Origin of the sequence: Falsihalocynthiibacter sp. S25ZX9, from assembly GCF_041205405.1 — a bacterium.
In the GTDB taxonomy this organism is placed as follows: Bacteria; Pseudomonadota; Alphaproteobacteria; order Rhodobacterales; family Rhodobacteraceae; genus Falsihalocynthiibacter; species Falsihalocynthiibacter arcticus.
This window is the reverse complement of record NZ_JBGFCD010000022.1, coordinates 1-47,976: the sequence shown is the minus strand read 5'-3', so window position 1 is coordinate 47,976 and position 47,976 is coordinate 1. Positions and strand designations below refer to the sequence as shown.

Below are 47,976 nucleotides of genomic sequence, written 5' to 3'. Positions count from 1 at the left end.
TACCGCTTCCTCCTGTCAGATAACATACTGTTTTCTAACAAGAGTCGCAGTTGGAGGTAGCGCGCACCCAGCTACATGAGAAAGTCCTATAATCAATGTTATGTTAATTAGCCCTCTTGCAGCCAAATGACACCCAAATGTTTTTAAGCTCTCTAAAACTCAAGAAGACGGAGGCACATACTTTGGCAGAATTCGTTTCGGGAGGCAGAATCGAGTTTTACAGAACTCAGATGGGATGCATCGCGTAAAACAGGCAACAGGTCACAATTTCCGCGCTTAGGCCGGTTCCGTAAAGTTCGCGACATACTCGAAGATGTCCCGTAAATCTTGTTGCATTTCAAACAAGCTAAGGGCAGCCACTGAGTGGGTGTCAGGAGCACCTCTTTTTAGTGGGTTTTGAGGTGTGACCTTAGTTAGCAAGACGCCTGCCTCATTCAATTACGCTCTCTGGTTTCATAATCAACTAGTGACAGCGTGCTATTCTTCGTGTGCTTGCGCGTGGGGTTATTGAACATCTCAATTCAATCGGAGATGCTTTGCGGCTCGAAAATGTATCTTCGTCAAAAAGATCACTTTTGGAGAAAGCGACAATTACGGCTGCAATTAGTCAATGAAACAGGGGCTTTCGCCGGAATGTAGTGCATCCTATTGGATGGCTTGGAAGTAAGCCTCCGACTTAGGTAAATCACTAAGTGAGGTAGAAAAATCCAACATATACCAAGGGGCGACATTGCGAACCTCGACCGTTTCACCTTCGTCCAACCACGTTGAAAAAGAATAAACATCGGTTTCCCGAAGAGCGTAGTATTCAGAGATTTGTACTATGATGTCGCCACCATCATTTGGATCAAAATCCTCGTACTCGAAATTCTCTAGGCTCTCTGGGATGCTAACGAAACACCCCATCCGATAACTCCTATCTGTAATTGGAAAAGGGCCTGCAAAGCCGCGGATCATACCATCTCCCTGCGAAAATTCGACGGTGAATTCGTAATCCTCGTCGTCCTCGTATTCTAACAGACGATTGTTCAGCTCGATGGCTGAAGTGAAGTCTCTATGGATTGACTCCGAATATCCACGGACAAGTGGAAACCTGCCTTTGAGGTAAACATTGTTGCATACATTCTTAATGGCATCTTTGGTCACAGTGTTGTTGTAATCGACCCCATTCAGCCCAACTTCAGAAAGGATAACATCCCCAACCGTTTCAATATAATACATATCATCAGGGCTCGTTTTTAGAAACTGATGCATCAAGTGATCGGTCAATGCTCCGTTTTCTCGATCTTGTAGTCGGTTGATCTCGTAAACCTGCGCGGCGAGTTCTAATGCAACTTTAAATGCGTTGCTCACCTGGTCTCCCGGAAATTGTTGTTCCGCGGGGAAAATCAAACGCGGGCCGTGAAACCCAAGCCGTCCATTTGGCCAAATCTCTCGTCGTATCTCACGTGTCAATCCTGTGCCCAAAACATAGGAGCCGCCTAAAAAAGCCAGTGCACAAGCAGACTCACAGCGAGCACCAGGTAGAATATGAGTTTTCACATTCCAGTCCCAAATCAACTCAAACATTTTAAGCCCTTCACTTAGGCTTCCCCCTGGGCTGTCGAGGCAGAGCTTAAGCCCGTCAGTATCAAATTCATCTTCTCTCACCCAGTTCTTTCTCTGCTCCCTCAACTCTTCGGTATCGCCTTTTTCAATTTGGCCCGTCAAAATTACGTCGCAAAGCTGCGATGATACTTTGGTAAACTCCCCTGCTTGCACAGGCCCAATCAGACCGACAAGGAGACCAAGCCTCAAAAGAAAACTCTTCAAGTTGTCGTCCTCTCAATTATTGGGATCCATTGAGATCCACCATGTGACACACCACATATCTCAACCTGCCAAAGACACTCCCTGCGATCAAGCCTAATACATTTTGCCCACCTCAACGAAGTGTATTAACCGCGACCCGTCCATACTAATCCGGAGCTTGGAGTTGACCTTAAATAACTATTTTGACTTGGCATATTCCTTGACCCAATGATTGTGGTGACACACTAGGGCAGTTCTACCCTTAATTCCCAGAGAAGCATTGACAGAAAGAACATGCATGTCTTTACTCTTTATTGAGCTGATTTTTAGGCATGGGAAACGACAAGTGACACAGATTTTTACCTTTACTCTTCTTTCCATGACAACATTTTTGATGCTCACAGGGACTACAAACGCGGGCGACGATCCCTACTTTTTGGTAACCGCAGAAGGGCTATCCTGCTTGGCTTCCCATGCCGATGACTACAGTATTTCAGAGGGAGAAACTGTGTTCGTTTCAATGAATGATTGCAACCAAGATAGCAGCGGCCAGATGAGCTTGATGGATATGGTTCAAAATAGCGCGCCGGACATTTCTGTTTCGAACGAAGAAGGTCCGGATGATGTCGTGGCGTTGAATTCAGGAGACTTAGGTTGCGTTGAATCTCTGACCGTGCCAACGAGTAACGAATTGCTTGCATTTTACCCAAATGGATGTCGCCTTGTCGAAAAATAGCGATGGTCCAGCTTCGTTAGTAAAAGACGAACTTCTTGCTGAAAGCCCAAAAAAAGAAAAAAAGAGATTTGAAACTGCAGTCACTATTCTGACGGTAATTGTTGCGTTGTTTGGGGTCGGCCAGTATTTTTATGATACGACCTCTTCACGTGCAAATAGCAAAAAAGAGCGATCGATTTCCTATATCCAACAATACGCCGATAGTTCTCTGCTAGGCGCACGCCAGGATTTGGCCGATTTTTGGGTGGGACAGCCAGACCTGGTGGGTGTTTTCCGCTCTAAAAAGATGAGTTCTCGCAGCTATGCTGCCTTGCTCGAAGTCAGTGTTTTTCGATCGTCCAAGGACACGATAATTCGTAAGCCATTACTAAAGATCGACAATTTCTTTACGCAGGTGGGGTTTTGCAGGTCTAGCGGCCTATGTAATCCCGAGCTATTAGACGCATATTTTTGTGACACGGCTCGGAAATACACTTTTGTGTACAGCCCCTTTTTCTCAAAGATTTCAGAACTCACCGGGGATACTGGCATTGGGCATGAACTCGCCAGATACGCTGAATTTTGTTATAGTTCGCCGACTATTCAATGAATGATTGTGTTGGTCTCCGGATCTAAAGCAACCACTTCGACTCTTATCAGCGTGCGGTCAGTTGTTAATCGAGACAGTCTGTTTGAGGAGCCTTGCATTTTAAACGCTAGCGGGACGCTAAATTGAGGCCGAAGGTCAGAATTTCGAAACGCAAAAAACGTCGATTTGTGCGAGCTGCTCGCGCAGATGGGTCTTGAACGCGTTCGTCAACACCGAAAGGCTGCTAAATCCGGCGGCTCGCCTATGCCCTCTACGCCCCAATCATCTCAGCATCACGCATAGTTTTGGCTGTCTGACGTCAGCTCCCATGGGTCTGAGCCTCCCCCTTTGAAGTGGTTCGTCCCTATTGTTAGGAAGCGGAAGACCATAGATGGCAATTGAGAGATCCAGGCCCGAAGATACTGTCGTGAAGTTGCGCTCAAAAGCCGTCAACACGCCTGCAACAAAGGCATCCATTCCGCCGCGGAAAAGACCTTCATTCGCGGAATTGTCGCTCTGCAAAAACAGCGTTGCAAGTTTTTGCAATTCGAACATTTGCTCGGATTCATTCTCCAATGCATAAATTCGAAGCAACGGGTTGTAGCGGTGAGACGACCCCTTAAAATCTGTTGAAGCAAACCGAATAATTTTGTCGCCTATACTTTTGCGGTGACGCGCAGTTTTCTCAAAGTTCTCCCCCTTAACATCGAGGACCACCGCTGATCCTTTTGTCGTCAAAAGGTTGGGGATAACGTAGCCGGTCCCCTTCCCGCGCCCCGTTGGGGCAATGACCAGACAGTGCGGAAACTTCTCTGAGGAAATGAACTTTGCCTTTCGATTTGGCTTGGACGTTTTAGCAACGAGAAACCCGAGGCCAGGTTTGTTGAAGAACTTTCCCTGCCGCAGTTCTTGGTGGGTCAACCAATGGGGTGTGCCAAAAATCGTAAGACGTTCTGACACGAGATACACCCCAACCGCCAAGCCCGCGAACGCGCAAACCCCCAGAATAACGACGGCTGTTTCAAAAACCTCTGGCAAGGCGCCCGCGAAGCTTTGAGCGTTCAGGAGAGGATAGAACAATCCAACCGGCTGCTGTAATTGCGAGTTGATATAAGCCACGGCCAAAACATAACCAAACAAGGAACCTACAAAGAGGAAAAAGACATACCCTAAAAGAACGCGACCCATATCAGTGTTCCAAGCCGTCGCGCTCGCGCCCTTTGGCGGCGTGGGTTTTGGCGACATCGGTTGAGAGGCCATCCATTATCTTTTGGTCGATATCCCGACCCTGAAGGCGTTCGTCTTTCAACAATTCCAAACGCAGATATTGACTGGCATTGTGATTGCCTGTGAGGCCATCTAGATCGTCGGCCCCTCCGTCAAGGGTGCGGCGCACCTGATCCGGCCCCAGATGATCACGCAAAGCATCAACCATGGCTCTGCGTTCGCCCTCAACATTGATCTTGTCTTTTGCGAGAAACCTCTCGGCGGCGTCTTTCAAAATGGCTTCTGATTTACTGGCGGGTTCGTGAAGGGTGTTCTGCTCGAAATCAGCTACTTCGTCGTGACGATCGTGCGCAACACCTGCCTCGATCAACCCAAGGCGAATGTTTTCATAAGCATCATTCAAACCCAAGTTCACCTGTCGGAAATCCCCCGTGTCGGAGATATCCAATCCTTGCTGTCGGGCAATAGCCTCCATGTCACTCAACGCCCAACGTTGCTCCAAATATTCATTGGTCGCGGTGACTTCCATCCGAGCGATGACCTCAACGGGATCAATCCCTGTCCCTTCTAGGCTCTCAATAATATTGGCGCGAACATCCGGCGTGCTCAGCACATCCCTATCCATCATAAAGTCTGCGCCGTAGGGGCTAACCTTGCCCGCATCCTGATGAAAGGATTGCGCCGCCATCGCCTTTGGATTGAGTTTTGTGGCCTCGGTCATGATATCGGAATAGGCCCGCTGCAACGCTGGTCGCGCGCTCGGGGCGGCTTGGTCAATTCCTGCGCGCGCCTGCGTTAAATACCCGTCAAGTTGTTTCAGTTTTTGGTCAAAAGCTTCCGCTTCAGAAAGGTCGCTGCCGTCCATTGGTAGATTCCCTTGCAAGGGTTGATGGCTAGAAAGATGAGATGCAGCCATTGTGCAGAGTTTCGTGAGAGTCGAGAAACCATCGTTCGCGGCCAGAACGGCAACCGCGCTGTAAAGGGCAGCGGCTTCGTCAACTTCTTTAAGGGCATAGGCCAAAGCAGCACCCGTACGGGGCGTGGACTCCGGCCCGCGATCTTCCTCTTTGGCCTGGTAAACCTCACGGGCGGTCGGAGCGCGATCCGTGAGACCCTTCTCAAACCGAGAACCCGATTCCATACAAACACCGCGCCGCTCGCCATGAATGACCATACTGTCTCGGAAGGTTTCGTAGCTTAAGTCCGTTCCTCGGCGCAGGGTCATTAACCGACCGTCATCGCCACGACGATTCACAATCACGTGCGCGTGCGGGTGATCCCGATCCGTGTGAATTCCCGCCACGTAATCGTAATGAACGTCCCCAGATTGAAACATCTCTTCGCAGACAGCTTTGGTGATTGCGAATACATCGCCTACAGCGGTTCCAATGGGATAGCTCAGCAACAAATGCGACGTATACCCCGTCTTGGCAGTGCCCCACATGTCACCTTCCCAAAGCCGCGTTACCCGATTCATATCGGCATTGGAAAGACCGCCCTGCCCTTCATAGCGGCCCTGCGCATCGAGCACATCGTCCGCCTTGTCGAACACATTTTCAAGCTGCCCCTTCAACCCCGCACGACTGGTCGTACCGCCGCTGCGAATGAGTTTGAACACGGCACTCGGGCGCTGCGCCTGGGCCGTGCGCGTCAAACGCTGCGCACTCGAATGCCCTCGCCTGGGGCGCTCTTGTCCCCCGGATTTTTTCTTATGCTTATCGTCAAAAAGCCGCCCCATGACAGCATCTACAGGGGAGTAACTATGCCCCATGATCGTCGCTCTCAATCAGGGTCAAAACATGCGCGCTGCGGGTCTGCGTATGATTGAAGAGCGTCCGGTGAAACTGCGAGAGCTGGATCAACGCGTCAGACAAGGCATAAATTTTGGCGAGGTCTTGCGTGGAGGGACTGGCCTTTCCGTTGATCTTTTGCGCGCGGTTCATGGCTTTTGCGATCTGATTAATATTAGCACCGACCTTGGATAATTCACTGTGAACATCACGCAACGCCTGTGCACTTTCCTCCTCGGGCTCGTAAAACCCAAGCGTCTTGCGCAGCATCGAGCGCAGAAATGCGGACTTCGTAGGACTTCCAGAACGCTCAATAGCCGCCTCCAGAGCGTGAACTTCTGCCCGAGACGCCCTCAAAGCGATGGGAATGACTGCCGAAGCCGCCTCCTTCTGTTCCTCTAAACGCCGCTTCACGCGCCAAATTGTTGTTCGGTTGACCTCAAAAATCTTAGCGATAAGAGCAACGCTCTCGCCCGCCCTTAGGCGGGTTTCAATCTTGTCTCTGTCTGCGCTCTTCAACCGCCCCAAAACCACCCTCACACATTGTTGCGTTTACGTTGCATATATCCTGTAACTGCATTCAACTTCAGAGCTTGGCCCACTGTCAAAACTAAAGGGTCCAAGTACGTTAAGAAGTAGAATGCTCAATTTTAGCGCGCAGCGTTCAGCCCTGTGGCTGAATTGGCGGCCCACAGGGACGTCAACCTCCGCCTCTCAAGCCCCATCCGGGCGCCGAGGCGGCCCTAGTTTTTTGGATGGTGATCCCCCTTCGCGCCGGTACTTGGGGGACCCTACGCTCAGGTCGCCGCGCTGCGGGCATCGGTGCCGCCCGCAGCGCGGCGAGGAAACAGGCTTGTTGATTTCTTGGGTTGAGCCCGCGAGGGCCAATATAGGTCTTGCACCCAGTCCAATTCTAAGTTTGACATGAACCAAAATTAAACATGCCAAAGGCGATAGTGCCCAAAGCACAGTATCTCTTTGGAAAGACTGTATGCACAACCTCAACGGCATATTGCTGATGATCGCCGCTATGGCTGGATTCGCGCTGGAAGATTTGTTTGTAAAACTACTCTCCAGCACAATCTCCACAGGTCAGATTTTGATCGTGCTTGGCGCCTGTAGTTCCATCGGTTTCGCGCTCATGGCATACATCAAGGGGCACAACATATTCGCAGCACACGTCTGGACGCGTGCAACCATCGCGCGCGCATCGGCCGACGCCATCGCAGCCGTTGCTTTTGTAACATCCCTATCCTTGGTCCCCATTTCCACAGTTGCCGCCGTGTTTCAAGTGACGCCTTTGGTCATCACAATGGGCGCCGCGTTATTTTTGGGGGAACAGGTAGGTTGGCGGCGTTGGACTGCGATTACGGTCGGTTTTATCGGAGTTTTAATCATCATCAGGCCAGGCCTCAGCGGCTTTGACCCTGCCGTGCTTTTAGTACTCATCTCAGTTGTTGGCGTTGCAGCGCGTGATCTGATCACCCGCAGAATTCCTGAGAATGTCGCTTCAACAGTAATCTCATTCCAAGCCTTCGCATCGCTGATTGTTGCGGGCACAATACTGCTGTTTTTGAGCTCGGATACGCTGGTTGCCGTTTCAGAGCTAGAAGCCGCCTATTTTGTCGGCGGTGTTTTTTTTGGCGGTGCCGGCTACTACGGCATTGTAGCGGCCATGCGCGTAGGCGACGCCTCGACCGTCACCCCGTTTCGCTACACACGCCTGTTGTTTTCACTTGTTATCGGCGTGTTGGTTTTCAACGAGCGCCCCGACGCACTGACCTTACTCGGAGCTGCTATCGTCATTGGCACAGGGTTATTCACATTCTTGCGCGAACGTAGGGCGTTGTCACGTTCCGAAATAGGGGTGTAGGGTTGTTAGTGCTCTTCATCAGGCTACTGACTCTGAATACTTCGTTCACGGCAACGAACTGGCTGTTGTCAGTTGGCACTTTTCAGCGATTGATCCTGCAGCGCTGGACGGTTCTCAAAATCGAAGACCGCCGCTTTGGATGATACGTCCAAAATAGAACTCAACAGAGAATGTCCGAAGCCACGACGGGGCCTTAGAAGAATGACGCGTTTTATTTTGGCCCTCCTGTTGCCCTTTCTCGCCCTCTCGTCTGCAGCGCAAGCCTTCTGTGATCCACCTGCTGCTCCCCCTCGCACAAACGCTGACGTGGGCCGGGAATACCAAGAAGAATTCCGACAAGAGTTTGAGCATTATTTCAGCGACGCGCAACGCTACCTGCGCTGTCTCGATCAAGAACGCGCGAAAGTAATGGACGACGTTCAAGACACTGCCGAACGTTACGATAGGTTTCTGAAGGATAGCGATACGTGGGTTGATTAGAGCTCCGGTTGTCGTGCAGATCGACGCGACATCAAGCGGCCTTGCAGACAACCTCTGCCGCGGCTCAGAAAGAGGCGCGGCAGCAGATATTGAGATCATGAGAGCGGATTAAAGTGATCCCTTCAAGGGCCGCATTTTTTGGATTTGGCTTCCAGCAAAGCTGAAGAATTCCTTACAGGGGCTTCCGAGTGACTGTTGCTGCCACCCAAAAACTTCAGTCTAGGCAATTATCTGAGCATACCAAAATCACAGCTAAGATAACTAACGCCCGCCAACGGATAAGCCTTGGTCATGCCAAGGAGTACAGACGGTCAAAAACCCAGTGCTTCTATACCGCTGTCGGAGGTGAGTGGTTTGCGGACAGATGGGGCGTTCAACAAACGCTTGTCTTATGAATATCCCAGCTTTTGTGCGAAACAAGAGCCACAGCTCAGCACTTTAGAATGCTGAGCTGTGATGGTGGTTGGATCGTCAAACGCTTGTTTTTTGAGGACCGTAAAGGAGTAAGATCAACCACCACCTTCGCCAAAGGCCTGAACGGATACAGAGCGGCGAAGGTTTCATCGGCGATTTCAGGATTGACGACTTTCAGCTCATCAATTGTCACCATGCCATCCCCATTGGTATCCAGTTCGGACACGCTGGCAGCCCAAGTAGGGACAGTAAAAGCAAGAATGGCGGCGGTCGTTGTGAGGACAGTTTTAATATTAAGTCTCCGTTATTTAATTAAGGCTCTAGTTCGCCTATCTGACTAAAACCTAATTTATTTTCGAATGATCCCTAAATCAGCAAACCGGCATTTAACAGGCGCAGGGCCGCCGTTTTTGGGCGTCTAGTTGGGCGCGATGTCGCTGGAAAAACAATGGCTTCAAAACGTAGAAAGTTACCACTTGTTCAGAGGGGGTAAACCGCCGTTTGAATTGCTCTTTGGTATCAAAATTGAAACTTTCTGGCGGTTCGGCGGGCAAAGTGTGAATTCTGTCTGTTCGAACAAATGACTGCTTTTCAAACTACCCACAGGGGTACCTCCAATAACACGGCGCGACGGATCCGGCTCCGTTTTGCTTCAATGCCCATCACAATTCATCGGGTGTGGTCAGGGATGCCTCATCAATGTGTAAGATGATCTTGTTCAAAGGCGTGTCGCCCTGAGACATATCGAAATGGCACTCTGCTGCGGCGGAACCGATCAAACTTGGCCCGACTTTCACCTGCATCTTGGCGACATAAAAACTAAGCTTCCCGGTGGTGCCATCCACATCAAGATAGAAGTTACTCAAAAAATGACGCACTCCATGTTCCATCCCAGACGCAACATGGTTGGTCATGAAGTCGCGGATCGTCTCACGTCCCTGCATGGCACCAAACAGGCTTTCGAACGAAGCGTCCTCGGTAAAGAAAGCCATGTATCCGCCGACATCTTCGGCATCTAGGCAGTCATACATCCTGACAACTTGTTCTTGCAGGTGGTTCTTGAGTTCAGTTGTGTTGGTCATTTTACTTCCTCCATTTTTTTCCTGCATACATGATCAAAGGCCGTGCAAAAATTGGCAATCTATGCAAATCTACCGTGCAAAAATAGGAGTCGGAGGAAGCGAGAGTTGATGGATTGGAATGACTACCGCGTCTTTTTGGCAATCGCACGGGCCAGAAATATTGCAGGCGCAGCGCGTACACTTGGAGTGAACCACTCGACGGTTTCGCGTCGCCTAGCACAATCACTATTCTACCGCGCGTCAGGCGGTCGAAATCTCGTCCCAGACCGCATTGCACGTCTCGGCACGCAGCGGTCTGGGCATTGCCGAACTGCCCTGTAGGATCGGGGATACTGATCCGGAACTGACCCGCGTCGCCCCGATGCAATCGTATTACGATAGTGAACTTTGGTTCCTCTTTCGGCGTGATTTGCGCCACACAGCCCGATTGACGGTGTTCCGAACCTTCATAACCGAATTGTTTCACGCTGAAAAACGTCTATTTGATGGCAGCTTTGGTGATGACAAGTTGCGCGAAAGATCACCGCATCCCACAAATTGACGGCAGGCACGAGACTTAGTCTGAATCCCTTAATCGTTTTTCTAATGTCATCCAACGAGTTCATTTCGATGATTATTGCAAAAACTCGGACAACTCTCCTTGGTTGCGACAACGCCGCGCACATTACTGCCGGTTTAAGCTGTCGCGGATGTAACCCGCCGCAAAGCCGTGCCACCCGCTGCGAAAATATGGGCATTTTCGGATTGAATGCGCAGGCCAAGCCGATCACCAGATTTGGCGGGAATATTTCCGTGTTTGCGCACCATCAGCGGACCAAGCCCCTCAACGTTGACATAGATATTAGTGTCCGATCCCAAATGCTCGACCACATCCGCGATTCCGACCAAATGCCCTGCGTTAGGGTCTACAACGTCGATATGTTCGGGACGAATACCCATCTCAACGGCGGCCAGCGTGTCTGGCAAATGTGGTAATGGAATCGTCAAACCATCTGCCGTGGTCACCCCACCGGATTGCCCCTTAACAGGCACCACATTCATTGTGGGCGAACCGATAAATTGGGCCACGAACTTATTGGCTGGCCGTTCATATAGATCAAGCGGCGAGCCCACTTGTTGGATGTCGCCCCCGTCCAAGACCACGATCCGGTCCGCCAACGTCAACGCCTCGACCTGATCATGGGTCACATAAACCATCGTTGCGCCGAGTTTCTGGTGAAGTCGCGCGATTTCCAGCCGCATTTCAACCCGCAGGGCCGCATCAAGATTCGAGAGCGGTTCGTCAAACAAAAAGGCGCGCGGGTCGCGGATAATGGCGCGACCCATCGCAACACGTTGGCGCTGGCCGCCTGAAAGCGCCTTGGGCAAACGCTCGGTTAAGGCCGTTAGACCGAGCGTTTTCGCCGCTTGCTTTACCCGCGAAACGCGCTCGGTTGCGGGGTCTTTACGAATTTCCATCGAGAAGCCCATATTGCGCGCCACACTCATATGCGGATAGAGCGCATAGGATTGAAACACCATCGCGATGTCACGATCGCGCGGCCGAACGTCATTCATGATTTCGCCGTCAATCCGGAATTCGCCTGAAGTAATAGGCTCTAACCCAGCGATCATCCGCAATAATGTCGATTTTCCACAACCCGAAGGCCCCACCAGAACCACGAATTCACCGTCCTGAATATCAAGGTTAATATCGCGCAGCACCTCAACGGAGCCATAGCGTTTCACCACATCTTTGAGTTCGATACGTGCCATATAATTGGCCCCTTATCCTTTGACCGCGCCGGACGTGAGGCCCTGAACGAGGTAGCGTTGAATGAAGATGAAGAAGAGACAGCTCGGGATCAGCGCCAACACGCCAGCAGCCATCATCTGCCCCCAATCCACCGAAAATTTCGAGACAAACGTGAGCAGCCCAACTGGGAAGGTCATGGCCTCGTTTTTGGAAATGAGCATGAGTGCGAACAGCAGTTCCGACCATGCCGCCGTAAAGACAAACCCAAGTGTCGCCCCCAATCCGGGCAGCGTCAGTGGGAAGATAACTTGGCGCAGGGCTTGGAAACGCGTACAGCCGTCCATCATCGCGGCTTCCTCTAGGTCCTTGGGAATACCATCAAAGAAGGACTGCATCAGGAAAGTCGCGAAGGGGATGTTGAACGCGGTATAAACCACTATCAGTGAGGTCAGCGAATTGAGCATCCCCAGCGAGGCCACGATCTTGTATATCGGCGCGATAATCATCAACAGCGGAAACATCTGGGTGATGAGCATAATCGCCACGATCAGCTTTTTCCCCGCGAAATCGAACCGCGAAAACGCATAGCCCGCCCCAGCCGCAAAAAACGTTGTCAGCGCCGCCGTTCCCAGAGACACATAGAGAGAGTTTCCGAAATACTGAAGAAAATCGGTTTGAAAAATCACCGTGCCGAAATTTTCGAACGTATAGCTCGACGGCCAGAGTTTTGTGCCCTCGGTATAGATCAACTTATCCGGCGTAATGGCGATTTTAAACAGCCAGTATAGCGGAAAAAGAGCGAAGCTGAGATAAGCCAAAAGGGCGGCGTATTTTCCAACGGTCAGGACGGGGCGTTTGCGTGTGATTGACATAATAAACCTCAGACCTTGACCAGCTTCTTGCGAAGCCAAAGCAGGACCACCGCATAGACCAACAGGATGCCCAGAAGGGCGACGGCGATGGCCGAAGCATATCCGAAATCAAGTTTGCGAAAGGCGGTGGTGAAAATATAGGAGCTGGCGATTTGCGTCGAATTCGCGGGGCCGCCACCGGTCATCACATAGATAAGGTCGGCGAAATTGGCGATCCAGATGGTGCGCAGCAAAATGGTGATGGCAATCATCGGGGCCAAAAACGGCAGGGTAATTTTGGAGAAGGTTTGCCACGCAGATGCGCCATCAATCTCGGCAGCTTCAAAAAGCTCCCCCGGGATGGATTGTAACGCGGCAAGTAAGGTAATCGCGAAAAACGGCACGCCAAACCAGATGTTGGCAACGATCGGTCCCCAAAGCGCCAAATCCGGATCGCCCATAATATTATAGGGTTCCGACAGGATTCCGAGGCTGGCCATCCAATGCGGCAAAGGCCCGATCACAGGGTTAAACAACCACGCCCACGTTAGCGCCGAGAGGAAAGTCGGCACCGCCCAAGGCAGGAACACGAGCGCCTGAAACAGCTTCTTGCCAAAGAATTGCGTGTTCAACAACATCGCCAGACCAAGGCCGAGCATGAACTGAAAGCTGATCGAATAGAAGGTCCACCAGAAGGTATTTTTCAAGGCGAGCCAGAATTTAGCATCAGACCAAAGCGCCTGATAATTTTCAAAACCAACCCAACCCGAGTCAAAGGGCTTAAGCAGGTTAATCGACTGAAAGGAATAGGAAATCCCGATGATCAACGGGATCATAATCACCGCTCCAATCAGGAAAATAGCGGGCGATAAATAGAGGAAAGGCTCCACCATATATTGCCAATAAAGCGAGCGCCTAGCCCGGGTTCCCCCGGGCGAAGCTGTTGTATGTTTGCGCGAAATCACTGCGCAGCTTTCCATTTTGCATATTCAGCAGTGAGCAATTCGGCCCATTCATCCGCAACTTCTTGTGCGGTCCGCTGACCCAAAAGCGCCTCTTGGCTGGTTTCCAGCAAAATGGTGCTGCCGAAATAGCCCCATTGCTCAAGATAGGTTGGCATAACGGTAGGCTCATATTGTTCGCCATTCAACTCGGCAAACCATCCCGCAAACTGTTCCGATTGGAAATAAGGGTCCTGATCGGCGCCTGTGTGAATTGGAATAACGCCTACACGTTTGGCCCAAGTCGCGTTCGCATCTGGGTTTGACAGGGCAGCCACCAAATTCCACGCATCGTCCTTGTGCTCGGAGGAGTCAAAGATCGACCAACCGGCGAAACCGATTGTTGGGAAGGCTTTGCCAGAAGGCCCAACGGGCATCGGAATAACCGCAAAATCTTCGGCGGGCATCCGTTCGGAAATCGCAATCAGCGCGTCTGGGTCTTGGTCAAGGAAGGCGCAGGTTCCGGAATAGAAGCCCGCGACAATCTCGTTAAAGCCCCAGTTAACACTGTCTTTGGGCGCATATCCCTTCTGATACATATCGATCATGAACTGAATGCCCTCAACGGATTTTGGCTCGTTGATGCGGCTCTGGCCATCCTCGGTAAAGAACTCATTCGTGCCGTTCATTGTGGCCGCGAACATGATCCAACCGTTGGTGCCACCTGGACCGCCACGCAGACAATACCCAGATTTACCCTCAAGTTCCGACACCGCCGCGGAGGCCGCCATGAACTCTTCCATCGTTGCTGGAGGGGTGTCTACACCCGCTTCGGCAAGAAGTTTTTTGTTGTAGAACATCGCCCGCAAATAGAAGCCGTAAGGGATCATATAAAGATCGCCCGCCTGACTGCCCATCGCCAACGTTTTTTCGGTGAGGGTGCTGCCGTTTTCCCAGCCGTCAACATAGCCCGCAAGGCTGGCCAACTGACCCGACCCCGCATAAAGCGCTTGCCACGTATCGGGCATTTCGACCACGTCAGGGATGTCGCCGCCCGCAACCATCGTCGCGAGTTTTTCAAACGCCTGACCCCATGGGAGGCTGGTAATTTCGACAGTCACACCGGGGTTTGCGGCCTCGTAAGCATCGACCATGCCCTGCAAAACTTCGGTGCGCTCTGGGCTGGTGATCACTTCAACCAGCTTAAGCGTGGTGTCGGCATATGCACTTGAAGCCATCAGCATGGCAGCAGCGCTTAATGCGGTAAGTAGATTTTTTGTCATAGTCTCCATCCTTGTTGAACGTTAATACGAGCGTCTTTTTATGCCTGATTAGGCCGCGCTTTGGCTCAGGGCGGCACTAAAGTCCGCCCAAAGATCTTCTGGATCCTCCAACCCAAGGCTGAGTCTGACCAGCTGAGGAGAAACACCAAATTTTTGCATTGAATTTTGTTCACCAGCTTGGGCTAGGCCCACTTTCGCTGGTAGAATAAGGCTCTCAAACCCGCCCCAACTCACGCCAAGGCGGAAATGTTGCAGCGCATCCGAGAATTTCGGAATGTCCACGGAGTCGTCGAATTCAATCGACATCAAGCCGCTGCGTCCCGTCAATCCGGGCACGTGGTTCGCGCCGGGGCTGTTGATTTTGCGCACCTGCGGCAGCGACGCAAGGCGATCAATAAACAGGTTCGCCGTTGATTGATGCTGCATCATACGCGCGTTGAGGGTGCGCATTCCACGCACCAGCAAGAAGGCCTCAAACGGCGCAAGTTTCGCCCCCAGAAGCGGCAGCGTCAGATCACGGATTTTCCCGACAAGCGCATGAGAAGACACCACAACACCGGCCACAGTATCCGAGTGCCCCGAGATGTATTTCGACGCTGAATGGAGCACAATATCAATGCCCAAGGTCAGCGGGTTTTGGAAAACGGGCGTCGCCCACGAGTTGTCGATCATCGTCAGCGTACCGTGCCGCGCGGCATGTCCCGCCACTTTCGCAAGGTCAACGGGCACGAAAATAACCGAACTTGGGCTTTCGAGATAGGCAATCTTGACCCCTTTTAGAAGGTCAGGATCATCCTCAAATGCACTGGCGGTATGATAGGTTGTTTCAATCCCAAAGGGACGCAACATCTGCTCCATAAACTTGAACGTGTCCGGATAAACATGCTCAACACAGGCCACCCGATCACCGGGTTTTAGGAACGCCAGCAAGGTCGATGTAATCGCCGCGATGCCGGAGGCAAACCCAACGGCGGCCTCGCCCTTCTCGGCTTTTGCCATCAATCCTTCAAACGCCGCTACGGTCGGGTTTTGCACACGGGTATAGATCGCCGTATTTGTGCGCCCCGCCATCCGGTCCTCAAACGCCTGATAATTATCAAACGCAAACAGCGACGTTTGCACGATTGGCGGCACAATAGAGCCGTGTACATCGTCAAGAACGGCGGCAAGCAAGGTGGATATATTATCGCTTTCAACCATTATAGGTCTCCATAATCTCGCGGACATTCTGTTCTACTAAGTTCATAATCTCATCCGTAATTCTCGCAGCGGCATTTTCGTCATTGGCAATGACCGCATCTGCGAGCCCCAAATGCAGGGGAATTGAATCTTGGCCCAAATGTGGTTGGCCAAAGGGTGTTTCGTAAATTTCGTTAAAGCCTTGCTGAATTTGCCGAATGAGTTGTCCGAAAAGCGGATTTCCCGAGGCTTCGTGTAAAGCGCGGTGAAATTCGTAATCTGCCGCGCGCCAATCGCCGCCAGCGTCATAAATGCGCATCAGTTCCAAAACGCGTCGATAAATTTCGCGCTTCTGCTCGTCATTCGCATAGCGTGCGGCCAAGCGCGATGTCTCGATCTCAAGTGGTCGGCGCACAGAATGGGTCCGCAAAAGGCTCTCGGCTTCGAGCTTGAGCGTCACGGGCATATGGATGGAATTCGACCAAACTTCGGCGGCCAACCGTGTGCCGGCCTTTTTGTTGCGCGTCACGATCCCCATGTTTTGCCACGCAGTCAAAGCCTCGCGCACTTTGGCACGCCCAACTCCCAGTTTCTGGGCGATCTGAACCTCGGGTGGCAAGCTATCCCCAATCCCCAAACCCGCGCGTTCAATCATTAAGGACAGCGCATCCAGCACGTCACGCTTACTGTTGCCCGCTTCCAATAAATCGAGCGCTTGGGCGACTTGTTGAGCCCGATCTCGTTTTGATTGTTGCGTTTGATCTGGCAAAACCGTGTCCCCCATGAACTCTCTGAAGTAACGCTACGATATAATGTCCGACAAAATCAAGTATAATGTATGACAAAATATAACCATGTATTTTCAGTACATTAACAAACAATAGGCTCCATTTTTGCCAAAAACCGGTCACTCACAAAAAGTGATTCGAAAAAGATATCACTACCTGCCGGAGCAATTCCTGCTTGCATTCTTGGCTCGCTCTGATAATAGGTACTATAGATACCTATTTAATGCGGAGCCCTTCATGCGCCTTACCTCCTTCACCGATTACGGTCTGCGTATGCTTATGCGTATGGCAAGCGCCCCAGAGCGCGCGTTTTCGACCGCAGAATTGGCGGATGAGTTTGAATTGTCGCGCAATCACCTGACTAAAATCATGCAACGACTGGCTGCGGGTGGCATCGTCACAACCCGTCGTGGTAGTGGTGGTGGCGCGACCCTGGCACGGGCGGCCACGGACATTCGCCTCGGGGAGCTTGTAAGGTTGCTCGAAGATGGCCAGCCGCTTGTTGAATGCTTTGGCGCGAGTGGTGGCGACTGCACAATCGACGGGCGCTGTCGGTTAAAAGCCAAACTTCGCTCCGCCGAAAGGGCCTTTTTGGCTGATCTTGATCGCGAGACATTGGCAGATATCGCCCTCGCCCCACTTGTTACCCCAAAGGAATTTTAGCATGACCGCAGCCGCAACACTCAGTCAATCTGAACGGCGGGTCGGCTTCGGCCTCGCGGTCGCTCTTGTCCTCCTTGGCTTGCTCATGGCCGCAGGCGCGCGTCACGGCGTGATGGCGGTTCATGGCACAATGGCCATGGTTTTAGGCCTGTATCTGGTTTTTAGCATCGGCGGCGCCTTCTATGATCCTGAACCCAACGCAGATCGTGCCAACCAATATTATGACCGGCCCACGCGGTTCGGAATCCATATGACGTTAATCTGGGCCATTCTCGGCATGGGGGTCGGTGTTTGGGTCGCCGCCCTTCTTTATTGGCCAGAAGCAACGCCCGCCGTCGGCTGGACCAGCTTTGGCCGCTTGCGCCCCGTACACACAACCAGCGTGATTTTCGGCTTTGGCGGTAACGCCCTGATTGCCACGTCTTTCTACGTGCTTCAGCGCACGGCCCGCACCCGTCTCGCGGATTCCATCAGCCCTTGGTTCATCCTCATCGGCTTCAATCTATTCTGCGTTTGGGCTGTAACGGGCTACCTAATGGGCAGCACCCAATCCAAAGAATACGCCGAAGCCGAGTGGTATGCCGATCTGTGGTTGGTCGTCGTTTGGGTGATCTATTTCACCCTCTATATCCGCACTTTGGCCCGCCGCCATGAGCCGCATATTTACGTGGCGAACTGGTACTATATGGCCTTTATCCTCGTTGTTGCGATGCTGCATATTGTCAACAATCTTGCCCTACCTGTGAGTTTTGGTGCCGCCGATAGCTTCACCATTTGGGCGGGGGTTCAGGACGCCATGATCCAGTGGTGGTATGGGCACAACGCCGTCGCGTTTTTCCTGACCGCTGGGTTTCTGGGGATGCTCTATTACTTCCTGCCCGTGCGCTCCGGGCGTCCGATTTGGTCGTATCGCCTGTCAATCGTCAGCTTCTGGGGCATCGTGTTTTTCTATATCTGGGTTGGCTCGCATCACCTGCATTATACCGCCCTACCCTATTGGGTTCAGACCCTCGGCATGACGTTTTCGATCATGCTTTTGGTGCCATCTTGGGCGTCTGCGGGCAATGCCATCGCCACCCTAAACGGTGCGTGGCACAAGGTGCGCGATGACGCGACGCTACGGTTCATGTTCGTCGCGGCGGTGTTCTACGGGCTCTCAACGTTTGAAGGCTCCTTTATGGCGATCCGTCCGGTGAACTCCCTAAGTCACTATACCGATTGGACCATCGGACACGTGCATTCCGGCACGCTTGGCTGGGTTGCGATGATCATCTTCGGCGCGATCTACACCTTGGTGCCGCAAATTTCGGGCCGTGAGACCATGGCGTCGCCGCGCGCGATTGAGTGGCATTTCTGGCTCGCCGTAAGTGGTACGCTGATCTACGTGATCTCAATGTGGAACGCGGGGATTACGCAGGGTTTGATGTGGCGGGCCTATGACGAAAGCGGCGCGCTGTCCTATAGCTTCGTTGAGTCCGTTCAGGCGATGGCCCCCTACTATCTGCTGCGCACAATCGGTGGTTTGATGTTCCTAACCGGCGCGATCATCTGTGCGCTGAACTGTTGGGCCACGTTCCGCTCGGCGGACCCGCTGCACGAACCGCTCGATTTCCCTCTCAAGCCACAAGCGGCGGAGTAGACCATGTTAAAGCTGCATTATAATCTTGAAAAAGTCTCCATGGGTCTGGTTGTGGGCATCATTTTTGCTGCCTCTATTGGGGGTATCGTGGAAATCGCGCCTCTGTTTGTGATCGACGAAACCATCGAGGTGCCAGACGATATGCGCCCCCATACGCCGCTCGAATTGGCGGGGCGCGAAATCTATATTCGCGAGGGCTGCTACGCCTGTCACAGCCAAATGATCCGCAGCCTCGCCGACGAGTTGGACCGTTACGGCCCCTACTCCCTCGCCGCCGAAAGTGCCTATGATCACCCGATGTTGTGGGGCTCAAAACGCACCGGTCCCGACCTCGCGCGGCAAGGTGAAAAATACTCCGACGACTGGCACCGCCTGCATCTGATCAATCCACGCGACGTGGTTCCCGCGTCGATCATGCCCGCCTATCCGTGGCTTATGGAGCCGCTCGACACCGAGCTTTTGGAGCGCCAACTCGCAACGCTCGCCCGTCTAGGCGTGCCCTATAATCCCGACATGATCGCGTCGGCCCTTACCGATGCAACGGCCCAAAGCCAACCGGATTCCGACAATGTCGACGCCCTGCTTGAACACTATGGCGACGATATTGCGGTCCGCGCCTTTGATGGCGACCCATCGCGATTGACCGAAATGGATGCGGTGGTGGCCTATCTGCAATCCCTCGGCACCCTGACAAATGCGGCCTATGAAATCCAAGCGGGAGACGTCGAATGACCTACGAAACCCTCGTTGTTGTCGCCAAAACCTTCGGCCCGATCTGGATGATGGGGTTCTTCCTGATCGTCGTGATCCGCGCCTATAACCCCAAACGCCGCGCCGAGCATGACCGCGCCGCCCGTTCCATCCTCCCCGACCAATTGGCGGAGGAAAACCGATGAGCGGCCCTCATCACGAGCCCCCCGAAGTCGATCCCGTCACCGGCTATGAAACCACTGGCCACGATTGGAACGGCATTAAGGAACTCAACACCCCGTTTCCGAAAATCGTGATTTGGGCGCTGGTGCTAACATTTCTATATGCCGTCATCACTTGGGTGCTTTTGCCCGCGTGGCCCATCGGCAAGGATTACACGCGCGGTCTTCTTGGCCTCAGTCAGGAGCAACAGGCTCTCGAAGGCTTGCAAGATTTGGACGCAAAACGTAGCGATTGGATGACGCAGTTTGATACCGAAGATGTCGCGCAACTTCGCGACGATGCCCCCCTGATGGCGCTCGCCATGCCCGCGGCCAATCGCCTATTTCTGGACAATTGCGCCGCCTGTCACGGTACCGAAGGGGGCGGCGGACCGGGGTTTCCCGCGCTGAATGATGCCACTTGGCTTTGGAGCAGCGACCCTGAAATCATCGCCGAAACCCTGCGCGTCGGCATCAATGCCCCGCATGAGGACACCCGTGTTGCGGAAATGCCCGCGTTCGATTGGATGGAATCCGACGAACTCACCGCCCTTGCCGATCTGGTTTCGACCCTGCCCGCTGGCGCGATGAACCCCAATTCCCCCGCGACCCTTCTGTTTGAGGAAAACTGTAGCGCGTGCCACGGCGAAACTGGCGAAGGCGGGCTGGAAAACGGCGCGCCATCCCTCACGGACGCCGCCGTTATTTATGGCCAAGACCCGCATACCGTCCTGCAAACATTGCGCAACGGGCGACGGGGCGTCATGCCGTCATGGTCGGATCGCCTCTCCAACGCCGAGATAAATCTGCTCGCGCTTTACGTTGTCGAATTGGCACAGGAGGCACCCCAATGACCGCAACCTCACAGCGTAGATTGGCCATAATAGCGGCCGTGGCTTTTGTCGGAATTTTTATCGCGGCCAACGCGCATTTCATTTCGGTGGCCTTCTTGTCGCAACCCGATTGCACCCTTTCGGCGGCCCCCGCCGCCAAACCCGCCTGTTGAAGGATCTGACATGCTAGAACCTCTCCCAACGCTTCGCGCGCCTGAAAAACCGGAATTGATCTTTGCCCGCGCCCTGCCCGCGCGCGAGGCTTTCACGTGGTTGGCCGCAGGTTGGAACGACTTGCGCGCGAGTCCCGTTTCAAGCCTCGCCTATGGCATCCTGCTCGTTGCGCTCTCCTATGCCGCGCTTTGGGCCTTGGCCGCCGCGGGTCTGCTCTATCTCGCACTCCCCGCCATCGCAGGCTTTCTGATCATCGGCCCCTTCCTCGCCCTTGGCCTCTATGAAAAAAGTCGCGCACTTGAATCGGGCGACCCCGTCTCCCTCTGGCGCATGGTGCTGGTGCGCCCCGCGTCGTCGGGACAGTTGGCCTATGCGGGTCTATTGCTAGGGTTATTGGTCCTATTCTGGCTCCGCGCCGCCGATTTGCTCTATGCGCTCTTCTTCGGCCTCACCCCTTTTCCCGGCGCCGAAGTGGCCTTCGCCAACGTTCTGACAACAGGGCGCGGATGGTCGCTAATTCTGGTCGGCGGCGTAGTTGGCGGCCTTTTCGCGGGCTTCGCCTTCGCTCTCAGCCTGTTTTCCATACCAATGATGCTCGCCCAAAAACGCGACGCCCTTACGGCCTTGGGCCTCAGCTTCTCCATGACCCTGCAAAACCTCCCCGTCGCCCTCGCTTGGGGGGCAATCATCGCGGTCGGACTTGCAATAAGCGTGGCAACGGGCCTGCTCGGTTTGGCCGTCGTTTTTCCCGTCCTCGGGCACGGCACATGGCACGCTTACCGCGCCATCTGGAAGGACGCGCAATGAGTCTCCTTGTCCTCATTCCCCTTTCCATCAGCTTCGGCCTGATCGGTGTCGCCGCCTTCTTTTGGGCGTTCCACAACAACCAATTCGATGATCCCCAAGGCAATGCCTCGCGGGTATTGCTCAAGGATATTCCCCCTCAAACAAAAGGACAGAAACATGACAACTTGGCTCCCCACCCTGATCACAAAAACTCCTGAAGAGGGCTATGAACTGGCCGTCAAACTTAGCCGCGTCGCGATAAAAATGACCCAACCCGACGCCAGCATCCGCGAGAAATTGCGCTCCGAATATGCCGTCGACCCCGATGCGCTGATCGCCTCAAGCCAGATTGTCGCCACCCATTTCGCCACGGTCGCCGCCGCCAACGGCTATTGGAGAGACGCATCATGACGCAGGTCGAAACCAATGAAGACGGTTTTGTCGTCGATGCCACCCTGCTTGCGGAGGCCTTCAATCTTGAGGTCACCACCGTACAGGCGCTGATGCGCAACGGCGAGATCACCTCCCTAAGCGAAGCTGGCATTGACGAAGATCTTGGTCGTGCGCGCCTCACCTTCCATTACCGCGACCGCGTCGTGCGTTTTGTCGTCGATCAGGCGGGGACTATTCTCAAACGTGCAAGCTTCCCCGCCACCTCCCGCACCCCAAAAGACCAGCAATAGGCTCTAATATGAAACAGACAACCTCCGAACAAAGCCGCCAATGGCAAGGCCCCGCCGTATTCTCCTACGGCTTCCGCCCCTTCTTCCTGTTCGGAGCACTCTGGGCGGCATTGGCGATGGTACTCTGGATTTTGATGCTGTCGGGCAGCCTCCAATTGCCAACCCACCTCGATCCCATTTCGTGGCATGCGCATGAATTCCTGTTCGGGTATCTCGGCGCGATCATCGCGGGGTTTTTACTCACCGCAGTGCCCAACTGGACAGGTCGTCTCCCTGTCGTCGGCTGGAATCTGGCAGGCCTCTTCGCGCTTTGGCTTGCGGGACGCGTGGCCTTGGCCAGCGCAGACCTCTGGCCCACGGGCCTCGCGGCCATCATTGATCTCTCCTTTCCCATCGTACTTGGCGGCGTCATCCTGCGCGAAATTATCGCGGGTAAAAACTGGCGCAATCTGGTGGTCCCCGCCCTTCTGTCGGTCTTCATTCTGGCAAATCTACTGTTCCACATCGAAGCCGCACGCGGAGAAATAGCCGCACAGGGTTACGGTCTTCGGGTCGGCATCTCGGCGGTTGTTCTGATGATTTCCGTCATCGGCGGACGCGTCGTTCCCTCCTTCACCCGCAATTGGTTGGTCCAGAGAAAGGCCACCCGCCTCCCCGTCCCGCCAATGCAACGCTTCGACAAAGCCACTCTTCTGGCCACAGTTCTCGCACTTCTGTTGTGGGTTTTCGCGCCAGCATTCGCCCTAACGGGGATCGCCCTCCTGATCATCGGCCTGCTGCATTTTGCCCGCCTTATCCGCTGGCAAGGGGCACAAACCTTGGCCGAACCGCTCCTTTGGGTCCTGCATCTGGCCTACGCTTTCCTGCCGCTCGGTGCCCTTCTGGAGGGATTTTCGATCCTTCGGCCCGACCTTTTTCCCGCCATTGCCGCACAACATTTGTGGATGGCGGGCGCGTTTGGCCTGATGACTTTGGCCATGATGACCCGCGCCACATTGGGCCACACTGGACAAACCCTACGCGCGGGCCTCGGCACCGTGGCAATCTTTGCGTTCCTAATCGGATCGGTCATCGCACGGCTGGCTGCCGCGTTTTCCAGCGGCGCGGCCATGACTCTCTATTCGCTGTCTGGTGCGCTCTGGATCGGAGCCTTCCTCGGCTTCGCTCTCTTTTACGGAGCGGCCCTCATGAAGCCAAAACCCGCGCGTAAATAGGCGCGGATCACATCACTCGCAAACCAAGTTGCCCAAGCAATTCCGCTGCCTGTTGCCGAGAAATCACCGCGCCCTTAAAACGCCGCGCATCCGTCAACTTCACCCCGCCCAAATCACACCCCCGCAAATCTGCGTTCTCAAATCGACAGTCCGACAAGTTAGCATCGCGCAACGAACACTCGTCCAAAACCGCATCCCGAAAATCGCACGACCTCATATCGGCCTCGCTAAAATCAACTTGCTTGAGGGTCATTTTTCGAAACGAAAACTTCGGCAAAATGGCAAGAACCAGCAGAACTTCCTCAAGCACGAGGCTCATCGCCTTCGCATCCGTGAGGTCAACGCCCGTCATTTTGCACCGCAGGATTGACACGCCGTTAAGCGTCGCGCCCAGAAAACTGGCGTTGCTAAAATCGCCGCCGTCTATCGTACCTTCCAGCAAATCAGCGCTCAGAAAACGCGCCCCCGCCGCGCGGCACCCCTTGAACGTGGCCTCCTCAAGATGCGCGCCGTTGAAGGACGCGCGTGCAAGATTGCACCGCTCAAAACGCCAGCCCGCCATATCAAGTTGCGACAAGTCCATGCCTTCAAGATCGCACCCGATCAGTGTCGCTGGTTGCCCGTCGCCGCTTATGCGCTCAATTTCCGCCCGCGTGGGGCGACAATCCGTGAGAGTGGTTTCGTTCAATTCCATGCCTCAAAATCCCAGAAAAATTTATGCCCAACAAGCCTGCTAAAACGGAAACGAAAGTTGCCGTTCCTTCTTGGACAGAACCAGCGCCTCAAACCCCATTTCGAGGTATTCCTCCGCATGCAACACCACCAAAGCCGCCGCGCGGGCGTCTTCTCCGGCGTCGTGATGCTCAAATTCCAGCCCCAGAATTTTCTTGAGATTGCCAAGCCCGTGCCCACCATTACCCTTTAATCTCGGCCACGTTCGCCGCGCAATCGCAACGCTATCGCTCCACTGCAATGCGGGGTCGGGTAGGTCATTCTCGGCACAGGCCGCGTTAATGGCGTTCTTGTCGAAATTACTGTGTTGAATTAGGTGATGCCCCGCCAAAAGCGGCAGCAACCGCGCCCATATTTGTGGGAAAAGCGGCGCGTTAGAGACTGTTTGCGCATCAATCCCATGAAGTTCGGAGTTGAAAGGCTCAAATGGCATTTCAGGATTCACATAGGTGGCGTAGCACTGGATATGATTGTCGGGTTGCACACAGGCAATCCCGATCTGACAAATGCTCGCCGCATCGCCATTTGCCGTTTCCACATCAAGCGCAATAAAGCGAAACGCCCCCTGTGGAACGTCTCTAACCCGAGTGAATTCGGCGTTCACCGGCGCAATCCCGTTAGAATTTCCGCCGCAATTTTAAACGACTTCATCCGCGCCGCGTGGTCATGGATCATCCCTGTAATCATTAATTCATCGGGCTGAAAATTGTCAATAATCTGCTGCAACTGGGATTCAACCCGCGCGGGTGATCCTGTCGCCGAACAGGACATTGCTTGCTTCACTTGGCCCAAAACGGCGGCGGGAACTTCCGCCGAAATATCCTTAACCGGCGCGGGTAATTTTCCCGGATTCCCTGTGCGAAGCCGCGCAAACGCCAGCAATTGTGACGTTCGTAGATACTCTGCCTCCTCGTCCGTGTCCGCCGCACAAACCCCTGCGGCCACGATCGCATAGGGCTTGGCCAAAAACTGCGAGGGTCGAAATGTTTCGCGATAAACCTCCAGCGCTTCGCCCAACATTGCAGGTGCAAAATGGGAGGCGAACGCATAGGGCAACCCCAAATAGGCCGCAAGTTGCGCCCCATAAAGGCTCGACCCCAAAATCCACACGGGAACCTGCGTCCCTTCCCCCGGAATTGCCCGCACTTTGGCACCCGCTTTTGGCGCGTCAAAATAGCCAATTAGCTCCTGAACATCCTGTGGAAAACTATCTTCAGGGGTCATATGTCGGCGCAACGCCCGCGCCGTTTCCATGTCGGTTCCAGGCGCGCGCCCTAACCCAAGATCAATCCGATCAGGGTAAATCGTCGCCAGCGTGCCGTATTGCTCGGCCACCATCAAAGGCGCATGATTGGGCAGCATAACGCCCCCTGCCCCGATCCGCATTTTGCGCGTCGCCGCCGCCACATGGCCGATCACCACCGCGGTCGCCGCACTGGCAATTCCGGGCATATTGTGATGCTCCGCCAACCAATAGCGATGATACCCCGCCGCCTCCGCAAGCTGGGCAAGTTCAACCGTATGCGCAATGGCGTCGGCCGCAGTTTTGCCCTCGGGAATGGGCGACAAATCGAGAAGGGAGAAATGATGCATTGAATGTGTCCTTTAGGTGGAACCTAAGGACGACACCCTCCAAAGCCAAGGGGCGGACCTACATTTGGGCGGAAAACACCACGTTGTATCAAGACTTATGCATACCGACGCCCAAGAATCCCGACTTTACAAAAACCCTTTTGCGAATTACCCGTATCCGTGATTGTTTATTGTGGGAAATTGCAACCTCATTTTCCCTGAACCGGATTAATGAAGCTCCAAACGAGAAGTGCTAAACATGCATCCCATTGACGAATCTCAACCTGTCATTTTTGTTGGCGGCGCTCCTCGCTCTGGAACAACTGTTACGCACCATCTCATCTGTACTTCGGAAGATACCAATCCTTACCATTCCGAAATTAGTTTCATATTACCCTTTATTCAGTCCTATTGGACGGGGATGGACAATTGGGATAATCACACCAAGACCTTTTTCGCCGAGCCCGAGCATTTCCGGTTACACAGCCGCCACCACGTTGAACTCGCGCTTGCGCATGTGAGCAAAGTATTCGACGACCCCAAGATTTTGACCGTAAAAGACCCGGCGATGACACCATATTTTTCCGAAATAAATGCACTTTTGCATGGCCGGGTAAAATTTGTGACAACCGTGCGCCACCCCTACAATGTGGTGCGTTCGCTTCAGGCGGTGAATGAAAAATCCGGCCTCGTTTTTGGTGTGGATGAGGTCAAGCAAAGTGCTGAAGTGTATATGAGTACCTATCACCACATCGACCATCCTGGTCTTAAGGATGTTCTTTTTGTGCTTCGCTATGAAGACATCCTGCAAGAAAGCGTTCTTGACGCTTTGCGCGCTTTTACAGGCTTATCGGACATCGATCCTGACAGACTTGGCATTCATAACCCTGATCCCGACGCCGCCCTCAACGAAAACGACCCGTGGTATTCCCCAAAATATCATGCCAAAATTGACATCAGAAACCGCTTAAGCCCCCTAGATCCTGAGTTTCGCGCGATCGTCAATGAGATGTGTCGGCCGATGATGGAACGCTTTGATTATCACGATGAAACCTAGATTTTAACGTATCGCGATGTGGTGTGGCAAAATTCCTTGCATACCCTTCCTTGTGCGATAATGTTGTCCAAACCATCCCCCTGTCCCAGTAGCTTTGCAAAGGCGCTAAATGGAACTTCGCCCCGTTGCAAATATTATCGGAATCCTCGCAGGGATAATGGGGGCGCTCATGTTGGTTTGCGGGGCCGTTGATGCGTATTTTGGCGGCCAACCGGCGTCTGTATTTACCATGATGGGCGCGATCACCATCCTCTTTAGCCTCCTCACGTCGATCGCCACCTCTAACCACCAAAGTAAGTCCCTCGGGCGGCGGCAATCCTTCCTTTTGACTTCACTCGCTTGGGTCGTTTTACCTGTTTTTGGCGCCCTGCCCTTTATCTTCGGCGCGCCCGACACAACCATCGTTAACGCGTATTTTGAGTCGATGTCCGGCATGACAACCACCGGATCCACGGTTTTTTTCGGCCTCGATGAAATGCCTGAGGGCGTGTTACTTTGGCGCGGTATTTTGCAGTGGCTTGGCGGCTTGGGGATCGTCATTGTCGCGATGATTTTCCTGCCCACTATGCGGGTTGGGGGGATGCAATTCTTCCTGACCGAAGGTTTTGATACGCAAGGAAAAGTTTTGCCTCGCGCCTTGGATATCGCGAAATCCCTGTTGGGAATTTACATCCTCCTCACCGTCATTTGTTTCGTCGCTTACGTCTATTTCGGGATGCGATATTTCGATGCCCTCGTGCATGCGCTCACCACAATTTCCACGGGTGGTTTCTCAACCTCCGACCAGTCTTTCGCAAAATTTACGGGGTCACTAGAGTATGTTGCGACGGTCTTTATGATCCTCGCCAGCCTCCCTCTCATCCGCTTCGTTCAAGTCTTAAGCGGTCAGGCCAACCCCCTCCTCAAAGACATCCAAGTCCGCGCCTATTTTCGTTGGATTCTCGTGTCCGGTGGCTTGGTCTTTTTCTATCGCTGGACCACCAGTACCGACACAGTAGAGGCCACATTTCGCGAAACCTTCTTTAACCTCGCATCGTTGTTTTCGGGCACCGGCTACACCAGCGTCAATATCGCCGCCTGGGGCAGCTTTCCCCTCACGGTGATTATTCTGGTCGGGCTGATCGGCGGTTGCACTGGCTCCACCGCCTGTTCGATCAAGATTTTCCGCTGGCTGGTCCTCATCGAATGCGTCAAAGACCAACTCCGCCAACTTCGCTATCCCCATTCCGCCTCGCGCCCGAGCCTCGATGGTCGCCCCCTCAGTCAAGACGTAATCGTCTCTGTTTCGGCGTTTTTCGCGTTTTTCATCCTCACTATGGGGGTTATCGCCGTCGCCCTCTCCCTCACCGGATTGTCGCTCGAAACCTCGATCACGGCCGCTTGGACGTCGGTCGCCAACATCGGCCCCGCCTATGGTCAGGCCGTCAGTGGCACAGGATCGATGGAGGCTTTCCCCGAAACGGCAAAATGGATCATGATTTTTGGTATGTTGGCGGGGCGACTTGAAATTCTGTCGCTCTATGTTTTGGCCTCGCGCCGTTTCTGGGCTATTTAGGTCACTCTAAGCCGTCGAAAATTTCGGGGTTAAACTCTTCCCAAAACGCAAAAATCGCAACCGCATTTTGCGCGGACATCCATCCGTGGCGTTCAAAATCTTGCCGTTTTGGAATTTCGGTCAGACTCGCGAAAAACAGCCGTTTGTCGGCGTCCCTCTGCGTTGGAGTACGGGCAGCTGAATAGTCTCTAACACGCCCCAATCGTGCCGCGCGGGCCGACATAACAGGCACAGGTTTTGTATCTGGTTCCGCCGTATAATCATCACGAAGCGCCGCCGCGAGATAGCGTTCAGGGCTTTTCACACCACCCTGCCCCGCCACATAATCAAGCTTGCCTTGGATCACCGTTTCACCGTGTTCCGTTAACCATTGCCGCGCCAAGCGGTCACTAATCCCCATCCCGCGAAGCCGGTCATACACGGGCGCGCGGCGCAGCCCCGCCCCGTCGTCCAAATCCAAAATCGACAGTTGTGGATTTTTTTGAATGGTAAAGCGAATATCGCTCACCGCCCGCCCCCGTTTGCGCACTTCTGGTGTCACCAGAATATTACTGCTGCGGTTAATTTCCGAAACGGCTGGCTTAATAATTTTGGCGTTCAGGTGTTTATAACTCTCATAATATTCGCTATCCGCAACCCCCATCAGGCGGCGAAACATCTCAAGCGGCCACCATCCGGTGCTGCCCGTGCGATGAAACCGATAGCAATTTTCATAGAGCGCCAGTGCATGACCGCTGGTAAATTTGCGTTGAATGTTCAGGTTAATCAGCGCAAAAACCTTCGGGTCCGCCAGTTTCTCGGCAAGCGCGGGCGAATAGGCATACTCGCAAATCCCGTCCTTAAGTTTGGCATAACTCAACAGGCTCGACACGCCCCATTCCTGCTTGCCCGCCGCATCCAACATATCCCATTCCGCCACCGTTTCCGCCAACCCGCGCAGCGATTGTTTCAGCGTATCAAAGTCGTTGGAATTATAGCCCACCAGCATACAAAGGGTGCGCGCATCAATTTGAAATACCTGCTGTTGGGTCAGGGTGTCATAGGCATTCAACAGCAAAACATTCGAGAGTTTGCGTTGCAAGAGCGTCAGCTTTCCCGACACATGAATCGCCGCCACGTGCTTTTTCACCGCCCCCCGTTTGAGCGCGCCGGTTAATTTATCTTTCGGTATGTCCTGCATTCTGTTGCCCTGTACGTGCAAAATTCGGCGCTCAATGGGTTATCTCTTTGGATAGTTACCAGCACTTTACCTCAAAAGGAACCTCTTCACAATCCGGTTTTGGATACCTTAACTGGGAAGATGGCAATCCCGTAGACGGGTTCCCCTCGCGTTGATCCGTCCAGTTGCCCTCTCCCAAAGGTACCAATTTACGGGACGGGCGCGCGCGGGAACGTTCTTTGATTCGCACAAACAGGCTCTAACGCAACGAATAGATACTAAAACCGCGAATCGGTACCTTCCATCCCGTATTCCAACACCTTTCGTCCCGTATCAGGGTCCCTTTGCGCCCGTAGTCGGGCACCCAAAACAAACTAACCAATTGTAATTAATGTGGTTTTAGGAATTAAAGTCCTTAAAGATTCTATATATTCTTAAAGCAAAAGGGGCTGTGTTTCTTTTATTTATCTGTATTCAGGAAAGATTGATTCCCAAACGGCCTCTCATGTGAGATAAAAACCGCAAAGACGCGTAAATTAGCAAACATCGGTGAATCAAGATGACATCCTCTGGTAAGTCTCCCCTGCCCCCCTACTTCGGCATCGATCCAGCCCGAGCAGAAGCATCTCTTTCTCAGCCTATAGATACCGCCCGATTCGCGAAAGCCGCGGCCTTCGCCTCGAAGGGGCGCGACGAGCTGGCAAAAAACGGTCACGCCCCGGATGGTAAAAAGCGGCTTCGAAAATTCTCCACATGGGAAGTCTGCCGCTATTTGATCCCTGTCGCCCCCGCCCATTTCCGCCGTGTCCTCAAGGCCCATCCAGACCTCCCCCAAGGTGCTGGCGAAAGCAATTCCAAATGGTTCTCCCTCTTGGATGTGATGGCCCTGCGCGAGCATTTCGCCACCGAAGGCGCGGCCAATCGGGAGTACCGCCCCTACCGCCCCAAGGGCCTCCCCGCCAAAATAATTGCCGTCGCGAACTTCAAAGGCGGTGTTGGCAAAACCTCGACCTGTGCACATCTCGCCATGAGTGCGGCTTTGGATGGCTACAAAGTCCTCGTCATTGATCTCGATAGCCAAGGCTCAATGACCTCGATTATGGGTGGCACCGTTCAAGATGAATGGAGCACCGCCTTCCCGATTATGGCCCGCGATTATGCCCGCCACGTTGAAGAAGAAAACAAAGTCCGAAAAGCAGGTGGACAGCCCGAACTCCCCCTTGACGAAACCTTAACGGAAGCGCTGCAGGTTTCGCCGCGAAACCTCATCCAAAGCACGCACTGGCCAAATATCGACCTAATAGGCGCTCAGCTCAATCTCTACTGGGCCGAGTTCCAAGTGCCCGTCTGGCGGATGCAATCGCGGTCCTGGCCGCTTTGGGATGCCCTGACGAACGGCCTTGAGGAGGGCGGAATTCTCGACGAATACGACATCATCCTTCTGGATACGCCCCCTGCCCTTGGCTACCTCACAATCAACGCTCTTGCGGCAGCTGACATTCTTTTAGTGCCCCTAGGTGCTTCGTTCCTCGAGTTTGATTCTACCGGCCGCTTTTTCGACATGCTCTATTCGACATTTGCCAGCATCGAGGACGGCGAAAATAGCCAGCGGCGCAAGCTTGGGTTGGAGGATGTGAAGTTTGAATGGGATGCCGTGCGGACGTTGATAACGCGTTTTGATGCCGCTCAGCAGACTGATCTTGCGAATGTTATTCAGGCCTATTTTGGCGATTTCATGACCACGTTTCGACAGGACTTGACCGCGATGGTTGGGCAGGCTGGCGAGCAGGTAAATGGGATCTATGAAGCGGATTATAGAGAGTTTAATCGCGATACCTATGTGCGCGGGCGAGAGACATTTGACCGAACGTGGGCCGAGGTGAAAGAGATCGTTCTTGCTGCGTGGTGGCGGGATGAGAAGATGGCAAAACAGGAGACGGACGATGGCCAAGCGACGTAAAGTTATTGCGCCAAGCGCGGATGAATTAGACAAGATTGAAGCAGAGTTTCGTCGCGAAACCCTTAATCGCCCGAACGCAGTGGTCGCGCCAATTTCACAAGTTGCGGCGGATGCCGCGCGCGAACATGCGGGAATTTCGGTTGAGGGGCGTTCAGAAATGGCGCGCGATAAGACGGATGCTAATGCGCATCGAGACGCCAAAGGGCAGGGGCGTTTGATCGAAGATATCGCGATCGAGAGCATCGCCGAAAACTCCATGGTGCGAGACCGGATGGTTTTAGATGCGGCGGAAATGGACGAGTTGAAGCTGTCCATTTCGGCGCACGGGTTGAGGCTCCCTGTGGAGATTTATGCGCAGGATGGTGCGGCGCAACCCTATGGGCTGATCTCTGGATTTCGACGCCTTCAGGCGGTGCGCGACCTCTACGCGTTAACCAAACAAGAAAAATACGCGACGATTAAGGCGTTGGTCCGTGAACCGGAGGCGCTTGGCGGAGCGGTCACGGCGATGGTTGAGGAGAACGAAATTCGCGCGTCGCTGTCGCATTTTGAGCGTGGGCGCATCGCGGTTATTTCGGCACAGCAAGGTGTTTTTGCCAGCACGGAGGCGGCCGTTGATGCGCTGTTTAGTGCGGCGTCGAAAGCGAAGCGTTCCAAGATTCGATCTTTCTCTCTGATCTTTGAGGAGCTCGGCGACCTGCTTGTGTTTCCAGAAATGCTGCGGGAAAAAGATGGGCTTCGGCTGGCGGCGGTTCTGCGCAATGGGGCAGAGGCGCGGTTGCGTGAAAATCTGGCCCTAGGGCAGGAGCGGGGGCAATGCCAGTCCGCAATCGAGGAATGGGCGCTTCTGGAAGAAGTTGTGCTGCAATACGAAAATGACGCACAACCCAAACCCAAGGGCGGGCGGCCAAAACGGGTGACGGGATGGGAAGGGGCGGATACGCTGCGCCTTTCGACAGGGGTTACCTTGCAGCGACAAAGTGATAGCCAAGGGCACCTTATTCGGATTAAAGGCGCACGTGTTGATAGTATTTTGGTGGAGGAAGCCATGCAATATCTTGCGCAGTTATTTGAAAAAGGTTAAATTTTTCAACGAGTTAAAATTTTTTTGACCAGGTAAGTAAGGGCAGACAGTGACAGATCGAAACAAAGATGGTGCCAAAACCGATTTTTCAAAATCCATGTCCTATGGCGACTATCTTGGACTGGATAAGCTGCTAACGGCGCAACATCCCCTGTCCAAGGCGCCAGATGAATTGTTGTTTATTATTCAGCATCAAACGTCTGAACTTTGGATGAAATTGATGCTACATGAATTGGATACAGCGCGCTCGGCAATTGCCACGGACAACCTTCAGGAGGCGTCCAAAATGTTGGCGCGGGTGTCGCGGATCATGGAGCAGCTTAACAATGCGTGGGATGTTTTGCGCACGATGACGCCCAGCGATTATACAACGTTTCGCGAATCCTTGGGGCATAGCTCGGGGTTTCAATCGGCACAATATCGGCTTGTTGAATTCATTTTGGGGAACCGAAATACGGACATGATGAAGCCCCATGCGCATGACCCGAAAGCGATGGAACGACTTGAATCCGAATTGCACAAAAAGAGCCTATATCAGGAAGTTTTGTGTCTAGCGGCGCGGCAGGGGATGGATATTCCGACCGAAACGATTGGCACGCCTTCGAGGACGCCGCATTGCGAAAACGATGCGGTGCGGGCCATGTGGGCGCAGGTATATCGCGATCCGAAAACCTATTGGTCGCTGTATGAGGTTGCCGAAAAACTGGTCGATCTGGAGGATTATTTCCGGCGCTGGCGGTTTAACCATGTCACCACTGTCGAGCGGGTGATTGGCTTTAAGCGCGGAACGGGGGGCACGGCGGGCGTGGCGTATTTGACTAAAATGTTGGCGGTTGAGCTGTTTCCAGAGCTTTGGCGCGTTCGGACAGACCTTTGATCTCATGAGTTTGGTTCTCCTGCTTGAGCAGATATTAAATGGCCTGCAATTCGGCATCATGTTGTTTTTGATGGCCGCAGGATTAACACTGGTTTTTGGCGTCATGGGGCTGATCAATTTGGCGCATGGCTCGCTTTATATGGTCGGGGCCTTTGCGGCGGCGGCGGTTGCCGGTTGGACGGGATCGTTTTTGCTGGCTTTGGTCGCGGCGCTTGCGGCCTCGGCGGCTGCGGGGGCATTGATGGAAATTGTGGTTTTGCGGCGATTATATGCGCGGGATCATTTGGACCAAGTTCTGGCGACATTCGCGTTGATTTTGATTTTCTCGGAGGCAACGCGGTGGGTCTTTGGGTCGTTCCCGCTTTTCCTCAATATTCCCGAAGCGCTTTCGGGACCTGTGACCCTTCCTGGTGGCATGCAATATCCACTGTATCGGTTGGTTTTAATCGGGATTGGCTTGGCTGTTGCGGCGGGGCTTTTCCTGTTGATTTCGCGCACACGGCTGGGCATTCAGATTAGGGCAGGGGAGAGCGACCGCGAAATGATTGCCGCCCTTGGTGTGGATATAAAAAGGCTCTATACCGTGGTATTTGCCATTGGCGCGGCGCTGGCAGGGTTTGCGGGGGCCTTGGTTGGGGCGATTCAGTCGGTTCAGGTTGGAATGGGCGAACCCGTGTTAATTCTGGCCTTCGTTGTGATTGTTATCGGCGGAATAGGGTCGATTAAGGGGGCGTTGATCGGCGCGATCTTGGTGGGCCTGACCCAGACATTAGGCGCTTTGTTTTTGCCGATGATTTTCGCGCTGTTTATGGATCCATCCGCGGCGGCCTCGATCGGGTCATCGCTCGCGTCTATGTCGATCTATATTTTAATGGCGGTGGTTTTGGTGATGCGGCCGACGGGCCTGTTTGGGGTGCGGGCATGACGCGGGAAAAGTTGTTAAACGGAGCCGTTTTGGTGGGGCTTCTGGCGGTGCCGCTTTGGGCTTATGGCGCGGATGAGCCGTTCGTGATTACGCTGGCGACGAAAGTTGCAATTTTGGCTTTGGCGGGGGTCGGGCTGAACATCGCGCTGGGGCTTGGCGGGCTTGTGAGTTTGGGGCACGCGGCGTTTTTCGGGATCGGTGGTTATGCCATGGGCATCCTTGCGAGTCATGCGCAGAGTTATACGCCGATTTTCTCCGGTGCCGTGGTGATTGAGGGTACGAATGTGATGCCCGTTATTTGGCTGGTCGCGGTGATTGCGGCGGGGTTGGCGGCCTTGGTGATTGGGGCGATTTGTCTGCGGACGACAGGTGTTTACTTCATTATGATCACCCTCGCGTTTGGCCAAATGTTTTACTATTTCGCCATAAGCTGGCCCGCGTATGGCGGTGAGGATGGGTTATCGATCTATGTCCGCAATGGCTTTCCGGGGTTAAATACGCTGGACCCGATCCAGTTTTTTGCCATTACTTTTGTGGTGCTCATCGCGGGATTGATTGCGGCGTCGGCGATTGCAAATTCGCAATTCGGCTTGGCGCTGAATGCCGCACGGCAATCGCCAATTAGGGTCGAAACCGTGGGGATTTCAAGATACCGCGTGCAATTGGTGGCCTTCGTGATCTCGGGAATGATGACCGGATTGGCGGGCGCGCTTTTTGCTGATCTCAACCGTTTTGTCAGCCCGACGATGTTTAGCTGGCAGACGAGTGGCGAGATCATGGTGTTTGTGATTTTGGGCGGAGTAGGGCGGCTTTTTGGGCCCGTGATTGGCGCGGCTTTGTTTATTGCGCTGGAGCATTTTCTTGGCGGGTTGAGCGAATTTTGGCACATCTATCTTGGGGTTTTTCTGCTTGGGATTGTGTTGTTTGCGCCGGGGGGCGTGACCGGGATTTTGGTCGGTCGGGAGAAGGCGCATGACTGACCCGGTTCTAAAAATAGATGGGATTAGCAAGAGTTTTGGGTCGCTGAAGGCGTCGAATGATATTTGTTTGGACCTGAGGGCGGGGGAGATCCATGCACTTATTGGGCCAAATGGAGCGGGGAAATCGACCCTAATTAGGCAGATTGCGGGAGAAGTGGCTCCGGATTCTGGGCGGATAATGCTTGCGGGCGAGGATGTGACGGCGCTTTCTGTGGCGCATCGAGCCAAGCACGGGTTGGCACGGACATTTCAGGTTTCGGCGTTGGCGATGGAAGATACTGTGCTTCAGAACGCGTTGCTGGGGGTGATTGGGGCGCATGGGCGGGCGTACTGGCCGTTTGGGGGAGTGTTGCGCCACGAGGGCTTGCGCGAACGCGCTGAAGAGGCGTTGGAGCGCGTGGGTTTGATGGACGAAGCAGCGACACGTACCTCGGAGCTTTCGCATGGTCAAAGGCGCCAGCTTGAAGTTGCGGTGGCGTTGACCCTGAATCCGCTTGCATTTGTAATGGATGAACCCATGGCGGGGCTGGGGACGCAGGGGAGTCTTGCGTTGACGGAATTCCTTGATGGATTGCGAAATGAAGCGCCGATTTTAATGGTCGAACACGACATGGACGCGGTTTTTGCGCTCGCGGATCGGGTGAGTGTTTTGGTCTATGGCGAGATAATTGCCACGGGAACGGTGGCGGAAATTCGTAGCGATAAAGCGGTGCAACGGGCCTATTTGGGAGAGGACGCATGAATTTGTTGTCTTTGGACCATTTGGCTGCGTCTTATGGTGCGACGCAGGCCTTGTTTGATGTGTCTCTAACGCTGGGCGAAGGCGAAGTTTTGGCGCTTATGGGGCGCAACGGGATGGGTAAAACCACGACCGTAAAAACCATCTGTCGGATGTTGCCGATGACTGCGGGTCGTCTTTCATTTTCGGGACAGGATTTGCAGGGGTTGGCATCGCATAAAGCGGCGCGTTTAGGGATTGGGCTTGTGCCAGAAGGGCGGCGGTGTTTTGGGAATTTGACCGTCTATGAGAACCTGATTGCGGCGGCGCGGAAGGGCGCGTGGGATTTTGAAGCTGTTTTGCGGTTGTTTCCACAACTTGAGGAGCGAAAAACGCAACTTGCGGCGGTTTTGTCGGGCGGCGAGCAGCAGATGTTGGCGATTGGGCGGGCGTTGATGACCAATCCGAAGTTGTTGATTTTGGATGAGGCAACCGAAGGGTTAGCGCCACTGGTGCGACAAGAAATCTGGGCCTCGATTGCGCATTTGAAGCGGGAAACCGGATTGGCGATTCTGGTTGTGGATAAGTCGATCAAAGAACTGTCGGCGATTGCCGATAAAGCGGTGATTTTGGAGCGCGGGGCCAGTGTTTGGGCCGCATCCATGGCAGAATTGACGCCCGAGATCACCGCGCAATATTTGGGCGTTTAGAGCACGGACGCGAGGAATTTCCGCGTGCGTTCGGATTTTGGTGTCCCGAAAATTTGCGTGGGGGAGCCTTCTTCGATGATTTTGCCTGCATCTAGGACGCAAATGCGGTCGGCGGCTTCTTTGGCGAAACCCATCTCATGGGTGGCCAAAATCATCGTCATGTGTTGGGATTTCAACACGCGCAAAACGTCTAGAACTTCGGAGACGAGTTCGGGATCAAGAGCGGATGTAACCTCATCAAACAGCATGATTTCGGGGCGCATGGCGAGGGCGCGGGCTATGGCGACGCGCTGTTGTTGGCCGCCTGAAAGTTGATCGGGATAGGCGTGCATTCGATCACTTAGATTGAAGCTCTCGAAAAGGGCAGTGACCTCGGGCATCAATTCGGCGCGGGATTTCTTGAAGACGCGGCGCGGTGCGAGGAGCACGTTTTCCAGCGCGGTCATATGGGGAAAAAGATTGAAGCTCTGAAAGACCAAGCCGATTTTTTGACGAAGGGGTTGAGGGGTAACTTGGGGGAGGGAAATATCGGTCTCGTTGAACCAAATTTCGCCGTCTTCGATACTCTCAAGTAGGTTAATACAGCGTAATAGGGTCGATTTTCCCGATCCAGAGGCGCCGATCAGGCAGATCATCTCGCCGCGTGAAATGTCGAGATCAATGCCGCGCAGGACCTCGGTTTTCCCAAAGGATTTTGTGACGTTGGAGAGGCGGAGAATCGACATTAACTGCGGGCCTTGTTTTGTTTTGCGATCAAGTGATCAGCGTAGCGGGTCACGGGGATTGTGACCGCCAGAAAGATCAGCGCGGCACCGACATAAGGAGTGAAATTGGCAAGCAGGGATTTGTAGACTCCCGCTTGGCGCAGGATTTCAACGGGGCCGATGAAGGAGAGGAGGGCGACGTCTTTTTGGAGGGCGACGAGCATGTTCATATTGGCGGGAACGACGCGGCGGATGGCTTGGGGGAGGACGACGTCGCGCATCATGTCACGGTGACTTAGGCCAAGGGATTTGGCGGCGGAACGTTGACTGTCGTGGATGGATTCGATGCCCGCGCGGAAAATCTCGGCAACATAGGCGGAATAGGTCAGGATGAGGGCGAGCGAGCCCCAGATATAGGGACTATTCCACGGGCGCGGCAGGCCGAGGCCCGGAATGCCGAAGCCGATGAGGAAGATGATCAGGATGACGGGGACGCCGCGAAAAATATCGGTATAGAGGATGCCGAAGACGCGGAGCGGAAAGAGGGCAGGGGCGCGGGCGTCGCGCATGAGGGCGATGACGAGGCCAAGGATGGCGATGATGGGCGCGCACCAGAGGAAAATTGCGATGTCCCAGAGGAAGGCGTTGAGCAAACCTGGGAAGGTTTCGACGAGGATTTCGCCGTTGAAGAAGCTGGATTTTACGCGGTCCCAACCGGGGGTGAGGGGGACGAGGAGTACAATTAGGCCGACCACAATGAGTGTGCTGAAGGTGGAAATCAGCAGGGATTTGCGGTGGGCTTTGCGCTCGAAGGATTGGCGGGCCGTGAGGCCCGCGCGTGGTTTTTTCATCGGAATTACTATTATTTAAGGACTGGCACGCCAGTGGTTTCGGCCAGCCATTTGGCCTCGATTGCGGCGAGGGTTCCGTCATTTGTCATGGCGGCGAGGGCTTCGTTGACGCAGGATTTAAGCGGGCTGCCTTCTTCCATCAGGAAGCCGAATTGATCGGGGCTTTCGCTGCGATCGGCGGGGAATTGACCCAAGAGGGCACCGTCGTCGAGGACAACTGCGCTGAGGTAGAGGGCGGTTGGGAGGTCAAAGATTGCGGCGTCGATCTGGTTGGCTTTCATGGCTTCGACGACGTTGACGTTATCGTCGTAAAGCAGCACGGAGTCGTCGGGTGCGATGACGTCTGTGACGGTGGAAAGGGCGGTGGTAGAGCCCATAACACCCCACTTTAGGGTCTTGAGCGAGGCGATTTCGCCCGTTGCGCCCGCGTCGATTGTGGGTTGGCGCACGAGGACGGCCATGGCGGCGGAATAGTAGGGATCGGAGAAATCGACGACTTTTTCGCGGTCTTCGGTGATCGAAAATTGTTGCAGGTTGATGTCGAAGTTTTTCGCGCCAGGTTGGATGGATTGGTCGAAGGTTGCGGAGGTCCAGACAACGGCGTCGCCCTCAAAACCCATGCGTTTGGCGACCTCGTAGGCGACGGCGGATTCAAAGCCTTCGCCGCTGGTTGGGTCGTTGTCCATCACCCAAGGGAAATAGGCCGGATTTCCTGTGGCGACTGTCAAAACGCCATCGGTGAGGGTTTTGCCCGCAGCGCATGTGTCGGCGGCAAAGCTGGCGGTGGAGGCCATGAAGGTTGTCATCAGGGCTGTTGTTAAAATGCGTTTCATATCCGTCCCTAGGTTTTTGAGTTTTGCTAAGTTTAGGCGGTAGCAGGGTTAAAGCAAGTCGCGTTTGGCGAGGTTGCGCATCAGGTGGCTGATGCCGAAGGTCCATTCGGTGCAGTCGGTGGAAAGGCGCACCGTGTTGGTGAGTGATCCGAGGCCTTTGGAAGAGATGGTCACGACGTCGCCGAGGTGGTGGGTGAAGCCCTCGCCGGGGGTGTCGCGGTCTTGTGTCGGGGCGAATAGGGTTCCGAGGAAGAGGACGATTCCGTCGGGGTATTGGTGGTGCCGTCCCAAGGTTTGGGCCACGAGGTCGGCGGGCGCACGGCTGATTTCCTTCATAGAGGAATGGCCGGACAGCACGTAGCCGTCTTCGCCGGTGACGGTAAGGTCGAGCTCGGCGGAGTGGACGTCGTCGATAGAATAGTCCGCGTCGAAGAGGCGGAACATTGGGCCGATGGCGCAGGAGGCGTTGTTGTCTTTGGCTTTGGAGAGCAAGAGGGCGGAGCGGCCTTCGATGTCGCGCAGATTGACGTCATTGCCGAGGGTTGCGCCGAGAATGCGGCCTTGGGAGCAGACAAGCAGGACGATTTCGGGCTCGGGATTGTTCCATTTTGAGATCGGGTGCAAGCCGACATCGCTGTTGGGGCCCATTGAGGAGAGCACCTGTGCTTTAGAGAAAACCTCCGCATCAGGGCCGATTCCGACTTCAAGATACTGGCTCCAAAGACCCTCTTTGATCAGGGCTTGTTTGACGGCGGCGGCCTCATCGGAGCCTGCTTTGATGTCGCGCAGGGAGTCGCCGATCAAAGCGCCGACACGGGCGCGGATTTCTTCGGCGGCGGCGGGGTTGCCCGCGGCGCGTTCTTCGATCACGCGTTCCACCATCGAGGAGGCGAAAGTCACGCCGCAAGCCTTGACGGATTGCAGGTCACAAGGGGCGAGGAAATGGGTTTTGGAGAGGTCGCCCGCCGGGACGCAGGAAATTTCGGCGAAGGCTCCGAGATCGTTGCCGTGAGCTGCGCGCACATAGGCGGCGGGGTCGGGCATTTCGCAGATATCCCGCACCATTGGCGCGGCTTTCTGGGTGATGTCGATGACACGACCTGCGCGTAAAGTCACGACGCTTGGCCCTTGAACATTTGCGTTCCAGACGCGCCCGACAAAAAGTCCGGCTTGGTCGTTGTCAGTGAGAAATGGTGTCACGATACGCTCCCGAATTGATTAACACGGAGATAACGCGGAAACGGGGAGGGGGCAATGACTTGAATGCGCCGGTTTTCCAAGCGATGGAAATAGTGGTGGCGCAAGGGGGGGCGACAGGCTAGCCTTTGGCAACGGTTTTAATTGTCAGGAGAAGAATGGTGGGGAAGACAATCATCGCAGAAGATCTTGTGATTACAGGCAACCTATCGGGCACTGCGGATATCGATATCGCGGGAAAAATTGACGGGGATATTACCGGCAGTTCGGTGGATATCCTGTCCGAAGGGCGTGTTGCAGGCTCGGTTGCGGCAAAAACGGTTCATGTACGCGGCCATTTGAGCGGGGCGGTTTCGGCGGAAGCAGTTGAGCTGCACTCGGGTGCGGACTGCTCGGCAGATATCACGGCGCAAGAGATGGAAATGCACAAGGGTGCGTCCGTTAAAGGCAAAGTGACGGTTTCTGGCGGGTAGCTTTACCCTTTACGACCGATGGCGATAAAGTGGCTTGCGGTGTCGCACCGCAGGATTTCGGCTGGAAATTTTTGGGCGAAGTCTTGAGGGCTGAGGGACTGAACCTGAGTTAGGACGATGTGGGCCGGAACGTCATAGAGCTTGGCCAAAACTTCGATTTCGGTCCAGCGTGCGAGCGCGTTTGCTCCGAGGGCTTTGGTTAATTGGATGCTTGCTGGTTCGGATCGTAATTCGACGTCGATCGCGACGGCTTCAAGCGATACTTCGGTGTGAAAAACAAACCGTCGGCCCGCACCATCATAGCTGGCGGGGCCGCTCAGGGTTGCGTCTTGGCGAATTTCTCCGCCAAAGACTTGCGCAATTACGCGCGATTTAATTGGTGATGCCGCCGTCGACAAAGAGAACCTGCCCTTGAATATTGGCGGTTCCTGAAATCACCAGATCAACAACTTTGAAGATATTCTCATCATTTGACAGGCTGCCCGAGGGCGTGCGGCGTTTGATGGTGTCGAGTTGTTCGGGCTTAAGCACCGACGACATTTCGGACTCAAAGAAGCCAGGGGCCACGCAATTTACAAAGATGCCAGCGTCGCCGACTTCGCGTGCGAGGGTGCGCATCATGGCGTCGAGGTAGCCTTTGGAGCCTGCATAAACCGACAGGCCCGCATAGCCGCGCGAGCCACAGATCGATGAAATGTTGCAGATATTGCCGCCACCGCCAAGGATCATGTGTTTGATTGCAGCGCGGGTGAGAAGGGTGGGGCCGATGATGTTGATGTTCACGATGTTTTGGATGGTGTCCAAATCGGTGTGCATCAACAGTTGGTCTTGGCCGATGGCCGCGTTGTTAACCACACTGTCGAGACCGCCAAAACGGTCGGCAACTTCGGCGACGAAACGGGCAACACCCGCCGCATCAACCGCATCAAGAGAAGTGAAGTAAAATGCGTCGCCGTATTCCTTGGCAAGGCGGTCCATGGCCTCGGTGTGGGAACGCGCAAACGTCGCAACTTTGTTGCCTTCTTTCAAAAGCTGCTCGCACATATGCAGGCCAAGCCCGCGCGAGCCGCCCGACACAATGATGGATTGGTTCTTGGTGTGCATTTCTGCCTCCTCAGCTTTTCAAACTTGCCCGCAGGGGCACGCTGTCAATAAAATTCCAAATGCGGGGCGTCGCGTAATCGGCCAATTTACCTTCGCAGTGCGCGATCAGCATGGCTTCGGCGGCGTCCGCGTCTTTGACTTGGGATAACACAATGGTCGCTTGCGGCAAATGCCCGACCATCGGCGCGCGCCGTGCGGTGACCTGTGCCCAGACCACGTCCGGATGTGTTAACAAATGGGCTTCGATGTCAGGCGGGAAAGCTTTTTGGCCACCAACATTGATCATGGTATTGCCTGCGCGGCCGCCAAAATAGACGCGGCCCTCGCGCTCTTCGACCAGATCGCCGGTATCAATCCAGCCGCCCGCATCGGCGTGGTTGCCATAGGGCGAGCGCACAAAAAGCCGCCCGTCCTGAATTTTCATGCCGATTTTGCCGCCCTCACGGCCCAAAAGCTGTGCGTCAAATCCGGACTTGCCATCCGTCACCACAATCGCGGCCCCAACCTCAGAAGAGGCATAGATATGGCGGATTTTGGCGGCGGGATAAAGGCCCGCGAGGCGATCGAGGATGGTTTGATCGACAATTTCGCCGCCCATGGAAATCGACCGCATGGGCGCGGCGGCCAAAAGGGCTTCGTTGATCGACATGAGAGCATGGCGCCAAAACGTTGGGGTCGAGGAAATCGCAGTGACATGTTCGGAGCGCATCGCGGCCTCAAAACTTCCGGCCAGATCGTCGAAATCGGCGGGAATAAGACCCTGTTCCGGCACAAAAAGGCCAAGCGCCACCATTTGGTACCACGCGTAGGAGCCGATTTGATAGGGCATGAACCAGTTGTTGGCAGGCAGATCGCGGACCTGAACGAAGGTGTTTAACGTGTCTGCGGTGTGGGGGATCAGTTTCAACAGACCCGTGGTGCCGGAGGTTAAAACGGTAACACGGCCCGCTTGAACTTTGGCCTGAACGGGGGTATCTCCGAGGGGGGAGCCATTCACGGCATCCACCAAACGCACGCCATTTTCGGCAAACCGTGCGTTCACTTCGGGCGAAAGGCGGTTACGCTCAACGACGCCGAAGTCCATCGCACCGTTAGAAATGCCGAAGGCCACAACGCCAAGGGCAGCGCGCATATCATCAACGACAAACACGCAGCGTTGCGCAAGATAGCCCTCTGCTTGACCCAAACGCGCTTGGGTTTGTGCCCGAAGGCTTGCCCAAGTTTCGACAGTCTCGCCGAAAAACAATTGGTTGTCAGAGCAGATGGCGGTCATTGCCTAGGCGGCTTTCCGCGTGATTTCCGCAAAGAAATCCAGAACGTCTTTTACGGTCTCGATCTGGCGCATGGAGGCCGCATCAAACGCCAATTCTTCGCCGACTTTGGTTTCGATCCGCAAAGCGACTTCGGAAAAGTCGAGGCTGCGAAAGTTTGCGACGCGCGTTGTGACGGTTTCGTCGGTAATTTCGGCGCGGCCACGTTTGACCATAACCATATTCATTAATGCGAGGATTTCTGAACGATCCATTTCGTTACTCCTTGAAAATTCTATAAATCAGCGGCTTCAGCGTCGATTTCGGCGCCTAAAGCAGCAATGCGATCCCGTGCCCGTTCTGGATAGGCATCGGCAAAATGTTTGTGCCACGGATGACGGGTGCGCGAGGCCATATGCATCAGGAAATGCACGGGACCGGCGACTTCGCCATCGGTGCCTGAGACAATAACGGCGGGGGGGATTTGACCGTGCGCGACCGCACCCGAAGCGATCATCGCGCCGCGTCCAATCACAGTTCCAGGCATGAGTTGTACATTGACGCAGACCGTCGCCATATCGCCAATCGTTACTGGCTCGGAGATATGCGAGGGGGGCAGGGGATCATTCATCAGGGTGGTGAGCGAAAACAGCCAGACGAAATCGCCGATCTGCGAGCCACGACCGACGTGGGCGTAGCTGTGCATCCGCACGAAATCGCCAATGCGACACGCGCCTTCGATGTCGGAATAATTGCCTAAACGCAGGTTTTCGCCAATCTGCGCGCCTTCACGGATCACCACGTGATGGCCCGTTTCAAGGTGGGGGCCAATATCGGAGCCCTCGTAAATTACAGCGTGCGAACGAATCACCGCACCCGCGCCCAATTTCAGTGGAGCGCAATCGGGCTTCATGCTGGGATGTCCGATGGCACAAAAATCACCAATCTGGCAATTATCGCCGATCTCGACGTTGCCATAGATTCTGACGCCAAAGCCCAAGGTCACATTCTCGCCGATCTTGGCGGCGGGGTCTGTATGGCAAAAGGAAGTCATGCATTAAGCTTTCGTCGCAGGGGCGTTGGGGTCGTTATGCCTCCTACTATATTCAGGTTCAACTGGCTATACCGATAATTAGGCGGCGCAAATGCGATTTCCGCACCGCCTAAATGGAGCTACAGTTTGCCGACCCAAATTTCGGCCCAGTCTTTGGCCATATTGACGAGCACCCAACCCTTGGCCGCAGCTTCATCCAGACCTTTGGACAATTTGCCCACGTCGCTGTCGCGGTCATAGGCGAATTCGCGTTTGGCATCGGTGTGATGGACCAGAAATCCGAAGGTGGGACCCTCGCCCGAGGTCACCCATTCCAACATCGCGAGGTCGCCGTCAGAATTGCCCGCAGCAAATATTGGGCGTTGGCCGATAAAGCGATCAATGCCGACGGGCTTGCCGTCTTTGTCATCGACGAAGGTAATTCCGCCGTCCTTGATCATGCTTGGTACGCCGTCTTTGACTTCATAGTGAGTCTTGCCGAGGCTACCCACGACCTGTGCGGGGGGAATTCCGTAAGCTTCTTGGGTGATCGCCCGCATGAAATCAATGCCGCCACCGGACACGATATAGGTCGTGAAATCTTCTTCGCGCAGATATTCAAGCAATTGGATCATCGGCGAATAGGTCATTTCAGCAAAGATCAGCCCAGTGGTGGGATGCTTGGCGGTGGTGAGCCATTCGTGGGAACTCGCTTTAAAGGCCTCAACGGTGATATTGGTGCTCGAAATGTTGACGATTTCGAGGAGACCCTTTTCGCCCTCTGCCATCATCCCTTTCATATCGTTCTTGTCGGCGGCCTTGAGGACGTCAGACGTTAAGATTGAGGGGTCGGCCTTGGCCATTTCTTGCAGGCGATCAATGGCATAGAGGCCTTGAAAATAGAACGGTTTTTCGCTCCAGAGGGTGCCATCATTATCAAATACCGCAATGCGGTCGGACACGGGTACAAAATTGTCGCCGCCCTCTTGGGTCACACCCTCAACGAACTCAAGGATCGAAGTTTTGGTTTCGGTGTCATTCCACAGGGATAACGGGTCGGCGAAGACGGGTGTCGCGGCAAATAAAACAGTTATGGCAAAATATTTTGTTAGCTTCATTTTAAATTCCTAGAAAAAATTGTGCTGAAAATTTGGTACAATGGTAGCGGTTTTGTGTACATAGAAATGTTCGGATTAGCCTTGCGGTTCGTACCAGATGGGGGAGGTGTATCCGCGCTCTTGGAGTTCGACGCGCACATCTTCGGCCAAGGCCAGATCATAGAATACGGCATCATAGGCAGGCCAGCGGGGTGTCGGTATTTCGAGAACCCGTGCGTAATAGAAGGCCCGCAATGCCGGATCAAACTCTGGATCGGTCCAGACTGTGATAAGCTCAGGCGCGCCGATGTCGTTGGTAAAGGTTGCCGCTTTTACGTCCACCGTGCTGCCGACGGCGGGCACTTTGCCATCGCTGGCGGGTTGGCGCGTCTCTGCGTCACTCCAGACCACGTCAAACACTTTCTCCTGTGTTTTGCCCGTCGCGTCGACCCAGCCTTTGACAATTTGAACCCGATCCAGATTAGCTCCGATTGGATCTTTGAGAGCCGCCACAAGGAAGGTCGGGGCTCCGTCACCTGTACGGGGGCTAAGGTCAGTTCCCATGGGAACGCCTTTGGTATAGCCGATTTGCGCGGGGGTGCGGCTGAGAGCGTCCGCGGCCGCAAAATCCCACGCGCCAAAGAAGCGAATGGTCAAACGGGTGCCTGTTGTCGCATAGGTTTCCCGCCGCGCCATCGCGTCAAAGATCGCTTCTCGCGTGTTGTCGGTGGCCCAAACGCTGGCAAGGCCCGCCGCGCCAACTTCCCATTCCATGATGGTGGCAATATCGGTTTTCATGAACACGGTCGATGTGCGCTCGGCGGAGGGTTCCATGCTCGAAACCTTGCCAAAGAAGTTGTCCTCAGAGGCGGTTGCGAGGCCGGTATGGGAATCCGTCGACCCGATCACGCCAAATTTGTAGGGGTTCACGCCGAGTTTGTCTTGGAGCAAAATCCCGTTCTTGAGGGCCTCGCGGGAGTATTCATACTGCAGCATCTCGGGGGTTTTGGCGGCACTGACGTTCAGGTTGCCCTTGTCCCATGTTTCGAAATTCGCGAACTCATCATTGGGGGAGAGAAAAGGGTGCGCCTCGCCATCGCCTTTCATTTGGGTATTCTCGTAAAGAGGCTCCCATTTGGCGCGGGTCTGGGCATAGGCAAGATCAACGGGCTTGCCGTCAAATGACTCGATCACAGGAAACATAATACCGTTGGAGAGATTGCCATTGTGCGCGATGGCCAGAATGTCCCCACCCGTTTTTGCCTCGTAGTTTTCCATCCAATCCCAGAGGTCGCGCGGGTTGTTGCTGCCGTAGGGCGCTTGCGTGGTATAGGGCAAAACTTGGCGCGCCACATCGCCGCCGTCGCGGTAAATGATATTGCGGTGCATATTGCTGCCCGGGGCAACAAGCGAGGTCCACTCATACCCGATAAAGGCAGTAAATATCCCCGGATCATTGGCCTCTTCAGCCGCATCAATGATGTCTTCCCAAGTCGATTTATAGGCCGGAGAATCGGGTGACGACATCAGAGCTTGCGGAAATGTACCCGCCGCAAATTGGGTGACGATATCCATCGCGGCCTCGGCACCTTGGCCGGACTGGATCAGATTATACCATTTTCTCCCTGTTGGATCGGCCAGCATGGACGGGTCGCCTGCCAAGAGTTTCGGAAAGAAGCCCATGTTGTCGGAATGGTCGGCAACAACAAGGAAGTCGAGCGGACGGGAGAGCCGCGCTTGTTGGCCACTTGAGGCGGTCAACTCCTTGCCTTTGGCAAACTGATAAGCATCAGCGGGACTAAGGCGCGCACCAGCCGCCCCCGCATCCATCGAAATTTCAGTATGAAGATGGGTGTCGCCGAAAAAGGGCCGATCCGGAAAATTGCGGCCCGCATAAGGGGAATACGCGCGGGCCGGAAAGAGACCTTCTAGTTTGGCCGGATCGAGCGCCCCACCCCCGTCCATCACGGTCTGAGCGGTGGCAAAACCGGAACCAAACAACGTTGCGGCAAATGTAAGAGCGCCGAAAGGGGTGCAATATTTCATGGACGGAATATCCTTTTCGTAAATCTTTGGACACTAATATTTATAGCACGCAGTTTAGGACCGAACATGGGCGTAGTCATTAGGAAAATCTTTTGGTGCCCCCTCAGCCAAACCTGTTTCAGACGGGGAAGTGTGACATTTTAACTTTGCTAATGTGAGACACTTTAACTTTGCGTGTGAGCGATGCTTGAAGTGCGACTCTTGTTAGGCCTTAGGGTAGGGCGCTCATCGCATTTCCTCCAACATCTTTTCACGGAAGACTTCAGCTGTTGTCTTCGAGCCGAGGCATTTGCGGGGTGTGCTGTTCAGGCGGTCACTGATTTCTTGATGTCGTGATCCGTCATTCTTCTAATGTCTCTTTTGCGGGGCAACCAACGTCTCGCCCTTCGATTGGTGTTCTTCACCGTGCCTTTCTGCC

General features: G+C 54.2%; 53 protein-coding genes and 1 pseudogene. 26 read left to right on the top strand and 28 right to left on the bottom strand.

Annotated elements, in window-relative coordinates:
* Positions 1 to 645: 645 nt before the first annotated feature.
* On the bottom strand, positions 646 to 1,812 hold the full coding sequence (locus tag AB9F29_RS19300) for a hypothetical protein (RefSeq protein WP_369756873.1): 1,167 nt from the start codon (positions 1,810 to 1,812) through the stop codon (positions 646 to 648).
* Between the two features lie 277 nt (positions 1,813 to 2,089).
* Between AB9F29_RS19300 and AB9F29_RS19295 the strand changes: the two genes are divergently transcribed.
* Together AB9F29_RS19295 and AB9F29_RS19290 are read left to right on the top strand one after the other, a co-directional pair.
* Positions 2,090 to 2,527, top strand: coding sequence for a hypothetical protein (locus AB9F29_RS19295; protein WP_335586209.1), 438 nt, complete (start codon positions 2,090 to 2,092; stop codon positions 2,525 to 2,527).
* Positions 2,514 to 3,116: a hypothetical protein gene (locus AB9F29_RS19290; RefSeq protein WP_369756872.1), complete on the top strand. Its 603-nt coding sequence runs from the start codon at positions 2,514 to 2,516 to the stop codon at positions 3,114 to 3,116. Before AB9F29_RS19295 ends, AB9F29_RS19290 begins: the two co-directional genes overlap by 14 nt.
* Positions 3,117 to 3,377: 261 nt before the next feature.
* Here the strand turns inward: AB9F29_RS19290 and AB9F29_RS19285 are convergent, their stop codons facing one another.
* From AB9F29_RS19285 to mobC, 3 genes are all read right to left on the bottom strand, one after another.
* The gene (locus AB9F29_RS19285; protein ID WP_369756871.1) at positions 3,378 to 4,016 is read right to left on the bottom strand and encodes a type IV secretory system conjugative DNA transfer family protein; all 639 of its coding nucleotides are present in this window, start codon (positions 4,014 to 4,016) and stop codon (positions 3,378 to 3,380) included.
* 268 nt (positions 4,017 to 4,284) lie between these two features.
* Entirely contained in the window at positions 4,285 to 5,976 is a 1,692-nt protein-coding gene (locus tag AB9F29_RS19280) for a relaxase/mobilization nuclease domain-containing protein (RefSeq protein ID WP_369756870.1), read from the bottom strand.
* A 106-nt stretch (positions 5,977 to 6,082) separates the two neighbouring features.
* Complete coding sequence (gene mobC, locus AB9F29_RS19275; RefSeq protein WP_369756869.1) at positions 6,083 to 6,631, bottom strand: plasmid mobilization relaxosome protein MobC; 549 nt, start codon at positions 6,629 to 6,631, stop codon at positions 6,083 to 6,085.
* Positions 6,632 to 7,103: 472 nt separating this feature from the next.
* Here mobC and AB9F29_RS19270 point away from each other — a divergent pair, with 472 nt between their 5' ends.
* A complete protein-coding gene (locus AB9F29_RS19270; RefSeq protein ID WP_369756868.1) occupies positions 7,104 to 7,985 on the top strand; it encodes a DMT family transporter in 882 nt (293 codons plus the stop codon).
* 201 nt (positions 7,986 to 8,186) lie between these two features.
* Positions 8,187 to 8,465: a hypothetical protein gene (locus tag AB9F29_RS19265; RefSeq protein WP_369756867.1), complete on the top strand. Its 279-nt coding sequence runs from the start codon at positions 8,187 to 8,189 to the stop codon at positions 8,463 to 8,465.
* Positions 8,466 to 8,895: 430 nt separating this feature from the next.
* On the opposite strand, the gene AB9F29_RS19260 is transcribed toward AB9F29_RS19265, so the two are convergent.
* Positions 8,896 to 9,075: a hypothetical protein gene (locus AB9F29_RS19260; protein ID WP_369756866.1), complete on the bottom strand. Its 180-nt coding sequence runs from the start codon at positions 9,073 to 9,075 to the stop codon at positions 8,896 to 8,898.
* 466 nt (positions 9,076 to 9,541) lie between these two features.
* Positions 9,542 to 9,961 carry a nuclear transport factor 2 family protein gene (locus AB9F29_RS19255; protein WP_369756865.1) on the bottom strand — a complete coding sequence of 140 codons (420 nt, stop codon included), beginning with the start codon at positions 9,959 to 9,961 and terminating at the stop codon, positions 9,542 to 9,544.
* A gap of 108 nt (positions 9,962 to 10,069) precedes the next feature.
* Between AB9F29_RS19255 and AB9F29_RS19250 the strand changes: the two genes are divergently transcribed.
* Entirely contained in the window at positions 10,070 to 10,282 is a 213-nt protein-coding gene (locus tag AB9F29_RS19250; protein ID WP_369756864.1) for a LysR family transcriptional regulator, read from the top strand.
* 354 nt (positions 10,283 to 10,636) lie between these two features.
* Here AB9F29_RS19250 and AB9F29_RS19245 read toward each other — a convergent pair whose 3' ends face one another.
* From AB9F29_RS19245 to AB9F29_RS19220, 6 genes are all read right to left on the bottom strand, one after another.
* On the bottom strand, positions 10,637 to 11,716 hold the full coding sequence (locus AB9F29_RS19245) for an ABC transporter ATP-binding protein (protein ID WP_369756862.1): 1,080 nt from the start codon (positions 11,714 to 11,716) through the stop codon (positions 10,637 to 10,639).
* Between the two features lie 12 nt (positions 11,717 to 11,728).
* On the bottom strand, positions 11,729 to 12,568 hold the full coding sequence (locus AB9F29_RS19240; protein WP_335586168.1) for a carbohydrate ABC transporter permease: 840 nt from the start codon (positions 12,566 to 12,568) through the stop codon (positions 11,729 to 11,731).
* Positions 12,569 to 12,576: 8 nt separating this feature from the next.
* Entirely contained in the window at positions 12,577 to 13,383 is an 807-nt protein-coding gene (locus tag AB9F29_RS19235; RefSeq protein ID WP_369756861.1) for a carbohydrate ABC transporter permease, read from the bottom strand.
* 125 nt (positions 13,384 to 13,508) lie between these two features.
* Complete coding sequence (locus AB9F29_RS19230) at positions 13,509 to 14,771, bottom strand: sugar ABC transporter substrate-binding protein (RefSeq protein WP_335586170.1); 1,263 nt, start codon at positions 14,769 to 14,771, stop codon at positions 13,509 to 13,511.
* Between the two features lie 48 nt (positions 14,772 to 14,819).
* Complete coding sequence (locus tag AB9F29_RS19225) at positions 14,820 to 15,971, bottom strand: PLP-dependent transferase (RefSeq protein ID WP_369756860.1); 1,152 nt, start codon at positions 15,969 to 15,971, stop codon at positions 14,820 to 14,822.
* Positions 15,964 to 16,734, bottom strand: a complete 771-nt coding sequence (locus AB9F29_RS19220; protein ID WP_369756859.1) for a FadR/GntR family transcriptional regulator — start codon at positions 16,732 to 16,734, stop codon at positions 15,964 to 15,966. Before AB9F29_RS19220 ends, AB9F29_RS19225 begins: the two co-directional genes overlap by 8 nt.
* A 241-nt stretch (positions 16,735 to 16,975) precedes the next feature.
* On the opposite strand from AB9F29_RS19220, the gene AB9F29_RS19215 reads away from it, so the two are divergent.
* The 11 genes from AB9F29_RS19215 to AB9F29_RS19165 are packed head-to-tail and all read left to right on the top strand — an operon-like array spanning position 16,976 to position 23,641.
* Complete coding sequence (locus tag AB9F29_RS19215; protein ID WP_335586173.1) at positions 16,976 to 17,401, top strand: Rrf2 family transcriptional regulator; 426 nt, start codon at positions 16,976 to 16,978, stop codon at positions 17,399 to 17,401.
* A gap of 1 nt (position 17,402) precedes the next feature.
* Entirely contained in the window at positions 17,403 to 19,040 is a 1,638-nt protein-coding gene (gene ccoN / locus AB9F29_RS19210; protein WP_369756858.1) for a cytochrome-c oxidase, cbb3-type subunit I, read from the top strand.
* 3 nt (positions 19,041 to 19,043) lie between these two features.
* Positions 19,044 to 19,772 (top strand): cytochrome-c oxidase, cbb3-type subunit II, encoded by a 729-nt coding sequence (ccoO, locus tag AB9F29_RS19205; RefSeq protein ID WP_335586175.1) that lies wholly within the window; start codon positions 19,044 to 19,046, stop codon positions 19,770 to 19,772.
* Complete coding sequence (locus AB9F29_RS19200) at positions 19,769 to 19,936, top strand: cbb3-type cytochrome c oxidase subunit 3 (RefSeq protein ID WP_369756857.1); 168 nt, start codon at positions 19,769 to 19,771, stop codon at positions 19,934 to 19,936. The genes ccoO and AB9F29_RS19200 overlap by 4 nt, the downstream gene beginning before the upstream one ends.
* A complete protein-coding gene (ccoP, locus tag AB9F29_RS19195; RefSeq protein ID WP_369756856.1) occupies positions 19,933 to 20,805 on the top strand; it encodes a cytochrome-c oxidase, cbb3-type subunit III in 873 nt (290 codons plus the stop codon). The genes AB9F29_RS19200 and ccoP overlap by 4 nt, the downstream gene beginning before the upstream one ends.
* Positions 20,802 to 20,957 (top strand): hypothetical protein, encoded by a 156-nt coding sequence (locus AB9F29_RS19190; RefSeq protein ID WP_335586178.1) that lies wholly within the window; start codon positions 20,802 to 20,804, stop codon positions 20,955 to 20,957. The genes ccoP and AB9F29_RS19190 overlap by 4 nt, the downstream gene beginning before the upstream one ends.
* Before the next feature lie 10 nt (positions 20,958 to 20,967).
* The gene (locus AB9F29_RS19185; RefSeq protein WP_369756855.1) at positions 20,968 to 21,765 is read left to right on the top strand and encodes a DUF2189 domain-containing protein; all 798 of its coding nucleotides are present in this window, start codon (positions 20,968 to 20,970) and stop codon (positions 21,763 to 21,765) included.
* Positions 21,726 to 21,962, top strand: a complete 237-nt coding sequence (gene ccoS / locus AB9F29_RS19180) for a cbb3-type cytochrome oxidase assembly protein CcoS (RefSeq protein ID WP_369756854.1) — start codon at positions 21,726 to 21,728, stop codon at positions 21,960 to 21,962. The genes AB9F29_RS19185 and ccoS overlap by 40 nt, the downstream gene beginning before the upstream one ends.
* Entirely contained in the window at positions 21,922 to 22,155 is a 234-nt protein-coding gene (locus tag AB9F29_RS19175; protein ID WP_039004288.1) for a hexameric tyrosine-coordinated heme protein, read from the top strand. The genes ccoS and AB9F29_RS19175 overlap by 41 nt, the downstream gene beginning before the upstream one ends.
* A complete protein-coding gene (locus AB9F29_RS19170; protein ID WP_369756853.1) occupies positions 22,152 to 22,427 on the top strand; it encodes a DUF6522 family protein in 276 nt (91 codons plus the stop codon). The genes AB9F29_RS19175 and AB9F29_RS19170 overlap by 4 nt, the downstream gene beginning before the upstream one ends.
* Before the next feature lie 8 nt (positions 22,428 to 22,435).
* Positions 22,436 to 23,641: an NnrS family protein gene (locus AB9F29_RS19165; protein WP_369756852.1), complete on the top strand. Its 1,206-nt coding sequence runs from the start codon at positions 22,436 to 22,438 to the stop codon at positions 23,639 to 23,641.
* Positions 23,642 to 23,648: 7 nt separating this feature from the next.
* On the opposite strand, the gene AB9F29_RS19160 is transcribed toward AB9F29_RS19165, so the two are convergent.
* The 3 genes from AB9F29_RS19160 to AB9F29_RS19150 are packed head-to-tail and all read right to left on the bottom strand — an operon-like array spanning position 23,649 to position 25,966.
* Positions 23,649 to 24,335: a pentapeptide repeat-containing protein gene (locus AB9F29_RS19160; RefSeq protein WP_369756851.1), complete on the bottom strand. Its 687-nt coding sequence runs from the start codon at positions 24,333 to 24,335 to the stop codon at positions 23,649 to 23,651.
* 39 nt (positions 24,336 to 24,374) lie between these two features.
* The gene (locus AB9F29_RS19155) at positions 24,375 to 24,977 is read right to left on the bottom strand and encodes an exonuclease domain-containing protein (RefSeq protein WP_369756850.1); all 603 of its coding nucleotides are present in this window, start codon (positions 24,975 to 24,977) and stop codon (positions 24,375 to 24,377) included.
* Positions 24,974 to 25,966 carry an LLM class flavin-dependent oxidoreductase gene (locus AB9F29_RS19150; RefSeq protein ID WP_369756849.1) on the bottom strand — a complete coding sequence of 331 codons (993 nt, stop codon included), beginning with the start codon at positions 25,964 to 25,966 and terminating at the stop codon, positions 24,974 to 24,976. The genes AB9F29_RS19155 and AB9F29_RS19150 overlap by 4 nt, the downstream gene beginning before the upstream one ends.
* A 238-nt stretch (positions 25,967 to 26,204) precedes the next feature.
* Between AB9F29_RS19150 and AB9F29_RS19145 the strand changes: the two genes are divergently transcribed.
* Positions 26,205 to 27,002, top strand: a complete 798-nt coding sequence (locus tag AB9F29_RS19145; RefSeq protein ID WP_335586187.1) for a sulfotransferase — start codon at positions 26,205 to 26,207, stop codon at positions 27,000 to 27,002.
* A gap of 109 nt (positions 27,003 to 27,111) precedes the next feature.
* Entirely contained in the window at positions 27,112 to 28,557 is a 1,446-nt protein-coding gene (locus tag AB9F29_RS19140; protein WP_369756848.1) for a TrkH family potassium uptake protein, read from the top strand.
* 1 nt (position 28,558) lies between these two features.
* On the opposite strand, the gene AB9F29_RS19135 is transcribed toward AB9F29_RS19140, so the two are convergent.
* Positions 28,559 to 29,737 carry a replication initiation protein gene (locus tag AB9F29_RS19135; protein ID WP_335586189.1) on the bottom strand — a complete coding sequence of 393 codons (1,179 nt, stop codon included), beginning with the start codon at positions 29,735 to 29,737 and terminating at the stop codon, positions 28,559 to 28,561.
* A gap of 538 nt (positions 29,738 to 30,275) precedes the next feature.
* Between AB9F29_RS19135 and AB9F29_RS19130 the strand changes: the two genes are divergently transcribed.
* The 7 genes from AB9F29_RS19130 to AB9F29_RS19100 are packed head-to-tail and all read left to right on the top strand — an operon-like array spanning position 30,276 to position 36,970.
* On the top strand, positions 30,276 to 31,676 hold the full coding sequence (locus AB9F29_RS19130) for an AAA family ATPase (RefSeq protein WP_335586190.1): 1,401 nt from the start codon (positions 30,276 to 30,278) through the stop codon (positions 31,674 to 31,676).
* Positions 31,660 to 32,760, top strand: coding sequence for a ParB N-terminal domain-containing protein (locus AB9F29_RS19125; protein ID WP_335586191.1), 1,101 nt, complete (start codon positions 31,660 to 31,662; stop codon positions 32,758 to 32,760). Before AB9F29_RS19130 ends, AB9F29_RS19125 begins: the two co-directional genes overlap by 17 nt.
* A gap of 49 nt (positions 32,761 to 32,809) precedes the next feature.
* A complete protein-coding gene (kynA, locus tag AB9F29_RS19120; protein ID WP_335586192.1) occupies positions 32,810 to 33,637 on the top strand; it encodes a tryptophan 2,3-dioxygenase in 828 nt (275 codons plus the stop codon).
* Between the two features lie 4 nt (positions 33,638 to 33,641).
* Positions 33,642 to 34,562, top strand: coding sequence for a branched-chain amino acid ABC transporter permease (locus AB9F29_RS19115; RefSeq protein ID WP_369756847.1), 921 nt, complete (start codon positions 33,642 to 33,644; stop codon positions 34,560 to 34,562).
* Positions 34,559 to 35,542 carry a branched-chain amino acid ABC transporter permease gene (locus AB9F29_RS19110; protein WP_369756846.1) on the top strand — a complete coding sequence of 328 codons (984 nt, stop codon included), beginning with the start codon at positions 34,559 to 34,561 and terminating at the stop codon, positions 35,540 to 35,542. Before AB9F29_RS19115 ends, AB9F29_RS19110 begins: the two co-directional genes overlap by 4 nt.
* Positions 35,535 to 36,284, top strand: a complete 750-nt coding sequence (locus AB9F29_RS19105) for an ABC transporter ATP-binding protein (protein ID WP_369756845.1) — start codon at positions 35,535 to 35,537, stop codon at positions 36,282 to 36,284. Before AB9F29_RS19110 ends, AB9F29_RS19105 begins: the two co-directional genes overlap by 8 nt.
* Positions 36,281 to 36,970 carry an ABC transporter ATP-binding protein gene (locus AB9F29_RS19100; RefSeq protein WP_369756843.1) on the top strand — a complete coding sequence of 230 codons (690 nt, stop codon included), beginning with the start codon at positions 36,281 to 36,283 and terminating at the stop codon, positions 36,968 to 36,970. The genes AB9F29_RS19105 and AB9F29_RS19100 overlap by 4 nt, the downstream gene beginning before the upstream one ends.
* Here AB9F29_RS19100 and AB9F29_RS19095 read toward each other — a convergent pair.
* Genes AB9F29_RS19095 through AB9F29_RS19080 form a run of 4 tightly spaced genes read right to left on the bottom strand, consistent with a single transcriptional unit; the run spans position 36,967 to position 40,561 of the window.
* Positions 36,967 to 37,695 (bottom strand): amino acid ABC transporter ATP-binding protein, encoded by a 729-nt coding sequence (locus AB9F29_RS19095; protein WP_369756842.1) that lies wholly within the window; start codon positions 37,693 to 37,695, stop codon positions 36,967 to 36,969. The two genes, AB9F29_RS19100 and AB9F29_RS19095, sit on opposite strands and share 4 nt — an antisense overlap.
* Positions 37,695 to 38,525 carry an amino acid ABC transporter permease gene (locus AB9F29_RS19090; protein ID WP_369756841.1) on the bottom strand — a complete coding sequence of 277 codons (831 nt, stop codon included), beginning with the start codon at positions 38,523 to 38,525 and terminating at the stop codon, positions 37,695 to 37,697. The genes AB9F29_RS19095 and AB9F29_RS19090 overlap by 1 nt, the downstream gene beginning before the upstream one ends.
* 11 nt (positions 38,526 to 38,536) lie before the next feature.
* Positions 38,537 to 39,358 carry an ABC transporter substrate-binding protein gene (locus AB9F29_RS19085; RefSeq protein WP_369756840.1) on the bottom strand — a complete coding sequence of 274 codons (822 nt, stop codon included), beginning with the start codon at positions 39,356 to 39,358 and terminating at the stop codon, positions 38,537 to 38,539.
* 48 nt (positions 39,359 to 39,406) lie between these two features.
* A complete protein-coding gene (locus AB9F29_RS19080) occupies positions 39,407 to 40,561 on the bottom strand; it encodes a fumarylacetoacetate hydrolase family protein (RefSeq protein WP_369756874.1) in 1,155 nt (384 codons plus the stop codon).
* Positions 40,562 to 40,713: 152 nt separating this feature from the next.
* On the opposite strand from AB9F29_RS19080, the gene AB9F29_RS19075 reads away from it, so the two are divergent.
* On the top strand, positions 40,714 to 41,028 hold the full coding sequence (locus AB9F29_RS19075; protein WP_039004259.1) for a polymer-forming cytoskeletal protein: 315 nt from the start codon (positions 40,714 to 40,716) through the stop codon (positions 41,026 to 41,028).
* Positions 41,029 to 41,030: 2 nt separating this feature from the next.
* Here the strand turns inward: AB9F29_RS19075 and AB9F29_RS19070 are convergent, their stop codons facing one another.
* The 8 genes and pseudogenes from AB9F29_RS19070 to AB9F29_RS19035 all read right to left on the bottom strand — a co-directional run.
* Positions 41,031 to 41,426 carry a hypothetical protein gene (locus AB9F29_RS19070; protein WP_369756839.1) on the bottom strand — a complete coding sequence of 132 codons (396 nt, stop codon included), beginning with the start codon at positions 41,424 to 41,426 and terminating at the stop codon, positions 41,031 to 41,033.
* On the bottom strand, positions 41,401 to 42,132 hold the full coding sequence (locus AB9F29_RS19065) for an SDR family NAD(P)-dependent oxidoreductase (protein ID WP_335586202.1): 732 nt from the start codon (positions 42,130 to 42,132) through the stop codon (positions 41,401 to 41,403). The genes AB9F29_RS19070 and AB9F29_RS19065 overlap by 26 nt, the downstream gene beginning before the upstream one ends.
* 10 nt (positions 42,133 to 42,142) lie before the next feature.
* Positions 42,143 to 43,405: an AMP-binding protein gene (locus tag AB9F29_RS19060; RefSeq protein ID WP_369756838.1), complete on the bottom strand. Its 1,263-nt coding sequence runs from the start codon at positions 43,403 to 43,405 to the stop codon at positions 42,143 to 42,145.
* Positions 43,406 to 43,408: 3 nt separating this feature from the next.
* Positions 43,409 to 43,657: a hypothetical protein gene (locus tag AB9F29_RS19055; RefSeq protein WP_335586204.1), complete on the bottom strand. Its 249-nt coding sequence runs from the start codon at positions 43,655 to 43,657 to the stop codon at positions 43,409 to 43,411.
* 20 nt (positions 43,658 to 43,677) lie between these two features.
* Complete coding sequence (locus AB9F29_RS19050) at positions 43,678 to 44,436, bottom strand: hypothetical protein (RefSeq protein ID WP_369756837.1); 759 nt, start codon at positions 44,434 to 44,436, stop codon at positions 43,678 to 43,680.
* Positions 44,437 to 44,555: 119 nt separating this feature from the next.
* Positions 44,556 to 45,533, bottom strand: a complete 978-nt coding sequence (locus AB9F29_RS19045; RefSeq protein ID WP_369756836.1) for an HAD family hydrolase — start codon at positions 45,531 to 45,533, stop codon at positions 44,556 to 44,558.
* A 75-nt stretch (positions 45,534 to 45,608) separates the two neighbouring features.
* Positions 45,609 to 47,558 (bottom strand): DUF3604 domain-containing protein, encoded by a 1,950-nt coding sequence (locus AB9F29_RS19040; RefSeq protein WP_369756835.1) that lies wholly within the window; start codon positions 47,556 to 47,558, stop codon positions 45,609 to 45,611.
* A 225-nt stretch (positions 47,559 to 47,783) separates the two neighbouring features.
* Positions 47,784 to 47,976 (bottom strand): annotated as a pseudogene (locus AB9F29_RS19035) (IS30 family transposase); the annotation flags it as partial.

Excerpts from the sequence above, each read along its gene's own strand:
- AB9F29_RS19295 (WP_335586209.1), top strand. The coding sequence starts at position 2,090 with ATGTCTTTACTCTTTATTGAGCTGATTTTTAGGCATGGGAAACGACAA.
- AB9F29_RS19270 (WP_369756868.1), top strand. The coding sequence starts at position 7,104 with ATGCACAACCTCAACGGCATATTGCTGATGATCGCCGCTATGGCTGGA.
- AB9F29_RS19265 (WP_369756867.1), top strand. The coding sequence starts at position 8,187 with ATGACGCGTTTTATTTTGGCCCTCCTGTTGCCCTTTCTCGCCCTCTCG.
- AB9F29_RS19260 (WP_369756866.1), bottom strand. The coding sequence starts at position 9,075 with ATGGTGACAATTGATGAGCTGAAAGTCGTCAATCCTGAAATCGCCGAT.
- AB9F29_RS19255 (WP_369756865.1), bottom strand. The coding sequence starts at position 9,961 with ATGACCAACACAACTGAACTCAAGAACCACCTGCAAGAACAAGTTGTC.
- AB9F29_RS19250 (WP_369756864.1), top strand. The coding sequence starts at position 10,070 with ATGGATTGGAATGACTACCGCGTCTTTTTGGCAATCGCACGGGCCAGA.
- AB9F29_RS19245 (WP_369756862.1), bottom strand. The coding sequence starts at position 11,716 with ATGGCACGTATCGAACTCAAAGATGTGGTGAAACGCTATGGCTCCGTT.
- AB9F29_RS19240 (WP_335586168.1), bottom strand. The coding sequence starts at position 12,568 with ATGTCAATCACACGCAAACGCCCCGTCCTGACCGTTGGAAAATACGCC.
- AB9F29_RS19235 (WP_369756861.1), bottom strand. The coding sequence starts at position 13,383 with ATGATCCCGTTGATCATCGGGATTTCCTATTCCTTTCAGTCGATTAAC.
- AB9F29_RS19230 (WP_335586170.1), bottom strand. The coding sequence starts at position 14,771 with ATGACAAAAAATCTACTTACCGCATTAAGCGCTGCTGCCATGCTGATG.
- AB9F29_RS19225 (WP_369756860.1), bottom strand. The coding sequence starts at position 15,971 with ATGGTTGAAAGCGATAATATATCCACCTTGCTTGCCGCCGTTCTTGAC.
- AB9F29_RS19220 (WP_369756859.1), bottom strand. The coding sequence starts at position 16,734 with ATGGGGGACACGGTTTTGCCAGATCAAACGCAACAATCAAAACGAGAT.
- AB9F29_RS19215 (WP_335586173.1), top strand. The coding sequence starts at position 16,976 with ATGCGCCTTACCTCCTTCACCGATTACGGTCTGCGTATGCTTATGCGT.
- ccoN (WP_369756858.1), top strand. The coding sequence starts at position 17,403 with ATGACCGCAGCCGCAACACTCAGTCAATCTGAACGGCGGGTCGGCTTC.
- ccoO (WP_335586175.1), top strand. The coding sequence starts at position 19,044 with ATGTTAAAGCTGCATTATAATCTTGAAAAAGTCTCCATGGGTCTGGTT.
- AB9F29_RS19200 (WP_369756857.1), top strand. The coding sequence starts at position 19,769 with ATGACCTACGAAACCCTCGTTGTTGTCGCCAAAACCTTCGGCCCGATC.
- ccoP (WP_369756856.1), top strand. The coding sequence starts at position 19,933 with ATGAGCGGCCCTCATCACGAGCCCCCCGAAGTCGATCCCGTCACCGGC.
- AB9F29_RS19190 (WP_335586178.1), top strand. The coding sequence starts at position 20,802 with ATGACCGCAACCTCACAGCGTAGATTGGCCATAATAGCGGCCGTGGCT.
- AB9F29_RS19185 (WP_369756855.1), top strand. The coding sequence starts at position 20,968 with ATGCTAGAACCTCTCCCAACGCTTCGCGCGCCTGAAAAACCGGAATTG.
- ccoS (WP_369756854.1), top strand. The coding sequence starts at position 21,726 with ATGGCACGCTTACCGCGCCATCTGGAAGGACGCGCAATGAGTCTCCTT.
- AB9F29_RS19175 (WP_039004288.1), top strand. The coding sequence starts at position 21,922 with ATGACAACTTGGCTCCCCACCCTGATCACAAAAACTCCTGAAGAGGGC.
- AB9F29_RS19170 (WP_369756853.1), top strand. The coding sequence starts at position 22,152 with ATGACGCAGGTCGAAACCAATGAAGACGGTTTTGTCGTCGATGCCACC.
- AB9F29_RS19165 (WP_369756852.1), top strand. The coding sequence starts at position 22,436 with ATGAAACAGACAACCTCCGAACAAAGCCGCCAATGGCAAGGCCCCGCC.
- AB9F29_RS19160 (WP_369756851.1), bottom strand. The coding sequence starts at position 24,335 with ATGGAATTGAACGAAACCACTCTCACGGATTGTCGCCCCACGCGGGCG.
- AB9F29_RS19150 (WP_369756849.1), bottom strand. The coding sequence starts at position 25,966 with ATGCATCATTTCTCCCTTCTCGATTTGTCGCCCATTCCCGAGGGCAAA.
- AB9F29_RS19145 (WP_335586187.1), top strand. The coding sequence starts at position 26,205 with ATGCATCCCATTGACGAATCTCAACCTGTCATTTTTGTTGGCGGCGCT.
- AB9F29_RS19140 (WP_369756848.1), top strand. The coding sequence starts at position 27,112 with ATGGAACTTCGCCCCGTTGCAAATATTATCGGAATCCTCGCAGGGATA.
- AB9F29_RS19135 (WP_335586189.1), bottom strand. The coding sequence starts at position 29,737 with ATGCAGGACATACCGAAAGATAAATTAACCGGCGCGCTCAAACGGGGG.
- AB9F29_RS19130 (WP_335586190.1), top strand. The coding sequence starts at position 30,276 with ATGACATCCTCTGGTAAGTCTCCCCTGCCCCCCTACTTCGGCATCGAT.
- AB9F29_RS19125 (WP_335586191.1), top strand. The coding sequence starts at position 31,660 with ATGGCCAAGCGACGTAAAGTTATTGCGCCAAGCGCGGATGAATTAGAC.
- AB9F29_RS19115 (WP_369756847.1), top strand. The coding sequence starts at position 33,642 with ATGAGTTTGGTTCTCCTGCTTGAGCAGATATTAAATGGCCTGCAATTC.
- AB9F29_RS19110 (WP_369756846.1), top strand. The coding sequence starts at position 34,559 with ATGACGCGGGAAAAGTTGTTAAACGGAGCCGTTTTGGTGGGGCTTCTG.
- AB9F29_RS19105 (WP_369756845.1), top strand. The coding sequence starts at position 35,535 with ATGACTGACCCGGTTCTAAAAATAGATGGGATTAGCAAGAGTTTTGGG.
- AB9F29_RS19100 (WP_369756843.1), top strand. The coding sequence starts at position 36,281 with ATGAATTTGTTGTCTTTGGACCATTTGGCTGCGTCTTATGGTGCGACG.
- AB9F29_RS19095 (WP_369756842.1), bottom strand. The coding sequence starts at position 37,695 with ATGTCGATTCTCCGCCTCTCCAACGTCACAAAATCCTTTGGGAAAACC.
- AB9F29_RS19090 (WP_369756841.1), bottom strand. The coding sequence starts at position 38,525 with ATGAAAAAACCACGCGCGGGCCTCACGGCCCGCCAATCCTTCGAGCGC.
- AB9F29_RS19085 (WP_369756840.1), bottom strand. The coding sequence starts at position 39,358 with ATGAAACGCATTTTAACAACAGCCCTGATGACAACCTTCATGGCCTCC.
- AB9F29_RS19075 (WP_039004259.1), top strand. The coding sequence starts at position 40,714 with ATGGTGGGGAAGACAATCATCGCAGAAGATCTTGTGATTACAGGCAAC.
- AB9F29_RS19065 (WP_335586202.1), bottom strand. The coding sequence starts at position 42,132 with ATGCACACCAAGAACCAATCCATCATTGTGTCGGGCGGCTCGCGCGGG.
- AB9F29_RS19060 (WP_369756838.1), bottom strand. The coding sequence starts at position 43,405 with ATGACCGCCATCTGCTCTGACAACCAATTGTTTTTCGGCGAGACTGTC.
- AB9F29_RS19055 (WP_335586204.1), bottom strand. The coding sequence starts at position 43,657 with ATGGATCGTTCAGAAATCCTCGCATTAATGAATATGGTTATGGTCAAA.
- AB9F29_RS19050 (WP_369756837.1), bottom strand. The coding sequence starts at position 44,436 with ATGACTTCCTTTTGCCATACAGACCCCGCCGCCAAGATCGGCGAGAAT.
- AB9F29_RS19045 (WP_369756836.1), bottom strand. The coding sequence starts at position 45,533 with ATGAAGCTAACAAAATATTTTGCCATAACTGTTTTATTTGCCGCGACA.
- AB9F29_RS19040 (WP_369756835.1), bottom strand. The coding sequence starts at position 47,558 with ATGAAATATTGCACCCCTTTCGGCGCTCTTACATTTGCCGCAACGTTG.